Source organism: Orrella sp. JC864, from assembly GCF_037026685.1.
Classification (GTDB): domain Bacteria; phylum Pseudomonadota; class Gammaproteobacteria; order Burkholderiales; family Burkholderiaceae_B; genus Orrella.
The window spans coordinates 54,800-109,588 of sequence record NZ_JBANET010000002.1; the positions used below are offsets into that span (position 1 = coordinate 54,800).

Here is a 54,789-nt window from a genome sequence, read left to right on the forward strand (position 1 = left end):
CTGCAAAAGCGTATCGAAGCCTATGGCTTCAAGACACAAATGCTCCCCGAAGGTACCCTTCCTTCGACCGGTCGTATGCTGCAGTTCAACCTGCCGAGCGGACATGAGATGCGTCTGTTTGCGACGAAGGAATATGTGGGCACCGGAGTCGGAACGACCAATCCTGACCCGTGGCCCGATGACGTCAAGGGGGCAGGCGCCCATTGGCTGGATCACTGCCTATTGATGTGTGAACTCAATCCGGAGACGGGCGTGAATCGGGTGGCGGAAAATACCCGGTTCATGAAGGAATGCCTGGACTTTTATCTGGCTGAGCAAGTTATGGTAGGTCCGGATAGTAGCATTCAGGCTGCAACGTGGATGTTCCGCACGTCCACGCCGCACGACATCGCTTTCGTAGGTGGGCCTCGCAATGGCTTGCACCACATTGCCTTCTTCCTCGACTCGTGGCATGACGTACTGAAATCGGCTGACGTCATGGCCAAGAACAAGGTCAAGATCGACGTGGCGCCGACTCGCCATGGGATTACCCGCGGGGAGACGATCTATTTCTTCGATCCAAGTGGGAATCGCAACGAGACCTTTGCCGGCCTGGGCTACCTCGCTCAACCTGATCGGCCTGTGACGACCTGGACGGAAGAGCATCTCGGCAGCGGCATCTTCTATCACACCGGTGAGTTGGTCCAGTCATTCACCGAGGTTTACACCTGACTGCCACGCAGGAGATAGCACATGACTCAGGCTGACTCACTTCATAGCGTCGAGGCGCGGCTGATCAACTGGCCTGCGGCTAACCGCGTCGTCGAGGCAGCTGCGCTGCACGCGCAGCGCCTCGGCGTATGCGTGAACATCGCGGTGGTCGATGTGGCGGGGAATCTTGCCGCGTTTCTGCGCATGCCTGGAGCGCCGTTGCACTCCATCGAGATCGCCATCGACAAGGCATACACGGCAGCCAGTTTCGGCTTACCGACCAGTCGGTGGAGTGAGGCCTTGCTGAGTCATTCCGAAGCGGTCCGCCAAGGCATCGTGCGAAGGCCCCGCTTCATCGCCTTCGGCGGTGGTTTGCCGATTGTTGAAAGTGGCCATCGCATCGGGGGTATTGGCGTGTCTGGCGGTACCGAAGAGCAGGACGAGCACTGTGCGCAAGCCGGATTGAGCCTGCTAGGTCTAACTCAAACCTGAATCTTTCCGGAAAGTCGACTGCCGCCGCGACCACATTTGCCTAACAAGGAAGTTTACTGAAACATCATGCTGATTACCGATCCCCAAGCGACCGCGAGCACTGGAAACCAGTCCGGCGCTCGTGCTAAAGAAATCCACAACTTCATCAACGGCGAATATGTGCCGGGTCAGCGTTGGTTCGAGAAGCGCTCGCCGTTGAACAACGCGGTCATTGCCAAGGTGGCCGAAGCCGGCCGTGCCGAAGTCGACGCGGCGGTGGCTGCGGCGCAGGCCGCGCTCAAGGGAGCGTGGGGGCGCATGAGCTTGGCCCAGCGCGTGGAAGTGCTGTACGCGGTGGCCGACGGCATCAACCGTCGTTTTGACGACTTCCTGGCCGCTGAGGTAGAGGACACGGGCAAGCCTATGAGCCTGGCGCGGCATGTGGACATTCCGCGTGGGGCGGCCAATTTCAAGATCTTCGCCGACGTGGTGAAGAACGTGCCCACTGAGTTTTTTGAAATGCCTACACCGGATGGTGTCGGGGCGATCAACTACGCCATGCGTCGACCGGTCGGGGTGGTCGGGGTGATCTGTCCATGGAACCTGCCACTGCTGCTGATGACCTGGAAAGTCGGCCCAGCGCTGGCCTGTGGCAACACCGTTGTGGTCAAGCCCTCCGAAGAGACGCCGCAGACCGCTGCATTGCTGGGCGAGGTGATGAACGCGGCGGGCGTGCCGCGAGGGGTCTACAACGTCGTGCACGGCTTCGGCCCCAACTCCACCGGCGAATTCCTCACCACCCACCGCGGCATCAACGCCATCACCTTCACCGGTGAAACCCGCACGGGTGCGGCCATCATGAAGGCCGCGGCTGACGGTGCGCGCCCCGTGAGTCTGGAGATGGGCGGCAAGAACGCTGCCATCGTGTTTGCCGACTGCGACTTCGACGCCGCCATTGAAGGCACGCTGCGCTCGTGCTTCGCCAACTGTGGCCAGGTCTGCCTGGGTACCGAGCGGGTATATGTCGAGCGCCCCATCTTTGATCGTTTTGTCTCCGCGCTCAAAAAAGGCGCTGAAGGCATGCAGCTCGGCCGCCCGGAAGATCCGGCCACCGGCATGGGCCCGTTGATTTCGCAAGAGCATCGTGACAAGGTGCTGTCGTATTACAAGAAGGCGGTTGAAGCGGGCGCGACGGTGGTGGCGGGCGGCGGTGTACCCGATATGCCGGACGCGCTCAAAGGCGGCGCGTGGGTACAGCCCACCATCTGGACGGGCTTGGGCGACGACTCGGTAATTGCCCGCGAGGAGATCTTCGGCCCTTGCGCGCTGGTCATGCCATTCGACAGCGAAGAAGAGGTGATCCGCCGTGCCAACGATAACGACTACGGCCTGGCCACGGCGATCTGGACCACCAATCTGTCGCGTGCGCACCGCGTGGCGGGGGCCATCGAGGTCGGCATTGCGTGGGTGAACTCCTGGTTCCTGCGCGATTTGCGCACGCCGTTCGGCGGGGCCAAGCAGTCGGGTATCGGGCGCGAGGGCGGAGTCCACTCGCTGGAGTTCTACACGGAACTCAAAAACGTTTGCATCAAACTGTGATCATGGACAAAACTCAAATCACCCAGCTTGGCGACGCCCTGTATCAGGCACTGACCACGCGAACCGTGCTCGATCCGCTGACCGAGCGCCACCCCGATATGACGATCGAGGACGCCTATCACATTCAGCAGCGCATGATCGAGCGTCGTGTGCAGGCTGGTGAAACCATCATCGGCAAGAAGATCGGCGTCACGTCGGCGGCCGTGATGAACATGCTTGGCGTGTATCAGCCGGATTTCGGCTACATGCTCGACGGCATGATCTACAACGAAGGGCAGTCGATCGAGATCGGCACGCTGATTCAGCCCAAGGCCGAAGGCGAGATCGCGTTCATCCTCAAGAAAGACCTGATGGGGCCGGGGGTGACCAACGTGGACGTGCTGGCGGCGACCGAATGCGTGATGCCGTGCTTTGAAATTGTCGATTCGCGCATCCGCGACTGGAAGATCAAGATTCAGGACACCGTGGCGGACAACGCCTCCTGTGGCGTATTCGTGCTGGGTGATCACGCGGTCGATCCACGCAAGCTCGACCTGACGCTGTGCGGCATGGTGATGGAGCGTAATGGCGAGATTATCGCCACGGGCTGCGGCGCGGCGGCACTGGGCTCACCGGTCAACGCCGTGGCCTGGCTTGCCAACACGCTGGGGCGTCTGGGCATTGCACTCAAGGCGGGCGAGGTGATCTTGTCCGGCGCGCTGGCGGCGATGTTCCCGGCCAAGGCGGGCGACAGCTTCCGCGTCAGTATTGGTGGTCTGGGCGGTTGTTCGGTCCGGTTTCACTGAACGCGCCTGGCCAGGCACCACGCCCGGCCGTTGTCGGATGCCGTGCGTAAAAGTCATTTTTATAGGAAGGACAAGGTCATGAAAAAGATCAAATGTGCGCTGATCGGACCAGGCAATATCGGCACCGATCTGCTGGCCAAGCTCAAGCGCAGCTCGGTGCTGGAGCCGGTGTGGATGGTGGGCATCGACCCGGAATCGGAGGGGCTGAACCGAGCCCGTGAGCTCGGCATCAAAACCACGGCGGAAGGTGTCGACGGGCTGCTGCCGCATGTGCTGGCCGATGGTGTGCAGATCGCGTTTGATGCCACCAGTGCATATGTTCACGCGGAAAACGCGCGCAAGCTTAACGCGCTGGGCGTGATGATGATCGATCTGACGCCGGCGGCAATTGGCCCGTACTGCGTACCGCCGGTCAATTTGAAAGAGCACCTGGGCAAACGCGAGATGAATGTAAACATGGTCACCTGTGGCGGGCAGGCCACCATTCCGATGGTCGCTGCGGTCTCGCGCGTGCAGCCGGTCGCTTACGGAGAAATCGTCGCGACCGTATCGAGCCGATCGGTGGGGCCCGGCACGCGCAAAAACATTGACGAATTCACGCGGACCACGGCCGGCGCGGTGGAAAAGGTGGGGGGCGCGAGGAAGGGCAAAGCCATCATCATCATCAACCCGGCGGAGCCTCCGCTGATGATGCGCGACACGATTCATTGCCTGACCGAAACCGAGCCGGATCAGCAAAGGATTGCCGAGTCCATCCACGCCATGATCGAAGAGGTCCAGAAGTACGTGCCCGGTTACCGGCTGGTCAACGGCCCGGTGTTTGACGGCAAGCGTGTGACGGTCTTCATGGAGGTGGCGGGCCTGGGGGACTATCTGCCCACGTACGCCGGCAACCTGGACATCATGACCGCTGCCGCGGCCCGGACCGCCGAGATGTTTGCCGAAGAGATGATTGCCGGCAATCTCACGCTCGAACCGGTTGTCGCTTGAGCCGTCAAGGAGAACAGAGATGAACCTGCAAGGAAAAAAAATCACCGTCCACGACATGACGTTGCGTGACGGCATGCATCCGAAGCGCCATATGATGACGCTGGAGCAAATGAAAAGCATCGCCTGCGGCCTGGACGCAGCCGGGGTCCCCCTGATTGAAGTCACGCACGGCGATGGCCTGGGCGGCTCGTCGGTCAACTATGGCTTTCCGGCCCACAGCGATGAAGAATATCTGGGGGCCGTGATCCCGCTCATGAAGCAGGCCAAGGTCTCGGCTTTACTGTTGCCGGGCATCGGCACAGTCGACCATCTGAAGATGGCCAAGGAGCTTGGCGTGCACACCATCCGGGTGGCTACGCACTGCACCGAGGCTGACGTGTCGGAGCAGCACATTGCCCTGGCGCGCAAGCTTGAGATGGACACGGTGGGCTTCCTGATGATGGCGCATATGAACAGTCCTGAAGGGCTGGTCGGGCAGGCAAAGCTGATGGAGTCGTACGGCGCCAACTGTGTTTACATTACCGATTCGGCTGGCTACATGCTGCCCGATGATGTCAGGGCCCGCCTTGGCGCGGTGCGTGAGGCGCTCAAGCCGGAGACGGAACTGGGCTTTCACGGCCACCACAACCTGGCGATGGGGATCGCCAACTCCATTGCGGCCGTTGAGTGTGGCGCCACCCGCATCGACGCCGCCTCGGCTGGTCTCGGTGCGGGTGCGGGCAACACGCCGATGGAGGTCCTGGTCGCCGTATGCGACCGAATGGGGATTCAGACCGGAGTGGATGTGTGGGCCATTCAGGACGTGGCCGAAGACCTGGTTGTGCCGATCATGGACTTCCCCATCCGGATCGACCGCGACTCGCTCACCCTGGGTTACGCCGGGGTCTACGGGTCGTTCCTGCTGTTTGCCAAGCGCGCCGAGCGAAAGTATGGCGTACCGGCGCGCGAGATCTTGGTCGAGCTTGGGCGCCGGGGCATGGTCGGTGGCCAGGAAGATATGATTGAAGACACGGCCATCACGCTGGCCAAAGCGCGTGCGTCAAAGGCGCAGAAGGTGGCGGCATGAAACTGGATCGCACCACCATTGCGCGCCTTGCAGAGCACCTCGAGAACTGCGAGCTCCACGCGCAAGACACGCTCAAGATCACCGATGAGCATCCCGAGATGGATTGGGATGACGCTTACGCGATCCAGGACGAGATTCGCCGCCGCAAGCTGGCCCGCGGCGGGAAGATCGTTGGGCTCAAAGCGGGGCTGACCTCGCACGCCAAAATGAAGCAGATGGGGGTTGAGAGCCCTGTCTTCGGCTTCATGGCCGACTATTACGCGATCCCCGATGGCGGCACGTGCAAGACCGAGGCGCTGATCCATCCCAAAGTCGAGCCGGAAATCGCCTTTGTTACTAAAGCGCCGTTGAAAGGCCCGGGCTGTCATATCGGAGCGGTGCTGGCGGCGACTGACTTCGTGATGCCGGGCATCGAAGTCATTGACTCGCGCTACCGCGATTTCAAGTTCGATCTCAAAAGTGTGGTAGCGGACAACACGTCGGCCGCACGCTTTGTTGTGGGTGGGCGCGCACTGCCAGTGTCTGAGGTGGATCTGCGCATCGTCGGCATCGTGCTGGAGAAAAACGGTGAGCCGGTTGCGTTCGGGGCGGGCGCCGCGGTGCTGGGCCACCCGGCCGCGGCGATTGCGATGCTGGCCAATCATCTGGGCGCGCGTGGCGAGGAGATTCCGGCGGGCAGTTTGATTCTGTCAGGGGGGATCACGGAGGCCATTGCCGTGCGAGCGGGGGATGCCATCGCCCTGCGGGTGCAGGGGATGGGCAGCACCGGTTTGCGCTTCGTTTAAAGGAGATAGCCATGCCGATTGCGCAGCTGTACATCATCGAAGGCCGCGATGCGGAAAAGAAGGAGCGGCTGATCGCCGAGGTCACCGAGGCGATCCATCGCGCGATTGATGCGCCGGTGGAGTCCATCCGCGTGCTCATTACCGAAATGCCGAAAGAACACTTTGGAATCGCGGGTCAAAGCGCCAGGAAACGAGGGCGTTAGGACGTTGTGTGTTTGGTGTGTTGAGGGCCAGTTGGCCTTAGAAATTATGGAGACTGAAAATGGCACGATCACTGGAGCGTTTCGGCCGACTATCAGCGCGTGTTTCTCGCGAGCGTGTTCAAGGACATCAACGTGAGCTTCGTGCAGTCGGGCACGGGGGCGAACCTGAACCTGTCGCTGCCGCAGAACTACCGTGACATCAACGTGTTTGGCGTGGGGGCGGAATACCGCTACAACGCGAGCCTCGCGTTCCGTGCGGGCTTCCATTATGCGCAGGAAGCCATACCCAACAATATGCTGTTGGCCGTCATTCCCGCCATCCCGACCACGACCCTGACCGGCGGCGTCTCTTATGCGTTCAGCCAAAACAGCAAGATCGACCTCGGCATATCATTCGCACTGCAGAAGACCTTGACGAACACGAGTCAGCCCAACACCTCCGTGCCGATAAAGGTGACCCACTCGCAGATCAACGCAGCGGTGGCCTGGCAAAAACGGTTTTGATGCAGAGGCGGGCGCGGGTGGGGTTGACCCTGTAGGTCAGGACTGTCAGACACCGTTAAAGGCAAACATTGTGATTATTGACGTACCACGTTCATCGGCGAAATTTAAGCCCACAAGAGGTCGCGTGAGTCGGGAACAGCAATTTTTGTGTTCACGAAGCCGGACATTGAAGTCATGAATGACCAAAGACGTTTTTAGACATAATGTATTGGACCTGCCGTACCTCAAGCGACGCGGGTTAAGCTTGAGGCTAGTGTCCTGAATTTGACGCTCGTAGAAGGGAAACGGAAGCGGACGCTCGTGCAATGAGATCTACGCGAAAATCCGCTAGCCGTTCAGGAAGTGGTACTTCCCCCAGAGGGCGCGGTCTAGCGTAAGTCGCATTGCGCAGATGATTGCTCCGAGTCATCAGAGGTCGACAAACTATGTTTGACGAGTCAAATATACTGACGCATCGGGGATGCAAAGCACCTGCAGGCGTGGACGAACGCCTGGTTTGAGGCGGCCGTCGAACTAGGTTTTATCCGGTGGCCCTATGTACCCGACAAAGAAGTCGTCAAGCGTTTGCATGGCTACTTCAATGCAGGGTTGATGCCAATGGAAGCCGCCCAAGCATGCTTTGCGGCGAAGCATTGAGAAAGATCGATGATGATTCAACCAAGAAAAATCATACGAGGTTGTTAAGGGAAATCAAGTTATTGCTCGTTGCCGGATACTGGATATATGGAGTTGCAAATGTCGGATTCTTTAGAAATTGCGAATACAGTCACCGCAAATGGTATAAAAACCAATTATCACGATCGTGGTCAGGGAGTGCCTGTTCTTTTGATTCATGGATCGGGCCCTGGAGTAACCGCATGGGCGAACTGGCGCCTCACAATCCCTGAACTCGCGAAGCAGTTTCGCGTCATCGCACCGGACATGGTGGGCTTTGGATATACCGAGCGGCCGGTGGGTATCCGGTATGACATGGATACCTGGGTCGGGCATGCGCTCGGGTTGCTGGATGCGCTTGGCATTGACAAGGCTCACGTGGTGGGCAACTCTTTCGGAGGGGCTCTGGCCTTGGCGCTGGCCATCCGGGCGCCCGAAAGAGTGCGCCGATTGGTCCTCATGGGCAGCGTGGGTATCTCCTTCCCGATAACGGAGGGGTTGGACAAGGTTTGGGGCTACGTTCCGTCAATCGACAACATGCGAGAGTTGCTCGATGTTTTTGCGTTCGACCGCAATCTCGTAAATGACGACCTCGCTCGCCTGCGTTATGAGGCAAGCATCCGGCCGAACTTTCAGGAAGCGTTTTCAAGTATGTTTCCGGCACCGCGCCAGCGTTGGGTGGACGCTATGGCGAGCCGGGAGGAGGACGTCGGCTCGCTTCCGCACGAGACACTCATCATCCATGGGCGCGAAGACCAGGTCATCCCGCTGTCCAATTCCTATACACTGCTCAGACTGATTCCACGGGCGCAGCTGCACGTGTTCGGCCGCTGTGGCCATTGGACGCAGATTGAACATGGAGAGCGATTTAACCGGTTGGTCGGTGACTTCTTCTCGGAAGAGGCGCTTTAAGCCTCCGCGCGGAGGCCTTTGGGGGGCGTTCAAGTGACGCCAACGGCATGTGGCAACGAACGGTCCCCCAATTAGGTTTTCGTTCCAGGCAGGTTTACGCACCCGGTGAGAGCGTGCGAGACGATGAACTTTTAAGAAAGAGCCCTGACTGGCGATTTCCTGAGGAGGGAACATGAAGGAGGAGAAAGGGAAAGCGGGAGAAATAGACAGAGGAATACCGCTTTTCGTGCCAGATGTAGTGGCTGATCTGCATTTTCCGGACATTCGGGATCTGGCGGAACGGCTTCGTTTCAATCCTGCGGACGGTCGCATCTGGCTCGACGATCGTCGAATGGTCTTGATCCATACGGACGCGTTTGCTTCACTGCGACAGGAACTCATCGAAGCTTTAGGTAGCGATGCTGCGCGCGGATTGCTGACCCGCATGGGATATCTATCGGGTTCTCGGGATGCCGCGCTCGCACGAAAGGTTCGCGGGCAAGACAGCGCATTTGATGCCTTCGCGGTAGGTCCTCAACTTCACGCCCTGGAAGGCATCGTCCTGGTAGAACCTGTCAGAGTGGATATCGACAGCACCACCGGTCAGTATTACGGGGAATTTCTGTGGAAAGACTCGTCCGAGGATGAGGCTCACATATCCGTGTACGGCATCGGCTCCGAACCAGCCTGCTGGATGCAGATTGGCTACGCGTGCGGCTACACGAGCGCTTTCATGGGCCGGCGTATTCTATACCGGGAAGTCGAATGCCGCGCGATGGGCAATACATTATGTCGAATCATTGGAAAGCCCGTGGACGAGTGGGACGCCCCCGATGCGGATCTTCGGTATATGCTGCCACAATCTCTGGAGAAACGTCGCTTTGTCGCGTTGAAAAGTTCAGGGCCAGCCCCGACTGACTCTACAGATCATGAGTGTGTGCCTTGCAAGCCTGACGAAGTGCCTGTCAAAGAAGGACCAATAGGGGCGTCTGCTGGATTCAACGCAGTGATGCACAAAATATTCAGAGTGGCTCCCACTAGTGCGACCGTTTTACTGATGGGCGAGAGCGGCGTGGGCAAAAGCCTGTTTGCTCGGGAACTGCACAACAGAAGTTCGCGTGTAGGGAAACCATTCGTTGAATTAAATTGTGCAGCTCTTCCCGATTCGCTGATTGAATCGGAGCTTTTTGGTGTGGAGCGAGGGGCATTCACCGGCGCATCCGATGCCCGCGTTGGGCGTTTCGAAAGCGCAAACGAAGGGACCATTTTTTTGGATGAGATTGGTAATCTCAGTCTAACCGCTCAAGCGAAGCTATTGAGAGTTTTGCAAACGGGGGAGATGGAGCACCTCGGGAGTTCAAAGACGGTTAAGGTAAATGTTCGGGTAATTACTGCGACTAATGACAACCTCAAACAGGCGATAAAAAGCGGGCGTTTTCGTGAGGATCTTTTCTACCGGCTGAATGTATTTCCAATTGTTATTCCACCTTTGCGTGAAAGAAAGGATGATATCCCGGTTTTGCTGGAATTTTTCATAAAGAAATTTTCAAAAAGGCATGGTCGGTCCCTCAAGGGCTTATCCAATCGTGCGCTTCATCTATTGCTGGATTACTCGTGGCCCGGGAATATCCGCGAGATGGAAAATGTGCTCGAACGTGGCGTTATCCTCGCCGAGGAAGGCGGTACGCTCGATGTATGCCACTTGTTTAGTAGCGGTGACACCGTGGAATGTAAGGGTGCTTTTGGTTTAAGCGACCTTGGGTCGCTTGCCCTCGATTCCATATCGACGAGCGCTCCCCCCGAGACGATCCGCAAGAGCGGAGAAGCCCCGGAGGGGCTCGAGGATTGGGCAGCGCTTGCTGTACAGATGAACAAAGCGACACTTTGCGAGGTCGAAGATGCGCTCGTACGCGCGGCACTCAAAGCCGCGAACGGGAACATATCAGAAGCCGCACGTCTTCTCGGATTGACACGCGCGCAACTCGACTACCGTGTCAAGAAGTTGAACAATTCAATGCCAATCTCGACGGAGAAGTAGAGAGCGCAAAGCACCAGCGTTTGGGATCAACCGAATCGAAGATCTGCTTCGGCTTTGTTCGGGAGGTTAGGGGCGCTGGTGGTGCAGACGCAATTAGGCTTTTTTAACGCACCTCGCCTGACCAAATGCATTCCATTGATTGATCAGGTTGGCGATAGCGCGGCCTTCCTGAGTTTGTGACGCGATGCGACGCGTCAGCAGCGTGTCGCCGATGCAGCGCTTAATGCGCGAAAATTGCGCCTCAACGCGAGCGCGCAGGCCATAGCCATATTTGTTCTGGAATGCATACTGTCCCTTCTCTTTCAGATAACGCACAAGTTGATCGTGCCAACGATTTTGCTTCGCGTCATCGACCGCATCGGCCTTGGGAGGAATCACCGGCACGACGCCGCTGGCGAGCAGTTGTTCATTGCGCTCGATCTGGTAATACGCCGTATCGGCAATGAGTCGATCGATCTTACCGACTTGCGGCAACAGCAAATCGAGGCCGCTACTGTCTCCAGTGCCGGTATCGGTGATTTCCACTGCCAGTACGTCGCCTTCAGCATCCATGGCCAGATGCATCATGCGCCATGGCGTACGCTCAGCTTTCTTGCCGTATTTCTTTTCGTACCATGCGCCGGCATGAGAAAAGCGCAAGCCCGTGCTGTCCACTATCACCGTCACCGGCTCGCCTTCATTGAGGCGCTCAGCCGCGCGCACGCACTTCCTGCGCACCGTGATGTCCAGCGAAGCAAACAGGTCCGACAGATGGCCAAAGCTGGGTACGGGCAGCTCGACGCCACGCCCGCGCCAATAGTCGTGCATGAAGCCCGCGAATTCCCGCAAACCCATCCGGTACATGCGATACAGCATAAACAGCAAGTTTGAGATAGCCCCTTGATTCACCGGACACGGTCTCTGTTTCTGGATGAACCCACTTCAGGGGTAGATCCCATCACCCGGCGCGAATTCTGGACCCACATCAACGGACTGGCCCGCAAGGGCGTGACCATCATGGTCACCACCCACTTCATGGACGAGGCCGAATACTGCGATCGCGTGGCCATGCTGTCGCGTGCGCAACTGATTGCGCTGGATACGCCCGACGCGCTCAGTATGAGCTCCATTAACCGCATCCTATTTGCCTAGAGGGAAGTCGTGCACAGTTGACTGGGTGATGATTGAAAACGGAGTCGAGGATGTCGGAAGCGGTAGCGCAGTGGGCGGGCCACTTGGAGGCGATCGAGGCCGAGGGTACCGCGCTCAAGCGTTCGGCGATCAGCCCAGAACGGCCCGACCCGACGATGGAGGACGCCTTCATTCACCTGGTGGAGTCGGCGGACCGCGAGATGGAGGCCACCATATGAACGGCGCCACAATGCACAAAGACGGGAGTGGCCCCCTGCAGACCGACTTGCGCCGTTTTGATCTGCGGCGCTTGATGGCACTGGTGACCAAGGAAAGCTACGGGCTCGTTTGCGCTCCTGCTCGCCAGTCTGGTGCTGTTCATCCTGTCGGTGGTCGGCATCGGTCTGATGATTTCCGCGGTCAGCATGACGCAGCAGCAGGCCATCCTGGGGGCGTTCGCCATCGGCGTGCCGGCGGTGCTGATGTCCGGCTTTGCGACGCCTGTGGAAAACATGCCCGTCGTCCTGCAATGGCTGGCCCAGGCCATTCCGCTGACCCACTTCCTCATCATCGTCGAAGGCAGCTTTCTCAAGGCCATGCCGCCCGGTGACATTCTCGCCAGCCTGTGGCCGCTGGCGGTCATCGCCCTGGCCACGCTGACGATGGCCACCGTATTCGTCCGAGGACGCCTGCAATGAAATCCAAGCCCCGCACTCCCTTTCTTCGCGCAACCGTCACCGGCCTGACCCCTGGGCGCGCGCGTCCGCTCGCGCTGGCCCTGTCCTGCGTGCTGCTGACTGCCTGCGCAAGCGTGGGCCCCGACTACCGCGAGCCGCCGCCGGTCGACGTCGGCAGCGGCTGGAGCTTGCCGTTGGCAAGCGAATCCCAGTCCGCAGACTTGAGCCAATGGTGGTCTGCACTGGACGATCCCATCCTCGATCGCCTGATGGCCACGGCGCTGGCACAGAACCTGGATCTGCGCCAGGCTGCGGCACGCATCGATGAGGCACGCGCCCTGCGCGATCGTGTGGCCGGCGAGGCATTGCCCACCGCCGCCGCTGGCGCGAGCGTCAACCGGCGCCGTCAAAGCGAGAACGGCCCCTTGCCCGTAGGCTCGATCCCCGGCCTTGACGCCACGCAGACCATCTACGACGCGGGCTTCGACGCGGCCTGGGAGGCCGACTTGTTCGGGGCCAAGCGGCGCGCCCTGGAAGGCGCCAACGCCCGCCTGCAGGCGACCGAAGCCGAGGCACAGGGCATACGCATGCGCATCGTGGCCGAGGTCGCGCGCACCTGGTTCACCGCCGTCGGCGCCCGCTACGAGTTGCACGCACAACAGGCCACGCTGGATACGCTGCAGCAGACTTGGGAATTGGTGCGCCTTCGGCATGCGCTGGGCGACGCGTCGACCGCCGACGTGGAGGCGGCGTACGCCCAATGGACAGCAGTCAACGCGCTCATCCCGGATATCCAGGCGCGCCAGCGCGCCGCGGTACTCAGCCTGGGCGTGCTGCTGGGCGCACCGCCGGAGCGGGAGCTGGCACTGCTGGATGGCCCCTTGACGCCGAGCACGCTGCGGGCGCTGCCGGTGGGCGAGCGTGCCGACATGCTGCGCCGGCGCCCTGACGTACTGGCTGCGGAACGTCGCCTGGCGGCGAGTTCTGCCGACATCGGCGTGGCCACGGCCGAGTTGTTCCCCAAACTCTCCATTGGTGTCGGCGGCGGGTTCCAAGCGCTCAGTACGGGCGATTGGTTCGATGCATCCAGTTCGCGTTTTTCCATCCTGCCGCTGATTTCCTGGCGCCTGTTCGACGGCGGCCGCGTGCGCGCCGAGATTCGGGCGCGCGAGGCGGGGCAGCGGCAGGCCGCGCTGGCCTACGAGCAGGCCGTGCTGGCGGCGCTGGGCGACGCCGAACGCGCGCTGGGCGACTACCACGGCGGGCTGGACACACTGGAACGCCGTGGCATGGCACTGGATGCCGCGCGCACAAGCTACGGCCACGCCAAGGCGCGCTACGCGGCGGGCGACATTGCACTGGTCGAACTGCTGGCCGCCCAGCGAAGCCTGCACGAGGCCGAAACCGCAGCGGCACGCGCGCATACCAACGCCGCCGTGCAATTGGTGGCGCTGTACAAGGCCCTTGGTGGCGGCTGGGACGTATCCACGGCGGCATCCAGCGCAACCCATCTGCTGCGGGGCACTGCCGCCCCCGTCGCGTTTTCAAGCCGCTGATTCAACACAGGAGACCGTCATGCAAATCAACGTTGGAAATCTCGACCGCATTGTGCGCATCGTCATCGGACTGATTTTGCTCAGTCTCCCATTGTGGCTGGACTCATCTTGGCGTTGGCTGGGACTCATTGGAATCATGCCGCTCCTCACCGGCCTGGCAGGCCGCTGTCCTGGCTATCGCCTGCTCGGCCTCAGCACTTGCCCGATGCGAAAACCCGAGTGAACGCCCTATGAAACTCAGTTTTTTGGGCGCAGCCCGAGAAGTCACCGGATCGTGCTTCCTGGTCGAAGCGGCTAATGTCCGCTTCCTGGTCGATTGCGGCATGGTTCAAGGTGGGCGTGTAGCAGCAGCACGCAACTACGAGCCGTTTGCGTTCGACCCGGCGTCCATTGACTTCGTCCTGCTGACCCACGCCCACATCGACCATAGCGGGCTATTGCCCAAACTGACGCGCGCCGGGTTCAAGGGGCCCATCTACGCCACGCCAGCGACGGTTGATCTGCTCGGGGTGATGCTGCCCGATAGCGCTCACATCCAGGAAAGCGATGCCAAGCGGGTTGCCAAGCGGTTCAAAGAGAAGACCGTGCCGCCACCCCTGTATACCCTGCAGGATACACACGAATGCCTGCAGCAGGTACGCGGCATCGAATACGACCGGGAGTTCGCACCCCGCGTCGGGGTGCGCGCCCGCTTTCGTGATGCCGGCCACATCCTCGGCTCGGCCATCGTGGAAGTGTGGATTACCGAGTACGGTTACCCCACGAAGATCGTGTTCAGCGGCGATTTGGGCCAGCCGGGACGCCCCATCCTGCGCGACCCGACACCCATCGAGGACGCGGACATCCTCGTCATCGAGTCCACCTACGGCGACCGCCGGCACAAGGATTTTTCGGCGACCGAAGCGGACATGATCGGCATCGTCGAGAAAACCCTGTTCGAGCGCGGCGGCAATGTCATCGTTCCGGCCTTTGCGGTCGGCCGAACCCAGGAGGTGCTCTACCACCTACATCGTCTCACCTGCGAAGGGCGTCTGCAGCGTCCAATGGTGTTTGTCGATTCGCCGATGGCCACCGAGGCCACACGCATCACGCGTGAGCATCTCGAATTGTTCGACGAACAGGCGAAGCGGTTGGCCGGATGGCATGCGCGCGGCGAGAACCTCCCGTATCTGGATTTCACCGCGAGCGCTGAGGAGTCCATGGCGCTGAACCGGATTCGCTCCGGGGCCATCATTATTTCTGCCAGCGGCATGTGCGATGCGGGGCGTATCCGGCACCACCTGCGCCACAACTTGCCACGCCGCGAATGCAGCATCTTGTTTCCCGGTTTCCAGGCGCAGGGGACGCTTGGCCGGCGCCTGATCGAGGGGGCCGAACGTGTACGCATCTTCGGTGAGGACATCCCGGTACGTGCGGCGATCCACAGCGTGGACGGCCTCTCGGCGCATGCCGACCAAAAGGCGCTGCTGGATTGGGCCCGTGCTTTCATTCAAGCACCGGCGCAAACCTTCGTGGTGCATGGGGAATCGTCGGCCGCGCAAGCCTTCGCTGAACTCTTGCAGCAGCAACTCGGCTGGCAGGTCACGGTGCCCGAGTATGGCCATGCGCTGCGCTGGCCGGACTTTCTGGCGCACGAGTGATGAAACCTGCAGAAGATCTCGCTGAACGCCTGCGCGCCATCCGCGAGTCACCAACATACCGTCTTGCGTACGAAGACATCGAGCTGCTTGGCCAGGACGAACTGCGGCCGCTGCGACTACAACTCGAACTGCTCAAACCTGAGCGCATCCTGCACGAGCAAGGCATTCACTCGACGGTAGTGGTCTTCGGCAGCGCACGCGTGAGCGATGCCGAGACGGCAGAAGCCCGCCTTGGCGCGCTGGAGCGTCAGGCGCTCGTCACTCCGGAGAATGTCGGGCTGAGGCAAGAGCTTGCGCGAGCCAATCGCCGGGTCGAACAGGCACGTCACTACGAGCAAGCGAGGCGTTTCTCGGGCCTTATTTCGGCGCGTTTCCAGCAGCAAAACCGCCGTGATTTCGTCGTCGTCACCGGGGGTGGGCCCGGCATCATGGAGGCCGCCAACCGCGGTGCTTTCGAGGTTGGCGCACGTTCGATTGGCCTCAACATCACGCTGCCCCACGAACAGGCACCCAACCCCTACATGTGCCCGGATTTGGCGTTCCGATTCCACTATTTCGCGCTGCGCAAGATGCACTTCTTGTTGCACGCCAAGGGCTTGGTGGCATTCCCGGGTGGCTATCGAACGCTCGATGAGCTGTTCGAGGTGCTCACCTTGATCCAGACCGGAAAGATGCAGCGTATTCCGGTAGTGCTGGTCGGCCGTGCATTCTGGCATCGCGTAGTTGATTTCGATCTTCTGCTCGACGAAGGCTATGTCTCTCCATCCGATCTCGACTTGTTCACCTGCGTAGACAAAGCAGAGGAAATCGTCAGTGCCCTCGAACGCTTTTACGTCACCAGGGCAGCAGGCGATGGGGCAACATGATTGGCATCGACGGGTATCGCTGGAGCCTGCGCGGCACCAAAGTGCAGCAGCCGATGCAGTGCTGTCAGCAGCACGTTGAAAATGACCCAGCGGCAGCACATTGGATTTGACCCACCCGGGTAGGATGGGCCCTTTTTGGAGGGCCAGTGCTTACAAGGGAGGTAATCGTGGAAATACGTGTGTTGGCCCGCCAAGGATTAGGAATCCGGGAGATCTCGCGGGAACTGGGGCTGTCGAGGAACACCGTGCGCAAATACTTACGCAGTTGTGCTGAGCAGGATCGTGCGCCGCGATCGGGGCGCACGCAGAAGCTCGATCCGTTCAAAACCTATCTGCATGACCGGGTTCGCGCAGCGCATCCGGCCTGGCTGCCGGCGACCGCGCTGCTGATCGAGATTCGCGCGATGGGTTATGACGGAGGCCTGACGCGGCTGCGGGTCTATCTGCGGTCGCTGAAGTCGATCAAGGCGCCGGAGCCACTGGTACGTTTCGAAACCGATCCGGGGCAGCAGATGCAGGTCGACTGGATCGTGTTGCGACGTGGCAAGCTGCCGCTGTCGGCATTCGTTGCGACGCTCGGTTACAGTCGGGCGAGTTACGTCGAGTTCGTGACCGACGAACGATTGCCGACGCTGCTGGGATGCCATGAGCGCGCGTTCGACTTCTTCGGTGGGGTTCCTCGCGAGGTCCTGTACGACAACGTCAAGACGGTGGTGATTGGCCGAGACGCCTATGGTCCCGGACTGCATCGCTATCAACCGGCCTTCCTCGACTTTGCGAAGCACCACGGCTTCGTGCCGCGCCTGTGCAAGCCCTACCGAGCGAAGACCAAGGGGAAGGTTGAGCGCTTCAACGGATACCTGCGCCGCAGCTTCTACAATCCGCTGGCAAGCCGGCTCGCTCAGGATCGCCTCTCGCTTGACGCGACCACGGCGAACGCCGAGGTCGTGCGCTGGCTGAGAGATGTCGCCAATGTGCGCATCCACGGCACGACTGGACAGTCGCCGCTCGAGCGTCTCCTGCTTGAGCAACCGAAGCTGCAGCAGTTGCCGGAGCCGTGGCGCGCGAACCTGCCGTCAGCTTCCGTGCCGACGATGCCACCGCCGTCGCGGTTCGATGATACGCCGCTGCAGCATCAGCTGTCAGTGTATCAAGCCCTGCTGACGGAGGCACGTTGATGGACATCCAGCACGAACGTATCCTCGAAGCCTGTCGACAACTGCGGATCGACACGATGGGCGAGCAGTACAGCATGTTGGCAGCTCGCGCGGCAGCGAACCAACTCACGTTTGCCGACTTCTTCGAGGCGCTGTTGAAATCTGCGATGGACGCGAAGCACACGCGGACCAAATCCATGTTGCTGCGCACGGCCGGCTTCCCTGTGCTGAAGACGCTGGAGGAGTTCGACTTTACGTTTGCTCACGGCGTTGCCAAGAAATCGGTGCTGGAGCTGTCGTCGATGGCCTTCGTCGAGCGCGCCGAGAACATCGTGTTGCTCGGGCCGAGCGGCCTTGGCAAAACGCATCTGGCGATCGCACTCGGTTACATCGCAACGCAGATGGGGATCAAGACGCGCTTCATCTCTGCGGCGGATCTCGTCATTGCCTTGGCCGCCGCTTCCCGGCAGGATCGATTGGCCGACTTCCTGAAGCGCAACATCATGAACCCACGGCTGTTGATCATTGATGAGGTCGGCTATCTGCCGCTCGGCCGGGACGATGCCAATCTGTTCTTCCAGGTGATCGCCAAGCGGTATGAAAAGGGTTCCGTGATCGTAACGAGCAACTTGCCGTTCGGGCAATGGGACCAGACGTTCGCCGGAGATCAGACGCTCACGGCCGCGTTGCTCGACCGCCTCCTGCATCACAGCCATGTTCTACAGATCAAAGGCGAAAGCTACCGACTGAAGGACAAGCGAAAAGCCGGCGTGATCCGATCCCGTGCATCCGAAAGTGCTGAACAGCAACTGGAGATGCACGCGTAAGTGATGATCAGCAACATCGTTTGACCCTGGGTCAGGCGAAACCGATGGCCAGCAACTGACGCTGACCCAGGGTCACGCAACATGCTGGGCATCAACTTGGTGACCCAGGTGGGTCAAATCTAATGTGCTGCACAACGGCCCAAGTGGGTCACTTCTAAGTTGCTGTTGACAGTGCGTCACCTTGTTGATTGCGGGTGCATTGTTCAGCCCGATCTCTACTTTCGGTTCCGAAGTCTCGCTCTCTACAAATCCTTCCTCCTGCTCGCCAGAGCAATCCCTGCGCTGGCGGGGCGGCACCCTGCGTCTGGAGAACGATTTGTTCACCGGCTCCGATCGCAACTACACCAACGGTGTCGCGCTAACAGCAGTCTCACGCGATCTGCAAGGCGGGCTCCGTCCGGAGTGCCTGCCCCAGCCGATTGGTTTGTACGCCCGCTTCATCGGCTGGGCTGATCCAGGCTTCTGGCACGAAGCCGGCGCCCACTCGTCGTCGCAAAACCTCGTTGTGCGCTTTGGCCAAGCCATGTACACGCCCGAGAACAAGACGCGCACCGATGTGATTCCAGATGACCGACCGTACGCTGGTTTGCTCTACCTGGGTTTGGCGTGGAATCGCCGCATCCACCCACAAGCTGCCAGCTACGAAATGCTTGACGTGCGTGAGTTGACCCTGGGCGTGATCGGCCCCTGGTCGCTGGCCGAGCAATCTCAGGATCTGGTGCATCGCGCACGCGGCATTGAGCGCTTTCGCGGCTGGAACAACCAGTTGCGCAACGAGCCGGCATTTCAGATGGCCATGGAGCGCAAGTTCAAGCCGTACACGGAGGGTGCCGTCCGTCCTGGATGGGGCAGCGACGTGATCGGCAGCTATGCCTTGCGGGTCGGAAACATCGAAACCGCCGCCAGTACCGGCGTGGAGTTTCGCGCGGGCTGGAACATACCGAACGACTTCGGCAGCTATCCGATCCGCCCTGGCGCGGAGAACCGCCCGCCCTCTGGTGTTGCCGATCTGCGCACGACAACGCCGCAATCGGTCCTGGCGCCCAAACCTGGGGCACATGTCTTCCTGAGCCTGGAGGGTAAAGCCGTCGCCTGGGACTTCTCACTCGACGGAAACATGTTCCGGCATAGCCATCATGTCAGCCGGCGGCCTTGGGTCGCGCAAGCAGCTCTCGGCATCAGTAGCCAATGGATCGTTGCTGGACGTGGCGTGCGGCTCGCCGTGATGCGCGTTTGGAGAACCCGCGAGTTCGACCAGCAGGCGGGCCATCACGCATTCGGATCGATCGCGCTGAGTCTGGAATTTTGAGGACACCTGCAACCATTCGTTAGACCCAAAGCATTCGTCACAACATCAATGGAGAAATTCGTGAACCAGCCCCTGAAACCCAGATCGTTCTTCACCGTCTCGCTGTCCGTGCTCTTGGCAACCTTCGCCACGGCACTCGGTGCGCAGTCCGTAGAGGCGGCAAAGCCAATGGCGCTTCGTACCATAATGGAAAGACTCGGTCGCGACATGCAAGCCGTCACGGGCGCGATCTCCAAAGAAGACTGGCCACTGGTCGCCGAGCTAGCACCACGAATCGCCAAGCATGCCGAGCCGCCCATGTCGGAAAAGATGCGCATCCTTGCCTGGCTTGGGGCAGACGCTGGAAAGTTTCGGGGTCTTGATGGACAGGTCCATGACGCCGCGACCGCCATGGGCGAGGCTGCACAGCGGAATGACGGCCAAGCAGTCATCGCGGCTTTCTCCAAAACCCAGCAAAGCTGCCTAGCCTGCCACCAGAGTTACCGTCGCTCGTTCGTGGAAAAGTTCTATGGAAGCCGCTAGCAAGGGATGGCTACACCTGTTGACGGAAGACTAACTTCTATCCAATCGATATACCTCGACGAATTCCGAGTTCCCAGGAAGCCGATCCTTTGTGAATGGTCGCAGCGAGTTGCTGTCCCAACCGCTGCTCGATCACCGGCTTCCACGGCACCAGGCTGAACCCCATGCCGTCATCGAGCATCGCGTAGCGCCCGCTAGCGAGCATGACGGAACGCCTGTAGATGCCAGCCACGCGTTGGCCGTCGGACACGGGCCGGTGCTCCAAGCCGGTTTCGGCCGCAATGTCCTTGGCGGCCTGCGCCAATTCCCGATTGCGCAGCGTGCCCAACAGGTTCCGGGCCAGGATTACGCGCTGCCCACGGCGCTCGGCCAGCCCCTGTTCGGCCAGGAAGTCGGCGCGCTGCTGCATCGCTTGTTTGGCCTCGCTGCCAAAGCCCAGGTTGCCAAGGCCCGAGCCGCCGCCGATCAGTTGGTGGTCGAGCCAGGTGGCCCCCATCACGCGGGCCTGCCGCTCGATAGGCAGGTGCGATTTCAGTTCCACCGCCACGCCGCCCAGGCGCTGCGCGTCGTAGCGGCGGCCCTGCTCGGGCAGGTCGCCCGGCACCTTCCACAAACCTTCGGCCACGCGCTCCACGATGCCGGCCCGGCGCAGGGCTTCAAGGCGGCGAACGTGAGCCGCGACGATTTCCTGCGGATCGCGCCCATGCGTGGCCCGGCCTTGCTCAATCGCCAGGTGATGATCGGTGCGATACAGGCCATCGCTCGCCAGTGCAGCGATGTTCTTGTCGGCCGCGCGCACGTCGGCCGAACCCTTGACCTCCACCACGGCGCCGGTCGGATAGTTCGCCAGCTCGTCGCGGGCGTTGAGCGCGACGTAGTGGGCCTTGCCGTCCACGCCGTCGATGACCAGGTAGCCCCGGTCGCGCAGCTCGTCGGCCAGCCCCTTCGCGGCCACGCGGCCGAGAATGGTGCGGTCGTCGTCGCCCGGCTCGAACACCGCCAGCTCGCGCGGCTGGCCGCGCATGGCTCGCTGCATGGTGCGGATGATGTCGCCACGCTCGCCCAGGGCGCGCAGGGTCTTCTCCGCGTCGGCATGGACGACCCAGGTGCCCGGCCGCAGCTCGTCGGCCAGGCCCAGGCGCTGCAAGCGTTGCAGGCGGCCGATCAGCGGCAGGCGCTGGCGTTGCAGCATCGGTTCGTTGAAGCGTTCGGTCTGCACCCGGCCGTCCTCGCCGGCCTCGCGTTGGAGGGTGCGGTCGAGGCTCGTCCACCGCTCCTGTTCCACCTCGCGCTGCAAGGTCTGCTTGATCTCCAGCTCGGTGCGCGGCCCCAGCCATTCGGTTGCCAGTTCGGCGGCGCGATGGCGGAAACCATCGGTGATGTAGTCGCCCGCGATGATGAGGTCTTTGCCGGTGTCGTCGCGCCCGCGCACGACGATGTGCGTGTGCGGGTTGTCGGTGTTCCAGTGGTTCACGGCCACCCAATCGAGGCCCGTGCCCAAGTCGGCCTCCATGCGGCCCATGAGATGCCGCGTGTAGGTGCGCAGGTCTTCGAGTTCCGCGCCATCCTCGGGCGAGAGGATGAAGCGGAAGTGGTGCCGGTCATCCGCGCAGCGTTCCTTGAAGCCGTCGAGGTCGGCAGCATCGGTCTGCGGCCCGTAGGCTTGGCCCGGCTCGCCATCGCGGCCCACGCCATCGCGCTCGATGTAGCGCAGGTGCTTGGCGAGCGACTGCGGACTGGCCTGGCGCTGGTTGACCAGCAGCGTCTTGATGGTCACGCGCCGCGACATGGGCGTGAGCTTCGCCCCCGCGAAGCGCGCCGCCGTGTGGCCGCGACCCAGGCGCGAGCCGGGCCGCTGGACGGTGCCCCTCCCGGTGCCGCCAGTCGTCCCAGGACGGCGCACCGAGGACTTGCCGCCGCTGGCCTTGCCCGCCTGCTTGAGCACCTTGGAGACGAAGCCCTGGCCTCGGTTCTTCGGGGCGCTGGGGCGGATGCGGAAATCATCATCGCGGCGGTCGGTCATGGTTATGCCCTCTGCAACCTCTGGCGTGTCCGGTCGTGCAAAGCACGCGGACATGCCTGCATTGGCGCGGGCCTCGCGCCACAAGCGGCACGGCGGCGAAGCCGCTGCGTGCTGCGCCACCCCCACGTGCAGACTGGCTTTCGACGCGGCCCGGTGCCGCGTCCTTTTGTCTTGCCTTCCGCCTTTGCCCCTCGCTGGCGCTCCGGGCAGCGGCGGCCCGGCGGTGCTGCTGCGCGAGCAGCCAGCGCGCCGGCGAACGCGGCGACGGCCATAGGCCGGGCGCGTTCGAGGCAAGACGCCTGCACGTTGGACGGCTGCGCCGAAGGCAGCGCGAAGTGCGGTGCGAATGCACCCGCACTGCACGCGCGACGACACGGCGACGGCCAGCAGAGCGACACGCCCGATGGCACGACAAGATGCACGGCAACGTGCAGCGAGTCGGCGGCCATCATGGGCGGGATTCCAGCCAGACTGGATGCGCGACCCCGATCACGGCGGATGCGCTGACCGGCCCGAAATACCGGCTGTCGAACGACGCCGGGTTGGTCACACTCAAGAGGAACAGTTCGCCGGATTCGAGGCGGCGGCATTGCTGCCAGGATGGCAGCGGCCGGCCCCAGCGGTCGGCAGGCAGCACGGCGGCCGAAGGCACGCCGTCGATGCGGACGACGCGGCCAGTGCTGCACACCTCCTGCGGCGCGACGGCGCCCACGCGCTTGAGCAGCGGCACGCGCGCCGGCAGGTAGCCGCGCTGCGCGGCCAGCGCGGCGGCGTCTGGCGGCAGCGTGGTCAGGACGATGCTGCCCACGGACAAGGGACGTGGCGGCGAGTCGGTGCCGTGGCCTTGCGGATCGACGCGATACCAGCCGACCGCCACGCTGTCGGACGGGTTGTAGATCAGGCGCGGCAGCGGATGCACGAAGGACGCCCAGGCGAGCGCAGCGAGGCCGCAGGCGGACAGGCCCGCCAACACGAGGCGAGCGCGCAGGCGCGAGCGAGGATGCGGCGGGATGCCGGTTGCGCTGGCAACGGCGGATGGAAGCGTCATGGCAGCGTCCTCCCGGTTAGCCAGGCAGCGTGCCGCTCGGCGGTGTATTCGGGCAGCGGCAGGCGTGCAGCGAGCCGGTTGGCGAGCGTGCGCCAGTACGCGGGCGAGACAGCGGCGGGCGCGATGCCCAGCGCCTCGATGGCGTCGATGCACTCCAGCACCGCGCGCACCTGGTTCTCCCCTTCGGCGTGGAGCAGCAAGCGCGCCCCCGGCTGCACGCCGGGGATGCGCTGCGCTGCATCCAGCGGCGTGCAAGCCTGCATCACCATGAGCTGCCAACGCACAGTGCCGTAGTCGTTGGCCTGCCAGCGGATACGGCACAACATGGCGCCCGGCAGGAACACCGCGCAACGGCGCCAGCGGTCGAGCTGGTGCGTGCGCGCAGGTTCGCCGAAGCGCAGGTAGAGCTTGAAGCGTGGTTCGATGTAGGCCAGCGCCACGCGCGTCAGCGGCGCGCTGGCAGGCTGGCCGGCAAGTGCAGCCGTAGCCGCGCCAGCGGCAGGCGAAGCGGATGCAGTCATGGTGCGTTCTCCCTGCGGTGCTCTGGAAACTCCCGCTCCAACAGGCCACGCAGCAGGTCGGCCACGGTCACGCCTTGCGTGAAGGCCGACACCTTGATGCGTGCCCGCATCGCGGGCGTGATGTCGAGAGTCAGACGGGCGGTGTAGAGGTCGCCCTTGCCCAGCGCATCGGCGTCGCCCTGGCGAATCCACGCCTCGGCGTGCGGATTCGCGGGCGGACGCGCGCCGATGCCGACGCGCTTTGCCGTGCGCTTGCTGTTCGATGGCGGCTTCGCGGTCATGTCGGCCACCGCAGCAATTCGTCCACCAGCGCAGTGATTTCGCGTGCGGCGGCGCTGTCGGGTGCCGTCTCGCGTGCAAGCCGGCCAGCGGCCACGCTATCGGCGAACACGATGCGCTGATGCACTTCCGCGCGCAGCGCAGGAAGCGGCTGGTCGGCGAGTGCCTGGCGTGCTTCGCGCCCGATCACGGTGGTACTGACGCGCCGATTGATGACGAAGGCCGCGCGCAGCGCAGGCCGAAATACCTGCGCCTCGCGGATCAGCGCCACCATCTCAGCGCTGGCCCACAAGTCGTAGGGGCTGGGCTGCACCGGGATCAGCACGCGCTCGGCCGCCAGCAGCGCGGAGCGCGCCAAGGCGGCGATGCGCGGCGGGCCGTCGATGACGACGTGATCGGCCCGCCTGGCGAGTTCCGGCGCCTCTTGGTGCAGCGTTTCGCGTGCGAGGCCCACGGCGCTGAACAGCCGTGGCAAGCCTTGCTGGCTTCTGCGCTGCGTCCAGTCCAGCGATGAGCCCTGCGGGTCAGCGTCCAGCAGGACGACGTGCTGGCCGCGCATCGCCAACTCGCCGGCGATGTGCGTGGCGAGCGTGGTCTTGCCGACGCCGCCTTTCTGGTTGAGCAGTGCGACGATCATGGCCTGGCCCTCCATGCTGGAAAGCCGGGCTTTTGCTGCTGCGTTTGTGGCCGCGGGGTGGTTGTCCACCGCAGCGGCGTTTCCCTACTAAAAGTTAGAGAAACTAAGTTAGGGAAGTTAGAGGACGCGCAAACCCAGTGCTGGCGCGGGTTTGCGGCCGATCGGCACGCCTGATAGCACGATAGTCCCACGCCTGATAGCACGATACCCCGCACGCCTGATAGCACGACACCATTCACAGGCTTTCCCGGAGTTATCCCCGTGCCGTCTGCGGCACGGGCCGGAACGTCAGCAGTTCCATGCCGTTGTCGGGCATCCGCTCGATGCCCAGGACGTAACCGGGCAGCGACTGCCGCGCGACGAGCGCGCGCAGATCGCAGGCGAAGTCGTAGGGCTTCGCGGTGCTGCCGGACTTCTGGTGCAGATAGCGAAAGTCGAACTGCCAGCCGTATGCCTGCTTGCCGCCGTGCTTGCGCACCAGGCGGTACAGCCACCGCTCGATGCCGCCGGTGAGCCGGAAATACGCCGGGTCGATGGTCAGCACCAGCGCGGCGTCGAGCACGCCGGCAAAGAACCAGTCCGGCAGGATCAGCTCGATGCCCAGCGGCGTGCCGCTGGCATCGGCCAGTTCCTTCCATTCGTTGATCCACGAAAAGCGGTGCAGGCGCCGGCCTGTTGTCTCGCGGATGGACGTGGCCACCGTGGTCGATTGCAGGCGATCCAGCGCGGCCTTGAGGCGCTGGTAGTCTCGCAGCGACTTGCCGCGCCCGATGAAGCGCAGGATCTCGTAGGGCGTCGCGCGCATCAGCCGCGACGGGCGCAGGCCCGCGTCCTTCGCTTCCACGATCTGCGAGGCCGCCCATATCAGCACGTCCGCATCCCAAATCGTGGCGATGCCGTGCTCCTGCGTGCCCTCTACGCGGATCGTCACGTTGCCCGCGCGGAAGTCGATGGGTTTGACCCGCTTGGACTTGCCGAGCGAGAAGAACGGATAGGCCATCAAGTCCTGGCTGTCGCGCGGCGCCATGTCGCCGGGCAAGGCGCGGAACAGGTCGAGCTGTTCGCGCTCCTGCAACGACCGCTGCCGGAACGGCAGCGCGGAGCTGGACATGGTGATGGCCTGCCGCGCGCCGCCGATCAGCGCGCACGGCTGTCGGCCGAGTGGTGCTCGGCGTACTCGGGATCGGAAGTCGTCTCGAAGCTGCGATCGGCGGCCCAGGCATCGAGGTCGGCCACGGCGTACATGACGCGCCGGCCGAACTTGCGAAAGCGCGGACCACCACCGATCACGCGCTGCTTTTCCAGCGTGCGCGGCGACAGCCGCAGGTACTCGGCGGCTTCGTCGTTGGTGAGATAGCGTTGGGGCTGCGCGGCAGCGGTCGAGACAGTGGCGGCAGGCCGCAAAGGAGCGGGACGCATGGTGTGAACCTCCATAGCTTTCAAAGCTCCGGCCACACAGCGCAACCGGATGGAGGCAGTCTCAGAAAACCAAGCTGTCCTGCTCAGGGCCGTTTTGCGTCGTCCTCAAAACGACCCTTCTCAAGCGGCGGAAGCTGTGCTAGGCGGCGATAGCCGCCGCGCATCAGCGCATCGCCGCGCCGTACCAAGCGGCGTACCTTGGAGCGCAGGCCGCCGTCGCTGTACCAATCGGCTGCGGCATCGCCGCCGAACAAGCCTTCGGCCACCTCGCGCAAGGACGCACCCGCTAGGGTTGCGTCGAGCGCCTGCAAGGTGTGTAGCTCAAGCAGCGCGGCGGGTGCCGGCCTGGGCTTCGCAGAAGCCAGGGCCGCGCCGAGCGCATGGTTGCGCGCAGGTGCGGCGGCGCCGCCGCGGCGGGCATAGGCGACAGCCATCCCGTCTTCCAGGCCGGGCGCCAGCGCGAAGCGCAGGCAATGACCTGGGCTGTGCGCCATCAGCGCCAGCCCTTTGCCGTCATGGAGCAGTTGCTTGTGCCCGGCAATGCGCCAAAACGTGAACGCGGGAGCATACTGCGGCGGATCGGCGTCGGGATAGAGCTGCACCACGGCCACATGGCCGGGCAACCAGGCTGGATGCGCGTCGCGCGCATCCAACGCCGGATCTTCCAGCAGGCGCAAGCCCCAGCGATGCGCCGCCTGCTGCGCGGCTTTCGGCCGGCGATGATGGCGCAGCCAGTCGAGCCGGTAATCGGGGTTTCTGCGCAGATATTCCCAGGCCGTCCCAAGGTCGTCCAAGTGCAGCACGTACAGATACGCGGCAGTCGGATACCAGTGCTCGGCGCTGCGATCGACCATGACGCAACCTCCCTGCGAACAGGACTGGCCGCGACGGAAGAACTACGTGCTACATCGGTGTCATCAGAACGAAATGGGTTAAGGGAATAGTTGGGCTGTCAAGTCCGACTGGCTCCGATGCGTTGCGGTATTCGTCTCAATGCTGCGGCGGCAGCGTCCCTCCCGTGGGACGCCGTACAGGCCAGCCTGCCGCAGTCCGCGTCAGGCATCATGTCCGTTTGGATCAGACTGGCGCGGCTACGCCGCAAGAATCTCGATTGAGACCTGCCCGGTATGACACCAGACTGAAAAAGTCACAGTAGGCTGTGTTCAGTCCGGGATAGCCCCGTCGCGCTCGGCCAGCCGGGTGTATTCCGACAGCGTGCGCGTGGGCCGGAAGTAGCGGTCGCGCATCACGGGCTGCTGATGCGGCCCGACGATGCCAGCCAGCTCGGACAGCTTGACGGTTCCTTGCGCCGGCATTCCGATTCCCAGGTCGATGAGGCCCCAGGCGGTGTCGCCATCGGCGGGATCGAGTGCGGCCAGCAGCCAGGTCACATGCGCGTCCGGCGTGAACAGCCGCACCACGGGCACCGGGTCGATGGCCTGGCCGGCGGCACGAGCCTCGCCGTTGGCGAGCAGTTGCGCGCGCTCCGGGACGGTGGCGAGTGGCTGGGGCATGGTTGGCAATCCCACAAATCCAATGATGCACGGATGCGGTTTCACGCCCAAGCGCAGAACCGCCAAACCGGATTTACGCCTTCGTGTGCAAGCACGGATGCGCTTGCGTGGCTTTGCTGGAACCAGCAAATGCGGATTTCCGTAAAGGCACGAAAACGTAGAACACCAAATGAACACTATAGATTGTAGCCCTATAGGGCGCAATGGGCTGTCATCTTGGTTTTTCGAGGGAAACCATAGGTGGCGGCTGGGAACTCATTGGCGAAGGCGTTGAAGACAGTCAGGAAGGCGCGTGGCTTGAGCCAGGAAGCCTTCTCTGACGTGTCCAGCCGCACCTATATGAGCACCCTCGAACGCGACCTGAAAAGCCCGACCCTGCATAAGCTGGCCGAGCTGTGCGAGGTGATGGAGATCCACCCGCTCACGCTGCTGACGCTGGCCTACGCGGGCGACAGCCCGCACAAGGCCGACGAGCTGCTGGCGCAGGTGCGCCGGGAGCTGGAGGCGGTGCTGAAGGAGCGCGGCGCGGCGAAGCCGCGCGCGTGACGTGGTGATGTGCTGCGAACAGCAGCACAGCGCCCCGCCGCGATGGGCGGGGCGCTGCGGCGGTCACGCCGCCTGGGGCTTGCTGCGCGACCAGATCAGGTCGTGCGTACCGTCCTCGCCTTCGATCAGGCGGGCATAGACCGGAGCCGGGAACGAAGGATCGTCGAGGGTCACGGACTTGTATTCCCGCCCGGCCTCGCTGGTCTTGTTCCACGCCGCGCCGATGTCGTGGCCGGCGGCTTGGAGGCGGAAGTCGGGGGCGTTCTCGCTGCTGCCCTTGTCGTTGGGAACCAGCTTGACCTTGACGTTGAGCGTCAGGGTGCGCAGCGTGCCGGTGAAGCCGTCTTTGTCTGCGGTGAAGGTGCCGATGTTGGCCATGATGATTTCTCCTTTCGGTTGAACAAGGTTCGCGCCCATCGCGTCCTTGTTGTGATCCGGCCGGCGGGGGACGGGCTGGCTGCACCGCTTGCGGTCGAAACGCAGTGGAGAGCCTGGAGGCGAAAAGAATTTGCTGCGCGAGGAAGCCGCGCAGCGGCGGGGAAATTGTTTTCGCCGGACGGTTGCAGCCATGAAGCCCGAGGCGCAGCCGCGCCCCGCCAGGATTCACAACGAGACAAGGACGCCTTGGGCCGAACCGCTCCGAAAGGAGATGGGGCCGACTCGGCATCCCCGCCCGAAGGCTTCGCCGGCTCGCCCGCTGACGCGGGCCAGGTCAACCACCCGACGACAGGCGAGAACGCCCCTGCCGCACCTTGCGGCGCCGCTCTTGAGGCGTGGCGTGGAAGCTCCATAGCGATGCCGGGCGGGTTGTCCGTGAACCTCCTTCGTGACGTGATGGGCAGGCACCGCCAGCGTTGAGGACGGCATGCACCTGCACAACCTGCCGCAGCAAGCGCCAGCGTGTTCGCCAGCGCCCCGTCCGTCGCGGCGGGGCGCGGGCCGGGCCGATCCGGCGCAGCCGGTTCGGCGGCATCGAGGGGCGCCAAGCATCGCGCGGCGGGGATAGCCCGCAGGGCTTTCCCCTGGAGGCAAGCGAAGCGCGCAGCGCCGCAGGCGCGAAGGCGTGAGGGATTGAAGCCGAATGGGCCGTGACGGCAAAGACGGCACGGGGCGTAGCCCGAAAGCCCGGCGGCGCTGCGCGCCGACACGCCCAGGCCGTTCCAGATTTCCAAGCAGGAAACGCGGACATGCCTCTGATGAAATGGGCGCGGCTTACGCTGCGGGGTATGCACGCGGCAAGCCGAAAACTGCGGGTGATTCCTGCGCACTGCGGGCGCTTCGGCTTGCAGGCCCATGCGGGCCTGCCATCGCCGGGCGGGAAGCCCGGTCACGTCAACGCCGCCGCCTGAACTGCCGTGATGGCGGCGGCGTTCCGATTCGGCTGTGGGCTTGGAACACCGGGCGCGGCCACTGCCGCGCCCGGATTTTGCGTCCACCGCGCCCAGGACGGTACGGCCTGGGCGCGGTGCTGATCGCGGTTATCCCTTCGTCTCGATGAGCCACCACACGGCACGCGGCAAGGCGCGGCCTGTGATGGGATGAATGTCGGTGAGGTCGGCGCGGGCTGTCCAGCCCGAGGGCGGACGGTAGCCGCGCACGTCGCCTGCGCCGTGCCAGCGGCGGGCGCGCACAGTGCCGGGGGCGTAGATCGCCGCCATGCGCGGGCGGCGGGTGGTGGTGCGGGTCATGGGGGCTTCTCCTTCCAGCGAAGCGCCCCGGTCGAGGCCGGGGCGCTTGCCTTCGGCGCGGGTCAAGCGGCCAGCGCCTCGGCGGGTTCATCCGCCATTGCTTCGGCATCTTCCGGGGCGTCCTGCTCCGGGCCTGCCTCCTGCGCGGCATCCTGCGGGCCTGCGGCCTTGAAGATGGCGGGCATCCAGCCCGTACCATCGGCCAGCCGCTCGGCCTCGCTGGCAATGTCGGCCTTCTTGAGCTTCGCCAGCCGGGTGACGGATTCCGGTGCGAACGCGCCCACGGCATCCAGAATCACGGCCTTCGGAACGTGCTTGAAGTAGCCTTCTGCGGTCGGCTTCCACCATGCGGCCATGTCGAGGCCCACGGCCTGCGCCAGTTCTGCGCCGGGCTGGTGCGGCGTGGCGCGAGGCGTCACCACGTCCACCGTGGAGGCCACGCACACGGCCAGCAGCCGCACCAGTTCGTCTTGCGACTTCGCCAGCAGCACGGCGAGCAGTTCGGCGCTGTCCTCCGGCAAGGCTTCACCTGCCACCTGTTGCAGTTCGCGCAGCGCCACGGCAGCAGGCGATTCCGGCCAGTCCGGGGCCATGCCTTCCAGCCGGTCTTGCGCCGTGAGGCGCACGCCGAGCGGCAGGCCATCGCCATAGGCGTCGGGCTGCAAGACGGTCTGCACCATGTCATGCACCAGCGCGGCCAGCGCGACGTGCGGATGCCGTGCGACTTCGATTTGCAGCGCCGCCGTGCGGTGGGCGCTCAATCGCTGCGCCAGCCGGTCGGACAGGCTCGCGGCCTTGGGCGCGTCGTCGGCGTCCTCGTGCTCGTCGTTGGCGGCTTCGCCTTCGGTGCTGCCGAAACCGCGCCGCAGCTTTTCCAGCGTGCGCAGCGCCTTGGCCTCGGCTTCGCGCAGCAGGCCGCGATGAATGACGGCCTCGCCGTTGCGGTCGATGGTGACGATGGCACCAGCCACCTCGCGCACCTCGGGCGCATAGCCTTGTAAGGCGTCCTCCGCGTCTTGCAGTTCCCCGACCACCTGATCGCGCCGCTGTTCCAGCTTCTCGGCCTTGGCCTCGTCCTCGGCGTCGCAGGCTTCTTCCAGTTCGGCGTCGATCTTTTCGAGGCGGGTTTCCAGCGAGGCGATGCGGCGGGCCTCGCGGGTGGTCGGCTCGCGGCGATGGCGCGGGGCGTTCTGGAACGCTTGCCGTTCCTCGTAGGCCAGATGCGGCACGGCCTCCACCCATGCCCAACCCTCGCCGCGCACGTCCTCGGCCAGCGTTGCCAGCTTGTCGCGCACCAGCGTTTCCAGCACTGCGGTATCGGTGAGGTAGGTTCCGGCATCGCCTTCCGCGAACAGGTCGCGGCGGATGCCGCCGCCTGCCTGCCGGTAGGTGTCCAGCCCGACGAAGCGCACCAGCGCGTGCGTGGCGTCGATTTCGCGCTCGGTCAGGCGCTCGCGCAGCTTGGACGGGCTGCGCTGCCATTCCGGCGCACCATAGAACGCGGCTTCCTGCGCGGCGTGGTCATCGGTGATGGTCAGGGCCATCAACTGTTCCAGCGTCACGCCACCGGCCCGGTAGTCGGCCATGAGACGCGGCGAGACGTTCGCCAGCTTCAAGCGGCGCTGCACCACCAGCGGGGACACGCCGAAGTCGGCGGCAATGTCCTCGACGGGCCGGCCTTCCTTGACCAGCGCGGCGAAGGCCGCGAACTGGTCGGCGGGGTGCATGTTCTCGCGCTGCACGTTCTCCGCGAGGCTGACGGTGCGGGCGGACGCATCGGCCACCAGCAGGCACGGCACTTCGTAGTCAGTGGGGATGCGCTTCTTCTTCGCCAGCAGCTTCAAGGCGGTCAGGCGGCGGTCGCCTGCCACCACCTCGTAAGCCTCGCCATCGGCGGATGCAATCACGATCAGGTTTTGCAGCAGGCCGATGCGGGCAATGCTCGCGGCCAGCTCGGGGATGGACTGGCGCGGGGTCGTGCGGACGTTGCGCTTGGAGCGGCGCGGCAACAGTTGCGACAGCGGAACCAAGATCAGGTTCTTGGTCGGATCGGCCACTTCCAGCGGTGCGGCGGCTTCGATGGCGACGGTTTCGGTTTTGAGTACAGCGTTCATGGTGATAACTCCTTGCGGTTGGGATGCAGCAGCGAGAGAAGCGGCAAGGGCTGCTGCCTGCCCCTGCCGCGTGGGGATTCAGGCTTTCAACTGGCGCAGGCCATCGGCCAGCAGCCACAGGGCGCGATTGAGGCGCACGCTTTGGTCGATGCCCTGCACGGGCCGGGTGGTCTGGCGGCGGCCATTCGCGGCGCGGGCGGACAGGCCGCCTTTGGTCAAGTTCTCCTGCGTGCGGTTGAACACGCTCCACAGGTCGCGGCGGTCGTCGTCGTGGCGGCGTGGCATCAGGATTTGCGATTCCGTGATGGGCGCGGGCTTGTCCTCGTCGTACTTCAACGCCAGCGCAGCGCGGGCGAACACTTCGGATTCCCCGGCGTCGAGCGTGATGGCGCGCATGGCATCGCGCGATTCCTGCGCCCGGTCGAAGCCGTGCAGGACTTCGTAAGCGCCTTCGATGACGTGCCCGGCTACGTCGCCCTTGTGCGGCACGCGCACGTCGGCCACGGTGTCGCCGCAGACAAGGCCATTGCTGCAAACGAAGCGGAACATCCCGGCCAGCATCTGATAGCTGCTGGTGCCGTCATGGGAGTTCAGCAGGATGATTTCGTTGGCCTCGCGGCCGTTGATCTGGCTGGCGTGGCGCAGCCGGATCATGTGCTTGGTGTAGTCGCGGCGGTCGTCGTGGCGCACGCGGGTTTGCGTCACCATGAAAGGCTCGAAGCCTTCCCCGCGCAGTTCTTGCAGCACGGTCGCGGTGGGGATGTAGCTGTACCGCTCAGAGCGGCTTTCGTGCGGGGCGTCCGCGAAGATGGACGGGGCCACGGCCCGGATTTGGTCGTCGGACAAGGGACGTTCCGAACGCAGCACCGGGGAACGGGAAGCGAAGCGGGATGCGAGTTGCATGGCATTTCTCCTGACAAAGAAAAAAGGGGTTGCTGTTCACCGCACACCGGATTCCTAGATTCGGAAGCCCAGCCTTTCGGCGGTTCGGTGCGGTCGGCACGAGGAACCCGGTTGGCCCTGTTGCCACCGTCTTTCCTGAGTTCATCGCCCGCGACGGTCAGGAGCGCGCGGACGGGGGCCGTCAAGGAGGCAAGCGCAGGGTTGGTGCGGCCCGCAGGCGCAGCCGAGGACACGGCCCTGCGCGCCTTGACGGCACACGGCCGCGGGCTACAGTCGCGGTGAAGGTGATGAAGTCAGGGGAGACGGTTGGACATGGCAACGGCCCCTCAGCACGCCGACAGCACGGCAAGCGAAGCGCGCAGGCCCGGATCTAGGAATCCGGGCCGGAGGCGTCAGCCGAGCGGAGCGAGGGAACGATGGAAGCCCGTCAGGGGCGAGACGCCGCAGGCGGCTCGATGCGCTACGCGCACGACAGCGCGACCGGCCATGTTTCTTGGCCGGGGACGCACGGACTCCAAGGCTCGATGTACAAGCTCATGCGCCAGTCATCGGGAAACAGGTTCGACAGCGGCTGCTGCGGTCTGGCCGATCCGGCGCAGCCGGTTCGGCGGCCTTTGAGGGGCGCCAAGCTCCGCGCGGCGGGGATAGCCCGCAGGGCTTTCCCCTGGAGGCAAACGCAGCGCGCAGCGCCCCGTCAGGGGCACTTAGGCATCACGCCGAGTCGTCAGGACGCAGGCTGGATTCCGCAACCGGCATCCAAGGCGAAGTCGAGTTCAGGTAGTAGCGCCTGCCACGCGCATACAGCCCCGAAGGCTCGGTAGGCTGGTAGAACCCGGTGACGCGGCGCCGGAACTGCGCGCCAAACTCGTTGGTGTAGATCACCGCGTCGCCGATCTTGAAGCGCAAGGGCTGACCGTTCTCCGGCGCGAACGGCTTGAGCGCATCGTGTTGCGCCGTGATTTCGATGATGTAGTCGTGATGGCTGCTCATGGCATTGATCTCCTGCGAAGGTTGGGAAAGCGCAAGGAGCGCCTTGCGGCGCTCCAAGGGCTGGTTCAGACGACGACACGCCCGACCAACCGGGCATCGCGCGCGTAGGCGCTCAACCGCTTCTCGGCGCGGAAAGACAGGTCGCGCTCGATCGGCAGGCCCAGCCTGCCGCGCACGGTCGCCAGCTCGCCCAGGCTGACCCAGCCGATTTCCGGCATCCCCAGGCCCAGGTCGCAAAGACCAAAGGCGTGGTCGTGGTCATCGGGATCAATCTCGGTCAGCAGCCAGGTCGCGCCGGCATCCGGCGTGAACAGCTTGACGACGGGTGCCGGATCGAAGTCCGGGTTCTCCAAGGATTCGCGGCCGTTGGCCAGCAGCACGATGCGCTGCTCGTCAGTGATGAGTGCGTTGTTCATGGTGAACTCCTGAAAGGTTGCCGGGCGGAATTGCCCGACCCTTCCGGGGCACGGCGCAGCGCAAGCAGTCAGGGGTCAACGACGGCCGCCAGGACGCAAGCGCCATCGGCGCGCAGCCCTTGACGGCGAGAACGCCGTGGCACGATGAAGGGGACAGCAAGACCGCCTCCCTCGCACCTCCACGCACGCGGTTTTTGGCAAGCGAAGCGCGCAGGCCCGAATAGCAATCCGGGCCGGAGGCATCAGCGATGTGAAAGGCGGGCAGTTCTTAAATGCGCGCCCAGTCCCGGTGCAGATCGTCAACGATCATGGGATGACGGTGCCCGCCTCGGTCTGCTTGTTCGCGCTAGTGAGGATGATCTGGCGGTAGATGATCGTGGGCGATGTCGGAAGAATCACTAGCGGGCCAGAGCCACAGCGCCAGTCCCACTCCGACAAGACCAATCAGCGACATGATGATGAAGGTCGATTGCAGCCCAAAGGCAGCGCCGAAGCGACCGGCCAAGGGATAGCAAATGAGCCAACACGCATGGGACAGGGCGAATTGCGCGGCAAAGACCGCGGGGCGATCCTCGGGATGAGCGGAGCGGCGCAACAGCCGGCCGGAAGGTGTTTGCGCCACGCTGTAGCCGAAGCCGACCACCAACCAGATCACCACCAGAACGGCATAGGTCGGAATCATTGCCCCGGCTGCCGTTCCCACAACCAGCATCGTCGCTCCCGCAATCATGACAGGTCGATCAGCAATCTTGTCGAGCAGGCGAGGCAGCGCGAAGGCCGCAACCATCGACCCGCCTCCGAAGGCCGCCAGCGCCCACGCTACCTCGGATTCGCCCAGGCCAAAGCGTGCCTTCACGATGACCACCGTGTTCACGATCACCATTGACCCCGCTGCTGCCACAGCGAGGCTGATCGCCAGCAGACCCCGAAGGCGCGGCGTGGCGAGGTAAATGCGCGTGCCCCGCGTAGTACGATCCCATATGCCACGACACGGGCCGGGAACGGTTGTGGGAAGCCTCACGCTGACCACAAGCGCGGCTGACACGAGGAAGCCGAGAACCGTTCCGGCAAACAGGTTGTGGAAGCTGATGACCGTCAGTAGCGCGGCGGCCAGCATCGGGGAAATCAGGCTTTCCAAATCGTAGGCCAGCCGGGAAAGCGACAGTGCTTTCGTGTACTCGTCTTCGTCGGGAAGGATGTCCGGGATAGTGGCTTGAAAGGTCGGCGTGAAGCCTGCGGACGCCGCCTGCAAGACGAAGATCAGCAGATAGATTTGCCAGATTTCGCTGACAAAGGGCAGGCAGAGCGCAACGGATGCTCGTACTAGGTCAAGGGCAACGAGCAACGACCGTCGCGGCAGCCGGTCGGCGAACGCCTGCGCGACCGGGGCGACTCCGACATAGGCCAGCATCTTGATTGCGAGTGCCGTCCCGAGTACCGCGCCGGCATTCGCCCCGGCCAGATCGTAGGCAAGCAGGCCAAGGGCCACCGTCATCAGGCCGGTGCCGACAAGCGCAATCACCTGAGCGGCGAACAGGTGACGATAGGTACGGTTCTTCAGGACGGAGAGCATCGGCGGGCCTCAGAGCAGTTTGGTCAGTGCCTTCATTTCGGTCAAAACGGAGTCTTCGTCATGGGCCAGGCAATGGTCGATGTGGTCGTGGATCAGGACGCGCTTTGCGGCCGTCACCGCGCTTTCCACCGCCGCGAGCTGGCGGGCGATGTCGAGACAGGATTCGCCACTTTCGATCATCCCTATGACGTGCCGAAGATGACCATCGGCGCGTTTCAGCCGCTTCACGAGATCGGGATGGGTTGAGTGCTTGTGTGTCGCGTTCATGTGGCAATTGTATCCCCCCTGGGGGGATATGAAAAAGTGCGCCGCCCGCGAAGGAGCGACGCACCGAAGGCCGCACGACGCAATCAGCCCGCCGCCGGCGCTGTCATCGACTGCAACTGCTCGATCACGCCAGGCTCAACGAACACGCAAGCCTGCTCGTCCGCGATCGGCACGTTGAACACCTGCGCGAACACCGTGCGCCGCAGATGGGCCAGCCGGCCCGTCCGGTATGCCTGCTCGGGCTTCATGCGCCCGCCAGCCTGCGACCCGCTGCGCTGCGGATCGCATTCGACCAGCGCGACAAAGCCATCGTCGGCCAGCTTCTGATGCTCGGGGCACAGGCCCCAGCCGGTCGCCGTGTGGCGCTCCATGCTCGCGCGCAGGCGCTTGTCCAGCAGGATCGCGCCGGTGTCGAACGCCGTGCCGCAGACCAGGCAAACGTGCTGTTCGAGGGAAACGTGTGATTTGTCGTTCATGACGGTTCTCCGGTTGCAAGGGCGGAATTGCCCGGAACCGTCGCCCTCACGGCGCAGCGCAGCAGTCAGGGGTCGCAGACGGCCGCCAGGACGCAAGCGCGCAAGGCGCGCGCAGCCCTTGCACGGCGAGAACGCCGTGATACGGTGAAGGGACACAGCAAGACCGCCCCCTCACACCACCCCACGCACGCGGGTTTTTGGCAAGCGAAGCGCGCAGGCGCGGATCAGCGAGCCGGGCCGGAGGCGTCAGTGATGGAAGCCCGACAGGGGCGAGACTCGCGCAGCGAGGCTCGATGCGCAGCACGACAGCGCGACGGCGGTACGCCGGGACGCCCGACTGCTTGGGACAGGACTATTCGTTGTCGGTCTTGCGCTGCTCGAGCTGCAACTGCGCCCGTTGCGTTGCTTGTTGCAGCCGCTCCACCAGCACGCCCCTCGGCGGCAAGGCGGTCAGGTACTCGGCGACGTGGATGCCCGACTTGTCCAACTCCAGCAATTCGATCTGCTCGCGCTTCTTGCCGGTGCAAAGGATGATCCCCAGCGGCGAGGCTTCCTCCGGCTCCCGTTCGTGCTTGTCCAGCCAGCGAAGATAAAGCTCCATCTGTCCCTTGAAAGCTGCCTTGAACTCGCCGACCTTCAACTCCACTGCCACCAGCCGCCGCAGCTTGCGGTTGTAAAACAGCAGGTCGAGGTGGAAATCCTCGCCGTCGATCTGGATGCGCTTCTGCCGGGCCACGAAGCTGAAACCCGCGCCCAGCTCCAACAAGAACGACTCCATTTCGCGGATGATCGCCGCCTCCAAGTCGCCTTCCTGCCAAGTGTCCCGCAGCCCCAGGAAGTCGAGGATGTACGGGTCGCGCATGACCAGGGCGGGCGACATGCGCTGCGCATCGCGCATCGTCGCCAGCTCGTGCGCGATCGTCTCGCCCGGCTTTTGAGACAGCGCCGTGCGCTCGTACAGCATCGAGTCGATGCGCTCGCGCAGCGTCCGGACGCTCCAGCGTTCGGCGCTCGCCATCTGCGCGTAATAGTCCCGCTGGAGCGGGTCTTTCAGCGGGATCAGGGCGATGAAGTGCGTCCAGCTCAATTCTCGTATCAGTGATACGAGAATCTGCTCGTCGGGGAAGGTGGCCGCGAACTGCACCATGCGGCGCAGGTTCTGCTCGGCAAAACTGCCGCCGTACTCCTTCACCAACTGCGCCGCCAGGGTGGGCAGGACTTCCTTGCCGTAGGCGCCCCGGCGTCCGTCCAAGACGTGCGTGCGGATGCGCTGGCCGATGCGCCAGTAGAGCATCGTCAGCTCGCTATTCACCGTCGAGGCGGCGCGCTTGCGCGCCGCCTCGATCAGTGCCCGAATGTCGCCCAGCAGCGCCGAAGGCGCTGCGGACGATGCTGCGGATGACCGGCGCGTGTTCATGCCGCCGCCTCCGCAAGCTGGCGCGCACCCGTGATGGCTTGGCGGCGGCTGGCCACCAGCTCGGCCGCATCGCGCACCGGCTTGTCCTCGGTGTGGACGTAGTGCATGAACATCGCCACGGTCTTGTGGCCCGTCAGCTTCATGCCCACTTTGGTCGGCACGCCCGAATTGGCAATGTCGGTGGTCGAGCGATGGCGGATGCCGTGCGTGCCGACGTGCGGGACGCCGGCGGCCTTGAGCACCCGGCACCAGCCGCCATAGTGCTCGCCAAAGGTCAGGTGCTTGGCCGGGTCGTTCGGCGATGGCAGGACGTAGGGGCAGCCCTCCCGGCGCGGCGCCGTCGAAAGCAGCCGATAGGCTTCCTCGCTCATGGGCTTGGAAATGCCGCCGACCTTGCTGTCGGGCCACACCACGCGCCGGTTCTCGAAGTCCAGCCAGCTCCATTCGAGCGGGCAGATTTCGGAGCGCCGGGCGGCGAACTCGAATTGCAGGCGGATCGCCAGCGGGATGACGTAGTTCTCCAGCCCCTCCGCCTCCAGCTTCTCCAACTGGCGGAAGATCCGCACCATTTCCTCGTCCACGATGAGCCGGGTTTCCTTGCCCGGCGGGTACATGGGGACGTGGCGGCACGGGTTCGTGCCGTCCGGGCGGTAGCCCCACACTTCGGCCAGGTTGAACATCTTGCGCAGCACGCCGAAGGTCTTGTTCGCCTCGGTCGGCTTGTAGGCCAGTTTCTCCATCAGCCCGGCAATGTCGGGCCGCTTCACGTCATGCACCTTCTTGCGGCCCAGCAGCGGGATGATGTTGCGGTCTATGACGCCCTGATAGCCGTCCTGCGTGCTGGGCTTGTTGCGCTTCTTGGAGTAGTCCTCCATGAACTTCTTGCACAACTCGGCCATCGTGGGCGCCTTGCGCGCCTCGGCCTTGGCGCCGCCGGGGTCGCCGCCCCGGCGAACCTCGGCCAGCCAGTCCTGTGCCTTGACTCGTGCCTGTTCGACGGTCAGCTCCCCGTACAGCCCCAGCGAGGGCTTGCGGGGCTGGCCGGAGTTCGTGCGGTACTGGAGCATGAACACCCGGCGGCCGGTCGGGGTAATCTTGCACAGGAAGCCGGGCACCACGGTATCTCGCAGTTCAACATCCTTGGCCTGGGGTTGGGCCGACTCCACGGCGGTCTTGGTGAGCTTGATCTTTGCCATGATGACTCCTCGGAACAACCCGGATTCCAGGAGCCAGATAGGAGCGGCGCGAGGGAAAACCGGGTCAAGTTTCAGAAAGCACCGGCATATGATGGACGCGCGTAAGTTATTGATAAACCTGCTGTATCTAGCTACGGCGCAGTCCAGCGAACTACCGGGCTGGAGTCATCGTGAAACAAAAAAGGGGCCCTGTGTATAGGGACCCCTTTCCGGGAAAAGGGCCCCGAAGGGCCCCTTGCGCTGCCTTGGCGGGCGGCGGCTCAGGCCATGGCCTTGACCGCGGCGGCCAGGCGGCTCTTGTGGCGGGCGGCCTTGTTCTTGTGGATGATGTTCTTGTCGGCCACGCGGTCGATCACGCTGGTGGCCTTTTGCAGCGTCTCGGTCGCGGCGGCCTTGTCGCCGGCGACGATGGCGCTGCGCACGCGCTTGATGGCCGTGCGCAGCATCGAGCGCAGGCTGGAGTTGTGCTGGTTGCGCGCAACGGATTGACGGGCGCGTTTGCGAGCTTGAGCGGAATTGGCCATGTGTGTCTGGTATCTCTATCGAGTCTGGGCGCTTTGCCTGGGCCGCCGAGGTCCTGAAAGCCGCCGGGCAGCGGGCGCGCTGCGTTAGTTTGCGTAAATGCTTGCGCGAGTTCTTGCAAGGGGCGTTGCACCGGGCTGGTAGAAAATCTACGCCATGCAAAGCCCAACAAAGCATTCGATTATAGCAATTCCTGCCGGCCAGGCAAGCGGCCGGCCCGCTGGCAGGAAAAGACTGTGCCAAAAACCACAGGTGCCGGCGCGCCGGACCCTGTTCCAGCGGCCCGGCGCGGCCGGCTGCGCCGGGCCGGGTGTCCGCGGCGCCCCGGCAGGCAGGCGCCTTCAGCGCCTCGGGGGAGGGACGATCCGCAGGCCCAGGGCCAGCAGCACGGCGAAGTAGGCCGCCGCGCCGACGGCGACCACCCCGCCCAGCATGGCCACGCGCAGCCAGGGCTGGGCCTGCAGCGCCAGCCAGTCGATGCGCCCGCCGGCCCAGGCCAGCCATGCGCCCAGCGCCAGCAGCGCGGGTGCCAGGCGCAGGACGAACAGGCCCCAGCCGGCGGCCGGGCGATAGGCGCCGCGCCGGATCAGGCCGCGCAGCAGCGCCGCCGCGTTCAGGCACGCGCCCAGGCCGATGGCCAGCGCCAGGCCGGCGTGCTGCAGCAGCGGCACCAGCGCCAGGTTCAGCAGCTGGGTCGCCACCAGCACCGCGATGGCGATGCGCACCGGCGTGCGGATGTCCTGCTGGGCATAGAAGCCCGGCGCCAGGATCTTGACCGAGAGCAGGCCGATCAGGCCGACCGAGTAGGCCACCACGGCCGCCCGCGTCTGGGCCACGTCCGCGGCCCCGAACTGGCCATAGTGAAACAGCGTGGCCACCAGGCCGTCGGCGGCCAGGGCCAGCCCCAGCGCCGCCGGCAGGCCCAGCAGCAGGGTCAGCCGCAGCCCCCAGTCCAGCAGCGCGCTGTAGTCTTCCCGCGCCCCCTGGGCGTGGGCCTGCGACAGGCTGGGCAGCAGCACCGTGCCCAGCGCCACGCCCAGCAGGGCGGTGGGGAATTCCATCAGCCGGTCGGCGAACGAGAGCCAGGACACGCTGCCGGGCGCCAGCCAGGAAGCGATGTTGGTGTTGATCAGCAGCGATAGCTGGGCCACCGACACGCCCAGGGTGGCCGGCGCCATCTGGCGCACCACGCGCTGCACCACGGGGTCGCGCCAGGCTTGCCCCAGCTTGAGCGAGACGCGCGGGGCCAGGTCCAGCCGCCGCAGCGCCCACCATTGCACCGCCAGCTGCGCCAGGCCGCCGGCCATCACCCCGTAGGCCAGCGCGTGGATGGGGGTGTGCAGGCGCGGCGCCAGCCAGATGGCCGCGGCGATCATGGACAGGTTCAGCAGCACCGGCGTGAAGGCCGGCACGGCGAACTTGCGCCAGGTGTTGAGCACGCCCGAGGCGAAGGCCACCAGCGACATGCACAGGATGTAGGGAAACATGATGCGCGTCATGGCGACGGCGGCATCGAAGTCCTGCGCCCGCGCGGGCTCGCGCAGGCCGGTGGCCATGGCGCTGACGACCCAGGGCGCGGCCAGGATGCCGGCCAGGGTGATCGCCATGAGCACGAAGGTGAGCACGCGGGCGACCCGGTCCAGCATCTGGCGCACCTGGGCCGGGTCCGACCGGGTCCGCTCGGCCCCCAGGATGGGCACGAAGGCCTGCGCGAAGGCGCCCTCGGCGAACAGCCGGCGCAGCAGGTTGGGAATGCGAAAGGCCACCCAGAATGCGTCGGTCAGGGGGCCGGCGCCGAAGGCGCGGGCGATCAGCACGTCGCGGACCAGCCCGGTGATGCGCGAAAGCAGGGTAAAGCTGCTGACCAGCCCGGCCGAACGCAGCAGGTTCATGGACTAGCTCCTGTCGCGGCCGGGCATCCCTGCGGGGCGCCCGGCCCTCGGGGCGGCATGCTTCATTTCGGGGGCATGCGGATGGCGCCGTCCAGCCGGATGGTCTCGCCGTTGATCATCTCGTTCTCGATGATGTGGCGCACCAGCTTGGCGTAGTCTTCGGGGCGGCCCAGCCGCGAGGGGAAGGGGATGCTGGCGGCCAGCGAATCCTGCACTTCCTGGGGCATGCCGAAGATCATGGGCGTGCCGAAGATGCCCGGCGCGATGGTGACGCAGCGGATGCCGTTGCGGGCCAGGTCGCGGGCGATCGGCAGGGTCATGCCGGCTACGCCCGCCTTGGAGGCCGCGTAGGCGGCCTGGCCGATCTGGCCGTCGAAGGCGGCCACCGAGGCGGTGTTGATCAGCACGCCGCGCTCGCCGGTGGGCTCGGGGGTGTTGCCGGCCATGGCGGCGGCGGCCAGGCGCAGCATGTTGAAGGTGCCGACCAGGTTGATGGCGACCACCTTCTGGAACAGGCCCAGCTCGTGCGCGCCGTCCTTGCCGACCGTCTTGGCCGCCGGCGCCACGCCGGCGCAGTTGACCAGGCCAAAGAGCGGGCCCAGCGCCTGGGCGGCCTGGACGGCCTTTTGCGCGTCGGCCTCCTGGGTCACGTCGCAATGTACGTATTGCTGGCCGAGCTCGCCGGCCAGCGATTGGCCGGCTTCGTCCTGCAGGTCGGCCAGCACGACGCGCGCGCCGTTTTCCACCAGCATGCGGGCGGTGCCGGCGCCCAGGCCCGAGGCCGCGCCGGTGACGATGAAGACCTTGTTGGCGATATCCATATGGCTTTTCCTTGCGGGGCGCCTGGCGCGGGCGGGGGCGCTGCGCCAGGCGGGGATTGCGCGAAAACCGCCCCTGGCGGGGCGGCGGAGTCCTGCTTGCGGGCGGGCTCGGCGGCGCCGCGGGCGCCGCTGGCCGCGGCCGCCGGCCTGCCCGGCGGCGCCGGGCTCAGGGCTTGAGGGCCTCGAACAGCCGGGCCTGGATCTCTTCGACCGAGCCCACGCCGGATATTTTGCGATAGCGCGGCGCGGCGGCGTCGGCCTGCGCCCAGCTCGAGTAGTAGTCCACCAGGGGGCGGGTCTGCTCTCGGTAGACCGCCAGGCGGCGGCGCACGGTTTCCTCGCGGTCGTCATCGCGCTGCACCAGCGGCTCGCCGGTGACGTCGTCCAGGCCTTCGGCCTTGGGCGGGTTAAAGCGCACATGGTAGGAGCGGCCGCTGGCCGGGTGCACCCGGCGCCCGCTCATGCGCTCGATGATGTCCTGCTCGGGCACCTCGATCTCGACCACGTAGTCCAGTCCGATGCCGGCCTCCTTGAGGGCGTCGGCCTGGGGGATGGTGCGGGGAAATCCATCGAAAAGGTAGCCGGGCTTGCAGTCCGGCTGCTGGAGCCGGTCGCGCACCAGGCCGATGATCAGGTCGTCCGAGACCAGGCCGCCGGCGTCCATGATCTTCTTGGCTTGCACGCCCAGCGGGGTCCCGGCCTTGACAGCCGCCCGCAGCATGTCGCCCGTCGAAATCTGGGGGATCCCGAAATGGCGGGTGACAAATGCCGCTTGAGTGCCTTTGCCGGCGCCTGGGGGCCCGAGCAGGATGAGACGCATGAGTGCTCCTGTACTGTGATGGATCTGTTCTTCTGGAATCGGGGCCGATTATGCCGTATCCGCCGCCGCGGCCGCCGCGGCGCCCGAGTCGAGTCTCCTGGGTCGCCGGCCGCGCGCGATGGCAGGCCCGGGCGGCGAGCCACTCTTATACCGCATTTGCGTAGACGGCACGCACGCGCTGCAGATCCTCGGGCGTATCGACGCCGGCCGCCGGGGCCTGGCTGGCCCGGTACACGGCGATGGCGTGGCCGTGCTCGAGCGCGCGCAGCTGCTCCAGCGACTCGAAACGTTCGAGCTCGCCTTGCGGCAGCGCCGGGAAGGCGCGCAGGAAGCCGGCCCGATAGGCGTACAGGCCGATGTGGTGCAGGGCCGGCAGCCCCGGCGCCAGCCGCCTGCCGCCGTCGGCCAGCGCCTCGCGCGCCCAGGGGATGGGGGCGCGCGAGAAATACAGGGCGCGCGTATCGGCCGCGCAGACGACCTTGACCACGTTGGGATTGAACAGGGCCGCCGCGTCGGCCAGCGGGCAGGCGCAGGTGGCGATGGCGGCCCAGGGCTTGTCCGCCAGCGACCGGGCCACGGCATCGATCAGGGCCGGCTCGATCAGCGGCTCGTCGCCCTGGACGTTGACCACGATTTCTTCGTCGCCCAGGCCCAGCTGGGCGACGGCCTCGGCCAGCCGGTCGGTGCCGGTGGGATGCTCGGGGCGGGTCAGCAGCGCCGTGTAGCCATGCTCGCGCACGGCCTGGGCGATGCGCGGCGTATCGGTGGCGATGACCACGCGTTGCGCGCCCGAGGCGCTGGCGCGCTCGGCCACGCGCACGACCATGGGCTTGCCGGCGATGTCGGCCAGCGGCTTGTCCGGCAGGCGGGTGGAGGCCGCCCGGGCGGGGATGAGCGCGGTAAAGCCCATGGCCGGTCAGGCGGCCGGCTGGGTCGGGACGGCAGGCCCGTCGGGGCGCGGATCCAGGGTGCGCGCCTGGTTCTCCAGCAGGATGGGGATGCCGTCGCGGATGGGATAGGCCAGCCGGTCGGCATGGCAGATCAGCTCGGCATGAGCGCGGTCGTGTTGCATGCGACCCTTGCACAGGGGGCAGACGAGGATGTCGAGCAGGCGGGATTCCATAGCCGGATTCTAGAACACTTTGCCGGCGGCCGGCCGCTTGCGGGCGCCGGCGCTAGGGCTGCCGTGGCCGGCCGGCGGCGGCCTGGCGCAGCCGCGCATCGAGCCAGTCGAACAGCCCCGGATCGGAAAAGCGGGGGGCGGCTTCCACGGCCCAGATGCGCGCATCGCCCAGTGCGCGGCATTTGACCGCGTCCTTGGCGGTCACCAGGATGATGTCGGCCTTGACCGCCCCGAAGGGCGAGGCCCGGTAGTCGAAATGGTCGGGCAGGGCCAGGGTGCCGTCCAGGCGCAGGCCGGCCTGGCGCAGCGTGCGGAAATAGCGCTCGGGCTGGCCGATGCCGGCCGCGGCGAACAGGCGGGCCTGTCCCGCATGGGCGGCGAACGCTTCGGGGGTCAGCGCCTTGCCGCTGCCCAGGTGCACGTAGCGCATGGGTTCGAGGCACATGTCCGCCTGGCGCACGGCCGCCGGCAAGGCGGACGCGCCGGCGGCCGGCGCCGGTCCCGCGCTGCGGTTGGTCAGCACCGCATCGACCTGGGCCAGCCTGCCAGGCGGCTCGCGCAGGGGCCCGGCCGGCAGCAGCCGCCCGTTGCCGGTGCCGCGCTCGTCCTGCACCACGATCTCCAGATCCCGCGCCAGGGCCAGGTGCTGCAGGCCGTCGTCCGACAGGATGACGTCCACGTCGGGAAAGCGTGCCAGCAGCGCCTGGGCGGCCAGCGGCCGGCGCGGGTGTATGGCCACGGGCGCGCCGCTGTCGCGCGCGATCAGGGCCGGCTCGTCGCCGAATTCGGCCGCATCGAGCGTTCCCTGTCCGACCCGCGGCGCCGGGCCGGTCTTGACCCCATAGCCCCGGCTGACGATCCCCGGGCGCCAGCCGCGTGCCGCCAGCTGCCGCGCGGTTTCGATGACCACCGGCGTCTTGCCCGTGCCGCCGACGTACAGGTTGCCGATCACCAGCACGGGCACAGGCGCGCGCCAGGCGCGCCGCCAGCCCCGCGCATAAGCCAGGCGCTTGAGCCGCACCGCCGCGCCGGCCAGCAGGCCCAGCGGCGCGAGCAGGCCGCAAAGCCAGCCGCCCGTCTGCCACTGGCGCATGAGCAGGCCGGCCAGCCCGTCCGGCTTCATGGGCTGCGGGCGCCGAAGCCGACCCGCGAGATGCCGGCCAGCCGCGCCGCCTCCATGACGTCCACCACCGACTGGTGCGTGGCCTGGGCGTCGGCGTTGATCAGCAGCATGGTCTCGGGGCCGGGTTGCGCGGCCCGCAGGGCACGGGCGATCTGTTGGGGGCCCTCGGCCTGCAGCAAGGCGCCGTCCAGGGCATAGCGCCCGTCGCGGCCCACGGCCAGCTCCAGCGCCTGGGGCACGGGCGCGCCGTCCTGGGCCCGGGGCAGGGCGACTTCCAGCGCGCTGGGCCGGACGAAGGCGGTGGTGGCCGCCAGGAAGATCAGGATGACCAGCAGCACGTCGATCAACGGGATCAGGCCGATGTCCAGCTCGTCGCGGCCGGAGGGCGGGCCGCCGAAGTTCATGCCGGCCTCTCGGGGCGCGCCAGCAGGCGGGCCAGGCGCGCGGCGGCCGCTTCCATGTCGCGCAGGAAGCCGTCGACCCGGGTGCGCAGGTGGCGGTGAAAGACCATGGCGGGCACGGCGATCAGGATGCCGAAGGCGGTGTTGTACAAGGCGATGGATATGCCCCGGGCGAGCTGGGCGGGATCGCTGCCCTCGGGCTGGTAGGCGCCGAAGATCTCGATCATGCCGATCACCGTGCCGAACAGGCCCAGCAGCGGCGCGACCACGGCGATGGTGCCCAGCGCGGGCAGATAGCGGTTCAGGCGGTGCGCCTCGGCGCGGCCGGCGTCCTCGACGGCCAGCCGCAGTTCGGCGCGCGGCAGGTGGCGGCTGCGCACGACCTCGGCCAGCACCCGGCCCAGCGGCGAGCCGGCTTCCAGGCGGGCCAGCGCCTCGGGGCTGTCCTGCTCGCGGCGCACCATCTGCAGCACCTGCTCGGGCAGGCCGGCCGGCAGCACGCTGGCGCGCCGCAGGGCCATGAGCCGTTCGAGCACCAGCGCCAGGCCCAGCACGGACGCAAGCAGCAGCGGAATGACGGGCCAGCCGGCGGCAATGAGTATGGCAAGCAACAAAAGCTCCTAGGGCGGGCGGCGCGCGCCCGGATGGGCCTTGCAGGGGCCGGGACGGCGCCGGGGGCAATCATAGAGCATCGCCGGGGCGCACGGGCGGGGCGTCCCCATCAAGCTATCCACAGTTTTTGTGGATAATTCTGTGCGTAACTGGCCCGGAGCAGGCGTAAACAGGGCCTCTGCGCCGGTATTACCTAGGGCTATGCAGGCGATTGTTTTTGCAAAACCCTTATATATCAATAAGTTGCCGGGGTTATTTTAGGCCCTCAGGCAGGTTTGAGCGTTTTGGGCCCCTGTTGTATGATCGCGGCCCGCTCCCGCCGTCCTGTGGACAGCTCGCACGCCGCTAAGCCTTATGACTACACGTTTTCCTGTCACGAACGACGATTTGGCGCGCAAAATCCTGACGGTCGCGCAGCTGAACCAGGCTGTGGGCCAGATCCTGGAGGCGAGCTTTCCGCTGGTCTGGGTCACCGGCGAGATTTCCAATTTCACCCAGGCCGCCTCGGGCCATTGGTACTTCACCCTCAAGGACCGCCAGGCCGCCGTGCGCGCGGTCATGTTCCGCAGCCGCAGCCAGGCGCTGGGCTTCTCGCCCCGGGCGGGCGACAAGGTGGACATCCACGCCCGCGTCGGGCTGTACGAGCCCAGGGGCGATTTCCAGCTGCAGGTCGAGGCCATGCGTCCCGCGGGGCAGGGCAATCTCTACGAGGCCTTCGTGCGCCTGAAGGAAAAACTGGCCGCCCAGGGGCTGTTCGACGCACAGCGCAAGCGCGTGCCCCCGGCCCTGCCGCGCGCCGTGGGCGTGGTGACTTCCCTGCAGGCGGCAGCCTTGCGCGACGTGCTCACGGCCTTGCGCCGGCGCGCGCCGCACGTGCCGGTGGTGATCTACCCTGCGCCGGTGCAGGGCGCCGAGGCCGCGCCGCGGCTGGTGCAGGCCATCGAGGCGGCCAATGCCCGCCGGGAAGTGGACACGCTGCTGCTGGTGCGCGGCGGCGGCAGCATGGAAGACCTCTGGAGCTTCAACGACGAGGCGCTGGCCTATGCCATCCTGGACAGCGCCATCCCGGTGATCTGCGGCGTGGGGCACGAAACCGATTTCACCATTGCCGACTTTGTCGCCGACCTGCGCGCGCCCACACCCACGGCCGCCGCCGAGCTGGCCGCCTTGCCCCGGGCCGACTGGCTGGCGCGGCTGGCGCGGCTGGACCAGGCGCTGGCGCGCGCCCAGGCGCGCCGGCTCGAACGCGCCGCCCAGCGCCTGGACCGCGCCTGCGCGCAGCTGGTATCGCCGGCGCAGCGGCTGGCGCAAAGACGCGAGCGGCTGGCCGGCCTGACGCACCGGCTGGGCAGCGCCATGCAGCGGCCCTTGGCCCGGCAGCAGGGGCGGCTGGCGCTGCTGCGCACCCGGCTGCTGCACCGCGGCCCCGACCCGCGGCGCGCGCAGGAGCAGCTGGCGCGCGCCCAGGCCGCCATGAGCCGCGCGGCGCGGCGCTCGCTCGGGCAGCGCGCCCTGGCGCTCGCTTCCCTGCAAGCCCGGCTGCGCGCCCTGGATCCGGGCCAGACCTTGGCGCGCGGCTACGCCATCGCGCGCGACGAGCAGGGCGCCATCGTGCGCCAGGCCGGGACGCTGGCGGCGGGCCAGGCGCTGCACCTGGAGTTCGCGCAAGGCAGCGCGCAAGTCCAGGTCCGCCGCACGCAGGCCGGCGGCGGACGCTGACGCGGCCGGTTCAGGGCAGGCCGCGCAGGCGCATGCCGGCCTTGATGCCGCGCTGCTCGAACCAGCCCTGTTCCATCTCCAGGGCAAACCGCACCGGCTGCGCCGAGCAATGGGAGTTTTCGGTCAGGGGCGCCATGTCGGCGATGTTCACGACCATGCCGTCGTCGGCCAGAAAGGCGATGGACAGCGGCACCAGCGTGTTGCGCATCCAGAAGCACTGTGTCGATGCACGCTCGAAGACGAACAGCATGCCGTGGTTCGGCGCCAGCGACTGGCGGAACATCAGGCCGGTGCGGCGGGTCTCTTCGCGGTCGGCAACCTCGGCCTGGATCCGGTGCATGCCGGCGGTCAGCTCGATGGTGGGAAGGGTAGGGGCGGCCAGCGCGGCGGCCGTGCACAAGCCGGCGAGCAGGGCGGCGGCGTTGCGGAGGAACCTGCTAGAGAGCATGGCGGTGGGCCGGGACGCGGGGCCGCGTCCCGGATGCGGGAGTCAAGCAGCCGTAATATTAAGCGCTTGCTTGCCCTTGGGGCCTTGGATCACCTCGAACGCGACTTTCTGGCCTTCCTTGAGCGTCTTGAAGCCGTTCATCTGGATGGACGAGAAATGCGCGAACAGGTCTTCCCCCCCGTCGTCGGGCGTGATGAAACCAAAGCCCTTGGCGTCATTGAACCACTTGACGATGCCGGTGGATTTCGGCGTTTCCCCTGTGCTGGGCGTAGCGGTTGTATCGGACATGCGGACTGCCTCGCATCTTTGTATGTTTGATTCGCTATCCGGCGCCCGCCGGCAAGCTCCTTTGCGCGCGCCACATGTATCCATGCGTGACGCCCGTAAGTCACCGATAATGCGCGGATTTCCGAGAAAGCGTCAAGTAAGGACTATCCATAGGGGGCTGGGCAAGGCCGGGCCTGCTTCTTAGAATATTCGGATCATGAGCACGAGACACGATACCCAGCACGATCTGGTCGTCGACCCCGAGGTCGCGCCGCCCGAGCCGCCGCCCATGTACCAGGTGGTGCTGCTCAACGACGATTACACGCCCATGGAGTTCGTCGTGAAGGTGCTGCAGAAATTTTTCGGCAAGAATGCCGAACAGGCCACCCGTATCATGCTGCAGGTGCACCACGAGGGCCGGGGCGTGTGCGGCGTCTACCCGCGCGATATCGCTTCGACCCGCATCGCGCTGGTCAGCCAGTACGCGCAGGCGCGCCAGCACCCCTTGCAGTGCATCATGGAGCCGGCCTAGCCCCGTTCACGCCGATATCCGCGCTGTGGCCGGCAGCAGCCGCGGCCCTTGCAATCGGCCCGCCTGGCGCCATATTGAAGGCATGCGGGGCGGGCCAGGCGCCCTTGTTACAGAATTTCGCCGCCCCCCGCCGTCCTGCGGGCGGGGCGTTCCTTCCTGTTCCCTCCTGTTTGTCCCTGGATACCTGGCGACACAGCAGCCCCCCGCGTTCGGGCGTATGCTGGTTGCAGCGCGGTGGCGACAGCGGCCGGCGCGCCAGCGGTTGCCAGGCCGCCGCCGGACGGGCCGGGAACTCGGCGCCTGCCGGACGGTCCCGTCATGGCAGGCATGCGGGGCCGCGGCCGCCCGGCGCCGGCCACGTGTTGCGGCCGTGACGACAGGCGGGGCCGCGGGCGGGGCCAAGTTGCCAAATCGCTGGCGTTGTGCCGCGAACGGCATAGAATATCTCTCACTGAAGTAGGTTATGTCCGCTTCGATGAAGACGGAGGAAGCGTGATTTCCCAAGAGCTTGAAGTCAGTCTGCACATGGCGTTCGTCGAGGCCCGCTCGGCCCGCCACGAATTCATCACGGTCGAGCACCTGTTGCTGTCGTTGCTGGACAACGCCTCGGCGGCCGAGGTCTTGCGTGCCTGCGCCGCCAACCTGGACGAGCTGCGCCGCAACCTGCGCCAGTTCGTGACCGAGAACACGCCGGTCATCCCCAGCGGCGCCGAGGTCGACACGCAGCCCACGCTGGGCTTTCAGCGCGTGATCCAGCGCGCCATCATGCATGTTTCTTCCGGCGGCGCCAGCAAGAAGCCCGTCACCGGCGCCAACGTCCTGGTGGCCATCTTCGGCGAGAAGGATTCGCACGCCGTCTATTACCTGCAGCAGCAGGGCGTGACCCGGCTGGACGTGGTCAACTTCCTGTCGCATGGCATCACCAAGCAGACGCAGGTCGAGAGCAACACCACGCCCAAGGAGCCGCCCCCGCCCGAAGAGCCGGGCGAAAGCCGCCAGTCGGCGCTGGACCAGTACGCGCAGGACCTGAACGCCGCCGCCTTGTCGGGCCGCATCGATCCGCTCATCGGGCGCGACCAGGAAGTCGAGCGCGTCATCCAGGTGCTGTGCCGGCGCCGCAAGAACAACCCGCTGCTGGTGGGCGAGGCCGGCGTGGGCAAGACCGCCATCGCCGAAGGCCTGGCCTGGCGCATCACCCGCGGCGACGTGCCCGAGATCCTGGCCGAGGCGCAGGTCTATGCGCTGGACATCGGCGCGCTGCTGGCCGGCACCAAGTACCGCGGCGACTTCGAGCAGCGCCTGAAGGCCGTGCTCAAGCAGTTGCGCGCCAATCCCAACGCGGTGCTGTTCATCGACGAGATCCACACGCTGATCGGGGCCGGCTCGGCCTCGGGCGGCACGCTGGACGCATCCAACCTGCTCAAGCCGGCGCTGTCCTCGGGCCAGCTCAAGTGCATCGGCGCGACCACCTATACCGAATACCGCGGCGTGTTCGAGAAGGATTCGGCGCTCTCGCGCCGCTTCCAGAAGGTGGACGTGGCCGAGCCCAGCGTCGAGCAGACCATCCAGATCCTGCGCGGCCTGAAGGCCCGCTTCGAGACCCACCACAGCGTGCGCTACTCGGCGGCCGCGCTGACGGCGGCGGCCGAGCTGTCGGCGCGCCACATCACCGACCGCCATCTGCCGGACAAGGCCATCGACGTGATCGACGAGGCCGGCGCGGCGCAGCGCCTGCTGCCGCGCTCGCGGCAAAAGAAGGTCATCGGCAAGGGCGAGATCGAAAGCATCGTCGCCAAGATCGCCCGCATCCCGCCGCAATCGGTCTCCACCGACGACCGCAACCGCCTGGCCACGCTCGAGCGCGACCTCAAGACGGTGGTGTTCGGCCAGGATCCGGCCATCGAGGCGCTGGCCTCGGCGATCAAGATGGCCCGCTCGGGCCTGGGCAAGCCCGAGCGCCCGATCGGCTCCTTCCTGTTCTCCGGCCCGACCGGCGTGGGCAAGACCGAAGTGGCGCGCCAGCTGGCCTTCACGCTGGGGGTCGAGCTGCTGCGCTTTGACATGTCCGAATACATGGAGCGCCATGCGGTCTCGCGGCTGATCGGCGCGCCGCCGGGCTATGTCGGCTTCGACCAGGGCGGCCTGCTCACCGAGGCGGTGGCCAAGCAGCCCCATTGCGTGCTGCTGCTCGACGAGATCGAGAAGGCGCATCCGGACGTGTTCAACATCCTGCTGCAGGTGATGGACCACGGCACGCTCACCGACAACAACGGCCGCAAGACCGACCTGCGCAACGTCATCCTCATCATGACGACCAACGCGGGCGCCGAGGCCTTGAGCAAGCCTTCCATCGGCTTTGCCAACTCGCGCAGCACGGGCGACGAGATGGCCGAGATCCGGCGCATGTTCACTCCCGAGTTCCGCAACCGGCTCGATGCGATCATCTCTTTTGCGCCGCTCAGCCGCGAGGTCATCCTGCGCGTGGTGGACAAGTTCCTCATGCAGCTGGAAGACCAGCTGCACGAGAAGCGCGTGGAAGCTTCGTTCTCCGATGCGCTGCGCGAGCACCTGGCCAAGAAGGGCTTCGATCCCCTGATGGGCGCGCGTCCCATGCAGCGCCTGATCCAGGACACCATCCGGCGCGCCCTGGCCGACGAGCTGCTGTTCGGCAAGCTGGTCGACGGCGGCTCGGTGGCGGTGGACATCGACGAGAACGAGGCCATCCAGCTCACGTACGGCGAAGGTTCGGGCAAGTCCAAGGACAAGGACCGGCGGCAGGAAGTCGAACTGGTCGACTGATGCGGGCCGCCGACAGCGGGCAGGACGGATCGCCGGCGGACAAGCTTGCGCGCCGGCATGCTTTCCATGTCGAGCGGGTGGCCTGCGACCGTTGCGGCGCCATCTACGGGCCGTTCAAGCTGGCCGTCGACGAGACGGCCAGCTGTCCCTTGTGCCGCGCCGAACTCTGCAAGCACGACAACTTCCCGGTGCAGACCTGGCTGGCCCTGTCGCTGGCCGGGCTGATGGTGTTCGTGCTGGCCAACCTGTATCCGGTGGCCGTCATGCGGGTGTCGGGCATGGCGCGCAGCGCCACCTTGCTGCAGGCCGTGGGCGTGACCTGGCGCCAGGGCTACGAGGCGGTGGCGCTGATGTCGCTGCTGGCCGGGTTCGTGCTGCCCTTCATGCTGCTGGCCGCCACCTTGTGGGTGCTCATCCCCTTGTCGCAGAATCGCCTGGCGCCGGGCTTTGTCCTGGCCACGCGCTTCATCCATGCGGTCTCTCCCTGGTGCATGGTGCAGGTATTTTTGCTGGGCGCGCTGGTGGCGGTCATCAAGCTGGCCGACATGGCCGCCATCCAGGCCGGCGCCGGGCTTTACGCCTTTGCCGCGCTGATGGTGCTGCTGACCCTGTTGCGGCGCATCGACGCACGCGTGCTGTGGAGGCATGCGCACGACCAGGGGCTGGTGGCCCACCCAGAGCCGCATGCGGGCGAGGGCGAGGCGCTGACCGGCTGCGCGGTCTGCGGCCTGGTGCAGGCAGTGCCGGTGGGCGAGAAGGCGGTGGGCTGCCTGCGCTGCCGCGCGCCGGTGCGCTTTCGCAAGCCCGACCACGTCGGGCGCACCTGGGCGCTGATCGCGGCCGCGGCCATTCTCTACGTGCCGGCCAACCTGCTGCCGGTCATGCACGTCACCACGCTGTTCGGCGGCACCACCACCCATACCATCATGGGCGGGGTGGTGGACCTGTGGCGGGCCGGCTCGATGGACGTGGCCGTCATCGTCTTCATCGCCAGCGTGGTGGTGCCCTTGACCAAGCTGCTGGCGCTGGCTGCGCTGCTGGTCGCCGCCCAGCGCGACAGCACCGAAAACCTGCGGGCCCGCACGCGGCTCTACGAAACCGTCGAATTCATCGGCCAATGGTCCATGCTGGACGTTTTTGTGGTGGTGCTGCTCTCGGCGCTGGCCGACTTTCCGGGGCTGTCGCAGATCCACGCCGGCTCGGGGGCGGCCGCGTTCGGGCTGGTGGTGCTGCTGACCATGCTGGCGGCCATGAGCTACGATCCGAGGCGTGCCTGGGACGCCGCCGTGGACGAACTGGACCTGGGCTCGCAATCCGCCGCGCCGCGCGGCATTGGACACAAGGAAGCGCTCGATGGCCGAACATGATCCGCCCGCGGCTGGCGATGCCCAGGCAGGCGCCGCTGCGCCCGCCCCGCGCGGCAACGGCCCCACGGTGAACCGCCGGCGCAGCTCGCGCATCTCGTGGGTCTGGGTGGTGCCCCTGGTGGCCGCCCTGGTCGGCCTGTCGATGGTGGTGCGTACCTGGCTGCAGACCGGCCCGGAAATCACCATCAGCTTCCAGACCGCCGAAGGACTGGAAATCGGCAAGACGCAGGTGCGCTACAAGGACGTGGTGATCGGCACCGTCTCGAACATCCAGCTCAGCGAGGACCGCTCCAAGGTGCTGGTGCGGGCCCAGCTCACGCGCGATGCCGCCAGCCTGGCCCGCGAGGGCACCCGGTTCTGGGTGGTGCGCCCGCGCCTGGGCGTGAGCGGCGTGTCCGGGCTGGGCACGCTGCTGTCGGGCGCCTACATCGGCATGGACGTGAGCACGCCCGAGGAAGGGGCCGAGACGGTGACCGAATTCGTCGGCCTGGAGACGCCGCCCGAAGTCACCAGCGACCGCCCGGGCACCCGCTACACCCTGCAGGCCGACAACCTGGGGTCGCTGGACATCGGCTCGCCCGTCTATTACCGCCAGATCCAGGTCGGCCGCGTCATCGGCTACCAGCTGGACGAAAGCGGCCGGGCGGTGAACCTGCAGGTTTTTGTGGACGCGCCCAACGATGCCTTCGTCACCGAAGGCACGCGCTTTTGGAACGCCAGCGGGATCGACCTGTCGCTGAACGCGGCCGGGCTGAGCCTGCGCACCCAGTCGCTGATCTCGCTGGCCGCCGGCGGCGTGGCCTTCGAGACCATCACGCCAAGCCGGCAGGGGCGGGCGGCGCCCAATAGCAAGTTCAAGCTGTACGAGGACGAGTCCTCGGCCCGCGCCGAGCCCGATGGCGCGCCCCTGCGCGTGCGCATGCGCTTTGACCAATCCGTGCGCGGGCTGGCGCCCGAGGCGCCGGTGGACTTTCGC

Annotated in this window: 59 protein-coding genes and 2 pseudogenes (2 of these 61 only partly in view); 29 read left to right on the top strand and 32 right to left on the bottom strand. The window is 65.5% G+C overall.

Annotated features, from left to right (window positions below; genetic code table 11):
* The 11 genes and pseudogenes from V8Z80_RS02015 to V8Z80_RS02065 form a co-directional block, all read left to right on the top strand.
* Positions 1–711: the 3' portion of a catechol 2,3-dioxygenase gene (locus V8Z80_RS02015; protein ID WP_011516090.1), read on the top strand. 234 nt of this gene lie to the left of the window's left edge; the window shows 711 of its 945 coding nt (coding positions 235–945); the start codon falls outside the window, past its left edge; its stop codon occupies positions 709–711.
* 21 nt (positions 712–732) lie between these two features.
* A complete protein-coding gene (locus V8Z80_RS02020; RefSeq protein ID WP_011516089.1) occupies positions 733–1,182 on the top strand; it encodes a GlcG/HbpS family heme-binding protein in 450 nt (149 codons plus the stop codon).
* A gap of 66 nt (positions 1,183–1,248) precedes the next feature.
* Entirely contained in the window at positions 1,249–2,760 is a 1,512-nt protein-coding gene (locus tag V8Z80_RS02025; protein ID WP_066132407.1) for a 2-hydroxymuconic semialdehyde dehydrogenase, read from the top strand.
* Positions 2,761–2,762: 2 nt separating this feature from the next.
* Complete coding sequence (dmpE, locus tag V8Z80_RS02030; RefSeq protein WP_029310117.1) at positions 2,763–3,545, top strand: 2-oxopent-4-enoate hydratase; 783 nt, start codon at positions 2,763–2,765, stop codon at positions 3,543–3,545.
* Positions 3,546–3,623: 78 nt separating this feature from the next.
* Positions 3,624–4,535, top strand: coding sequence for an acetaldehyde dehydrogenase (acetylating) (locus tag V8Z80_RS02035; RefSeq protein ID WP_011516086.1), 912 nt, complete (start codon positions 3,624–3,626; stop codon positions 4,533–4,535).
* A gap of 19 nt (positions 4,536–4,554) precedes the next feature.
* A complete protein-coding gene (gene dmpG, locus V8Z80_RS02040; protein ID WP_011516085.1) occupies positions 4,555–5,601 on the top strand; it encodes a 4-hydroxy-2-oxovalerate aldolase in 1,047 nt (348 codons plus the stop codon).
* Positions 5,598–6,386 carry a 2-oxo-3-hexenedioate decarboxylase gene (gene dmpH, locus V8Z80_RS02045; protein WP_011516084.1) on the top strand — a complete coding sequence of 263 codons (789 nt, stop codon included), beginning with the start codon at positions 5,598–5,600 and terminating at the stop codon, positions 6,384–6,386. Before dmpG ends, dmpH begins: the two co-directional genes overlap by 4 nt.
* 11 nt (positions 6,387–6,397) lie before the next feature.
* A complete protein-coding gene (locus V8Z80_RS02050) occupies positions 6,398–6,589 on the top strand; it encodes a 2-hydroxymuconate tautomerase (RefSeq protein WP_011516083.1) in 192 nt (63 codons plus the stop codon).
* A 72-nt stretch (positions 6,590–6,661) separates the two neighbouring features.
* Positions 6,662–7,093 (top strand): annotated as a pseudogene (locus V8Z80_RS02055) (OmpP1/FadL family transporter); the annotation flags it as partial.
* A 735-nt stretch (positions 7,094–7,828) separates the two neighbouring features.
* The gene (locus tag V8Z80_RS02060; RefSeq protein ID WP_011516071.1) at positions 7,829–8,659 is read left to right on the top strand and encodes an alpha/beta fold hydrolase; all 831 of its coding nucleotides are present in this window, start codon (positions 7,829–7,831) and stop codon (positions 8,657–8,659) included.
* Positions 8,660–8,831: 172 nt separating this feature from the next.
* On the top strand, positions 8,832–10,676 hold the full coding sequence (locus V8Z80_RS02065; RefSeq protein WP_011516070.1) for a sigma-54-dependent Fis family transcriptional regulator: 1,845 nt from the start codon (positions 8,832–8,834) through the stop codon (positions 10,674–10,676).
* Positions 10,677–10,769: 93 nt separating this feature from the next.
* Here the strand turns inward: V8Z80_RS02065 and V8Z80_RS02070 are convergent, their stop codons facing one another.
* Entirely contained in the window at positions 10,770–11,531 is a 762-nt protein-coding gene (locus tag V8Z80_RS02070) for an IS5 family transposase (RefSeq protein WP_066132413.1), read from the bottom strand.
* A gap of 24 nt (positions 11,532–11,555) precedes the next feature.
* Between V8Z80_RS02070 and V8Z80_RS02075 the strand changes: the two genes are divergently transcribed.
* From V8Z80_RS02075 to V8Z80_RS02125, 11 genes and pseudogenes are all read left to right on the top strand, one after another.
* Positions 11,556–11,807, top strand: a complete 252-nt coding sequence (locus V8Z80_RS02075; protein ID WP_011516046.1) for an ABC transporter ATP-binding protein — start codon at positions 11,556–11,558, stop codon at positions 11,805–11,807.
* Positions 11,808–11,857: 50 nt separating this feature from the next.
* On the top strand, positions 11,858–12,025 hold the full coding sequence (locus tag V8Z80_RS02080) for a hypothetical protein (protein ID WP_021161685.1): 168 nt from the start codon (positions 11,858–11,860) through the stop codon (positions 12,023–12,025).
* 99 nt (positions 12,026–12,124) lie between these two features.
* Positions 12,125–12,484 (top strand): annotated as a pseudogene (locus V8Z80_RS02085) (ABC transporter permease); the annotation flags it as partial.
* Positions 12,481–14,019, top strand: a complete 1,539-nt coding sequence (locus V8Z80_RS02090) for an efflux transporter outer membrane subunit (RefSeq protein ID WP_011516038.1) — start codon at positions 12,481–12,483, stop codon at positions 14,017–14,019. The pseudogene V8Z80_RS02085 and the gene V8Z80_RS02090, both read left to right, overlap by 4 nt.
* Before the next feature lie 19 nt (positions 14,020–14,038).
* A complete protein-coding gene (locus tag V8Z80_RS02095) occupies positions 14,039–14,242 on the top strand; it encodes a YgaP family membrane protein (RefSeq protein ID WP_010792188.1) in 204 nt (67 codons plus the stop codon).
* A 7-nt stretch (positions 14,243–14,249) separates the two neighbouring features.
* A complete protein-coding gene (locus V8Z80_RS02100; protein WP_011516037.1) occupies positions 14,250–15,659 on the top strand; it encodes an MBL fold metallo-hydrolase RNA specificity domain-containing protein in 1,410 nt (469 codons plus the stop codon).
* Positions 15,659–16,525, top strand: a complete 867-nt coding sequence (locus V8Z80_RS02105) for a TIGR00730 family Rossman fold protein (protein WP_011516036.1) — start codon at positions 15,659–15,661, stop codon at positions 16,523–16,525. Before V8Z80_RS02100 ends, V8Z80_RS02105 begins: the two co-directional genes overlap by 1 nt.
* Positions 16,526–16,671: 146 nt before the next feature.
* Positions 16,672–17,703 carry an IS21-like element ISRme20 family transposase gene (gene istA, locus V8Z80_RS02110; RefSeq protein ID WP_042976508.1) on the top strand — a complete coding sequence of 344 codons (1,032 nt, stop codon included), beginning with the start codon at positions 16,672–16,674 and terminating at the stop codon, positions 17,701–17,703.
* Positions 17,703–18,509 carry an IS21-like element ISRme20 family helper ATPase IstB gene (gene istB, locus V8Z80_RS02115; protein ID WP_011516034.1) on the top strand — a complete coding sequence of 269 codons (807 nt, stop codon included), beginning with the start codon at positions 17,703–17,705 and terminating at the stop codon, positions 18,507–18,509. Before istA ends, istB begins: the two co-directional genes overlap by 1 nt.
* Positions 18,510–18,708: 199 nt before the next feature.
* Complete coding sequence (locus tag V8Z80_RS02120; RefSeq protein WP_231886079.1) at positions 18,709–19,818, top strand: lipid A deacylase LpxR family protein; 1,110 nt, start codon at positions 18,709–18,711, stop codon at positions 19,816–19,818.
* A gap of 48 nt (positions 19,819–19,866) precedes the next feature.
* The gene (locus tag V8Z80_RS02125; RefSeq protein WP_029310270.1) at positions 19,867–20,340 is read left to right on the top strand and encodes a cytochrome c; all 474 of its coding nucleotides are present in this window, start codon (positions 19,867–19,869) and stop codon (positions 20,338–20,340) included.
* A 37-nt stretch (positions 20,341–20,377) separates the two neighbouring features.
* On the opposite strand, the gene V8Z80_RS02130 is transcribed toward V8Z80_RS02125, so the two are convergent.
* From V8Z80_RS02130 to V8Z80_RS02170, 9 genes are all read right to left on the bottom strand, one after another.
* Complete coding sequence (locus V8Z80_RS02130) at positions 20,378–22,363, bottom strand: relaxase/mobilization nuclease domain-containing protein (RefSeq protein ID WP_041240063.1); 1,986 nt, start codon at positions 22,361–22,363, stop codon at positions 20,378–20,380.
* 448 nt (positions 22,364–22,811) lie between these two features.
* On the bottom strand, positions 22,812–23,411 hold the full coding sequence (locus V8Z80_RS02135) for a S26 family signal peptidase (protein ID WP_023114176.1): 600 nt from the start codon (positions 23,409–23,411) through the stop codon (positions 22,812–22,814).
* Positions 23,408–23,932, bottom strand: a complete 525-nt coding sequence (locus tag V8Z80_RS02140; RefSeq protein ID WP_023103957.1) for a DUF2840 domain-containing protein — start codon at positions 23,930–23,932, stop codon at positions 23,408–23,410. Before V8Z80_RS02140 ends, V8Z80_RS02135 begins: the two co-directional genes overlap by 4 nt.
* Positions 23,929–24,213, bottom strand: a complete 285-nt coding sequence (locus tag V8Z80_RS02145) for a hypothetical protein (RefSeq protein ID WP_023114175.1) — start codon at positions 24,211–24,213, stop codon at positions 23,929–23,931. Before V8Z80_RS02145 ends, V8Z80_RS02140 begins: the two co-directional genes overlap by 4 nt.
* Positions 24,210–24,848, bottom strand: coding sequence for a ParA family partition ATPase (parA, locus tag V8Z80_RS02150; protein ID WP_023114174.1), 639 nt, complete (start codon positions 24,846–24,848; stop codon positions 24,210–24,212). The genes V8Z80_RS02145 and parA overlap by 4 nt, the downstream gene beginning before the upstream one ends.
* 253 nt (positions 24,849–25,101) lie before the next feature.
* Positions 25,102–25,959 carry a replication initiator protein A gene (locus tag V8Z80_RS02155; protein ID WP_023103960.1) on the bottom strand — a complete coding sequence of 286 codons (858 nt, stop codon included), beginning with the start codon at positions 25,957–25,959 and terminating at the stop codon, positions 25,102–25,104.
* A gap of 26 nt (positions 25,960–25,985) precedes the next feature.
* Complete coding sequence (locus tag V8Z80_RS02160; RefSeq protein WP_003107109.1) at positions 25,986–26,267, bottom strand: helix-turn-helix transcriptional regulator; 282 nt, start codon at positions 26,265–26,267, stop codon at positions 25,986–25,988.
* An 83-nt stretch (positions 26,268–26,350) separates the two neighbouring features.
* Positions 26,351–27,121, bottom strand: a complete 771-nt coding sequence (locus V8Z80_RS02165; protein ID WP_023114173.1) for a DUF2285 domain-containing protein — start codon at positions 27,119–27,121, stop codon at positions 26,351–26,353.
* Positions 27,122–27,430: 309 nt separating this feature from the next.
* A complete protein-coding gene (locus V8Z80_RS02170; RefSeq protein ID WP_023103962.1) occupies positions 27,431–27,781 on the bottom strand; it encodes a DUF2958 domain-containing protein in 351 nt (116 codons plus the stop codon).
* A 240-nt stretch (positions 27,782–28,021) separates the two neighbouring features.
* Between V8Z80_RS02170 and V8Z80_RS02175 the strand changes: the two genes are divergently transcribed.
* A complete protein-coding gene (locus tag V8Z80_RS02175) occupies positions 28,022–28,327 on the top strand; it encodes a helix-turn-helix domain-containing protein (protein WP_023103963.1) in 306 nt (101 codons plus the stop codon).
* Positions 28,328–28,390: 63 nt separating this feature from the next.
* Here V8Z80_RS02175 and V8Z80_RS02180 read toward each other — a convergent pair whose 3' ends face one another.
* On the bottom strand, positions 28,391–28,705 hold the full coding sequence (locus tag V8Z80_RS02180; RefSeq protein ID WP_023103964.1) for a DUF736 domain-containing protein: 315 nt from the start codon (positions 28,703–28,705) through the stop codon (positions 28,391–28,393).
* Between the two features lie 809 nt (positions 28,706–29,514).
* Here V8Z80_RS02180 and V8Z80_RS02185 point away from each other — a divergent pair.
* Positions 29,515–29,676: a hypothetical protein gene (locus V8Z80_RS02185; protein WP_023114172.1), complete on the top strand. Its 162-nt coding sequence runs from the start codon at positions 29,515–29,517 to the stop codon at positions 29,674–29,676.
* Positions 29,677–29,805: 129 nt separating this feature from the next.
* Here V8Z80_RS02185 and V8Z80_RS02190 read toward each other — a convergent pair whose 3' ends face one another.
* The 19 genes from V8Z80_RS02190 to V8Z80_RS02280 form a co-directional block, all read right to left on the bottom strand.
* Positions 29,806–30,015, bottom strand: coding sequence for a hypothetical protein (locus V8Z80_RS02190; RefSeq protein ID WP_023114171.1), 210 nt, complete (start codon positions 30,013–30,015; stop codon positions 29,806–29,808).
* Between the two features lie 62 nt (positions 30,016–30,077).
* Positions 30,078–32,129 carry a ParB/RepB/Spo0J family partition protein gene (locus V8Z80_RS02195; protein WP_023114170.1) on the bottom strand — a complete coding sequence of 684 codons (2,052 nt, stop codon included), beginning with the start codon at positions 32,127–32,129 and terminating at the stop codon, positions 30,078–30,080.
* Positions 32,130–32,207: 78 nt separating this feature from the next.
* Positions 32,208–33,032 (bottom strand): DUF932 domain-containing protein, encoded by an 825-nt coding sequence (locus V8Z80_RS02200; protein ID WP_017677013.1) that lies wholly within the window; start codon positions 33,030–33,032, stop codon positions 32,208–32,210.
* Between the two features lie 711 nt (positions 33,033–33,743).
* Entirely contained in the window at positions 33,744–34,022 is a 279-nt protein-coding gene (locus V8Z80_RS02205) for a hypothetical protein (RefSeq protein WP_023114169.1), read from the bottom strand.
* A gap of 65 nt (positions 34,023–34,087) precedes the next feature.
* The gene (locus tag V8Z80_RS02210; protein ID WP_023114168.1) at positions 34,088–34,438 is read right to left on the bottom strand and encodes a DUF2958 domain-containing protein; all 351 of its coding nucleotides are present in this window, start codon (positions 34,436–34,438) and stop codon (positions 34,088–34,090) included.
* A gap of 346 nt (positions 34,439–34,784) precedes the next feature.
* Entirely contained in the window at positions 34,785–36,011 is a 1,227-nt protein-coding gene (locus tag V8Z80_RS02215; protein ID WP_023114167.1) for an MFS transporter, read from the bottom strand.
* A 9-nt stretch (positions 36,012–36,020) separates the two neighbouring features.
* On the bottom strand, positions 36,021–36,278 hold the full coding sequence (locus tag V8Z80_RS02220) for a metal-sensing transcriptional repressor (protein WP_003111693.1): 258 nt from the start codon (positions 36,276–36,278) through the stop codon (positions 36,021–36,023).
* Positions 36,279–36,361: 83 nt separating this feature from the next.
* Positions 36,362–36,754 (bottom strand): hypothetical protein, encoded by a 393-nt coding sequence (locus V8Z80_RS02225; RefSeq protein ID WP_023114166.1) that lies wholly within the window; start codon positions 36,752–36,754, stop codon positions 36,362–36,364.
* Between the two features lie 352 nt (positions 36,755–37,106).
* Positions 37,107–38,171, bottom strand: coding sequence for a PDDEXK nuclease domain-containing protein (locus tag V8Z80_RS02230; protein WP_023114165.1), 1,065 nt, complete (start codon positions 38,169–38,171; stop codon positions 37,107–37,109).
* Complete coding sequence (locus tag V8Z80_RS02235) at positions 38,168–39,367, bottom strand: tyrosine-type recombinase/integrase (RefSeq protein ID WP_023114164.1); 1,200 nt, start codon at positions 39,365–39,367, stop codon at positions 38,168–38,170. Before V8Z80_RS02235 ends, V8Z80_RS02230 begins: the two co-directional genes overlap by 4 nt.
* Positions 39,368–39,627: 260 nt before the next feature.
* Positions 39,628–39,891, bottom strand: coding sequence for a 30S ribosomal protein S20 (gene rpsT / locus V8Z80_RS02240; RefSeq protein ID WP_155196952.1), 264 nt, complete (start codon positions 39,889–39,891; stop codon positions 39,628–39,630).
* Between the two features lie 339 nt (positions 39,892–40,230).
* Positions 40,231–41,781: a murein biosynthesis integral membrane protein MurJ gene (gene murJ, locus V8Z80_RS02245; RefSeq protein WP_336060854.1), complete on the bottom strand. Its 1,551-nt coding sequence runs from the start codon at positions 41,779–41,781 to the stop codon at positions 40,231–40,233.
* A 62-nt stretch (positions 41,782–41,843) separates the two neighbouring features.
* Positions 41,844–42,602: a 3-hydroxyacyl-CoA dehydrogenase gene (locus tag V8Z80_RS02250; RefSeq protein ID WP_336060855.1), complete on the bottom strand. Its 759-nt coding sequence runs from the start codon at positions 42,600–42,602 to the stop codon at positions 41,844–41,846.
* A gap of 166 nt (positions 42,603–42,768) precedes the next feature.
* Complete coding sequence (gene adk / locus V8Z80_RS02255; protein WP_155196485.1) at positions 42,769–43,422, bottom strand: adenylate kinase; 654 nt, start codon at positions 43,420–43,422, stop codon at positions 42,769–42,771.
* A 145-nt stretch (positions 43,423–43,567) separates the two neighbouring features.
* Complete coding sequence (kdsB, locus tag V8Z80_RS02260) at positions 43,568–44,332, bottom strand: 3-deoxy-manno-octulosonate cytidylyltransferase (protein WP_336060856.1); 765 nt, start codon at positions 44,330–44,332, stop codon at positions 43,568–43,570.
* 6 nt (positions 44,333–44,338) lie between these two features.
* Positions 44,339–44,545 (bottom strand): Trm112 family protein, encoded by a 207-nt coding sequence (locus tag V8Z80_RS02265; RefSeq protein ID WP_155196487.1) that lies wholly within the window; start codon positions 44,543–44,545, stop codon positions 44,339–44,341.
* A gap of 52 nt (positions 44,546–44,597) precedes the next feature.
* Positions 44,598–45,668: a tetraacyldisaccharide 4'-kinase gene (lpxK, locus tag V8Z80_RS02270; protein ID WP_336060857.1), complete on the bottom strand. Its 1,071-nt coding sequence runs from the start codon at positions 45,666–45,668 to the stop codon at positions 44,598–44,600.
* Positions 45,665–46,072 carry an ExbD/TolR family protein gene (locus tag V8Z80_RS02275; RefSeq protein ID WP_155196489.1) on the bottom strand — a complete coding sequence of 136 codons (408 nt, stop codon included), beginning with the start codon at positions 46,070–46,072 and terminating at the stop codon, positions 45,665–45,667. Before V8Z80_RS02275 ends, lpxK begins: the two co-directional genes overlap by 4 nt.
* On the bottom strand, positions 46,069–46,680 hold the full coding sequence (locus tag V8Z80_RS02280; protein WP_336060859.1) for a MotA/TolQ/ExbB proton channel family protein: 612 nt from the start codon (positions 46,678–46,680) through the stop codon (positions 46,069–46,071). The genes V8Z80_RS02275 and V8Z80_RS02280 overlap by 4 nt, the downstream gene beginning before the upstream one ends.
* 355 nt (positions 46,681–47,035) lie before the next feature.
* Between V8Z80_RS02280 and xseA the strand changes: the two genes are divergently transcribed.
* Positions 47,036–48,400, top strand: coding sequence for an exodeoxyribonuclease VII large subunit (xseA, locus tag V8Z80_RS02285; protein WP_336060860.1), 1,365 nt, complete (start codon positions 47,036–47,038; stop codon positions 48,398–48,400).
* Positions 48,401–48,410: 10 nt separating this feature from the next.
* Here the strand turns inward: xseA and V8Z80_RS02290 are convergent, their stop codons facing one another.
* Together V8Z80_RS02290 and V8Z80_RS02295 are read right to left on the bottom strand one after the other, a co-directional pair.
* Positions 48,411–48,848 (bottom strand): DUF192 domain-containing protein, encoded by a 438-nt coding sequence (locus V8Z80_RS02290; RefSeq protein ID WP_155196492.1) that lies wholly within the window; start codon positions 48,846–48,848, stop codon positions 48,411–48,413.
* Positions 48,849–48,890: 42 nt separating this feature from the next.
* Positions 48,891–49,136 carry a cold-shock protein gene (locus V8Z80_RS02295; protein ID WP_155196493.1) on the bottom strand — a complete coding sequence of 82 codons (246 nt, stop codon included), beginning with the start codon at positions 49,134–49,136 and terminating at the stop codon, positions 48,891–48,893.
* A 196-nt stretch (positions 49,137–49,332) separates the two neighbouring features.
* Between V8Z80_RS02295 and clpS the strand changes: the two genes are divergently transcribed.
* The 4 genes from clpS to V8Z80_RS02315 all read left to right on the top strand — a co-directional run.
* On the top strand, positions 49,333–49,647 hold the full coding sequence (clpS, locus tag V8Z80_RS02300; RefSeq protein ID WP_155196494.1) for an ATP-dependent Clp protease adapter ClpS: 315 nt from the start codon (positions 49,333–49,335) through the stop codon (positions 49,645–49,647).
* A gap of 492 nt (positions 49,648–50,139) precedes the next feature.
* Positions 50,140–52,446, top strand: coding sequence for an ATP-dependent Clp protease ATP-binding subunit ClpA (gene clpA / locus V8Z80_RS02305; RefSeq protein ID WP_336060861.1), 2,307 nt, complete (start codon positions 50,140–50,142; stop codon positions 52,444–52,446).
* Positions 52,446–53,813 (top strand): PqiA/YebS family transporter subunit, encoded by a 1,368-nt coding sequence (locus V8Z80_RS02310; RefSeq protein WP_336060862.1) that lies wholly within the window; start codon positions 52,446–52,448, stop codon positions 53,811–53,813. Before clpA ends, V8Z80_RS02310 begins: the two co-directional genes overlap by 1 nt.
* Positions 53,800–54,789: the 5' portion of a PqiB family protein gene (locus V8Z80_RS02315; protein ID WP_336060863.1), read on the top strand. 681 nt of this gene lie beyond the right edge of the window; 990 of the gene's 1,671 nt are visible here — the first part of the coding sequence; its start codon is at positions 53,800–53,802; its stop codon lies off the right edge, out of view. Before V8Z80_RS02310 ends, V8Z80_RS02315 begins: the two co-directional genes overlap by 14 nt.

Bases quoted from the DNA above. Each gene is read 5' to 3' on its own strand.
- V8Z80_RS02020 (WP_011516089.1), top strand. From the start codon at position 733: ATGACTCAGGCTGACTCACTTCATAGCGTCGAGGCGCGGCTGATCAAC.
- V8Z80_RS02025 (WP_066132407.1), top strand. From the start codon at position 1,249: ATGCTGATTACCGATCCCCAAGCGACCGCGAGCACTGGAAACCAGTCC.
- dmpE (WP_029310117.1), top strand. From the start codon at position 2,763: ATGGACAAAACTCAAATCACCCAGCTTGGCGACGCCCTGTATCAGGCA.
- V8Z80_RS02035 (WP_011516086.1), top strand. From the start codon at position 3,624: ATGAAAAAGATCAAATGTGCGCTGATCGGACCAGGCAATATCGGCACC.
- dmpG (WP_011516085.1), top strand. From the start codon at position 4,555: ATGAACCTGCAAGGAAAAAAAATCACCGTCCACGACATGACGTTGCGT.
- dmpH (WP_011516084.1), top strand. From the start codon at position 5,598: ATGAAACTGGATCGCACCACCATTGCGCGCCTTGCAGAGCACCTCGAG.
- V8Z80_RS02050 (WP_011516083.1), top strand. From the start codon at position 6,398: ATGCCGATTGCGCAGCTGTACATCATCGAAGGCCGCGATGCGGAAAAG.
- V8Z80_RS02060 (WP_011516071.1), top strand. From the start codon at position 7,829: ATGTCGGATTCTTTAGAAATTGCGAATACAGTCACCGCAAATGGTATA.
- V8Z80_RS02065 (WP_011516070.1), top strand. From the start codon at position 8,832: ATGAAGGAGGAGAAAGGGAAAGCGGGAGAAATAGACAGAGGAATACCG.
- V8Z80_RS02070 (WP_066132413.1), bottom strand. From the start codon at position 11,531: ATGCTGTATCGCATGTACCGGATGGGTTTGCGGGAATTCGCGGGCTTC.
- V8Z80_RS02080 (WP_021161685.1), top strand. From the start codon at position 11,858: ATGTCGGAAGCGGTAGCGCAGTGGGCGGGCCACTTGGAGGCGATCGAG.
- V8Z80_RS02090 (WP_011516038.1), top strand. From the start codon at position 12,481: ATGAAATCCAAGCCCCGCACTCCCTTTCTTCGCGCAACCGTCACCGGC.
- V8Z80_RS02095 (WP_010792188.1), top strand. From the start codon at position 14,039: ATGCAAATCAACGTTGGAAATCTCGACCGCATTGTGCGCATCGTCATC.
- V8Z80_RS02100 (WP_011516037.1), top strand. From the start codon at position 14,250: ATGAAACTCAGTTTTTTGGGCGCAGCCCGAGAAGTCACCGGATCGTGC.
- V8Z80_RS02105 (WP_011516036.1), top strand. From the start codon at position 15,659: ATGAAACCTGCAGAAGATCTCGCTGAACGCCTGCGCGCCATCCGCGAG.
- istB (WP_011516034.1), top strand. From the start codon at position 17,703: ATGGACATCCAGCACGAACGTATCCTCGAAGCCTGTCGACAACTGCGG.
- V8Z80_RS02125 (WP_029310270.1), top strand. From the start codon at position 19,867: ATGGAGAAATTCGTGAACCAGCCCCTGAAACCCAGATCGTTCTTCACC.
- V8Z80_RS02130 (WP_041240063.1), bottom strand. From the start codon at position 22,363: ATGACCGACCGCCGCGATGATGATTTCCGCATCCGCCCCAGCGCCCCG.
- V8Z80_RS02135 (WP_023114176.1), bottom strand. From the start codon at position 23,411: ATGACGCTTCCATCCGCCGTTGCCAGCGCAACCGGCATCCCGCCGCAT.
- V8Z80_RS02140 (WP_023103957.1), bottom strand. From the start codon at position 23,932: ATGACTGCATCCGCTTCGCCTGCCGCTGGCGCGGCTACGGCTGCACTT.
- V8Z80_RS02145 (WP_023114175.1), bottom strand. From the start codon at position 24,213: ATGACCGCGAAGCCGCCATCGAACAGCAAGCGCACGGCAAAGCGCGTC.
- parA (WP_023114174.1), bottom strand. From the start codon at position 24,848: ATGATCGTCGCACTGCTCAACCAGAAAGGCGGCGTCGGCAAGACCACG.
- V8Z80_RS02155 (WP_023103960.1), bottom strand. From the start codon at position 25,959: ATGTCCAGCTCCGCGCTGCCGTTCCGGCAGCGGTCGTTGCAGGAGCGC.
- V8Z80_RS02160 (WP_003107109.1), bottom strand. From the start codon at position 26,267: ATGCGTCCCGCTCCTTTGCGGCCTGCCGCCACTGTCTCGACCGCTGCC.
- V8Z80_RS02165 (WP_023114173.1), bottom strand. From the start codon at position 27,121: ATGGTCGATCGCAGCGCCGAGCACTGGTATCCGACTGCCGCGTATCTG.
- V8Z80_RS02170 (WP_023103962.1), bottom strand. From the start codon at position 27,781: ATGCCCCAGCCACTCGCCACCGTCCCGGAGCGCGCGCAACTGCTCGCC.
- V8Z80_RS02180 (WP_023103964.1), bottom strand. From the start codon at position 28,705: ATGGCCAACATCGGCACCTTCACCGCAGACAAAGACGGCTTCACCGGC.
- V8Z80_RS02185 (WP_023114172.1), top strand. From the start codon at position 29,515: ATGCCTCTGATGAAATGGGCGCGGCTTACGCTGCGGGGTATGCACGCG.
- V8Z80_RS02190 (WP_023114171.1), bottom strand. From the start codon at position 30,015: ATGACCCGCACCACCACCCGCCGCCCGCGCATGGCGGCGATCTACGCC.
- V8Z80_RS02195 (WP_023114170.1), bottom strand. From the start codon at position 32,129: ATGAACGCTGTACTCAAAACCGAAACCGTCGCCATCGAAGCCGCCGCA.
- V8Z80_RS02200 (WP_017677013.1), bottom strand. From the start codon at position 33,032: ATGCAACTCGCATCCCGCTTCGCTTCCCGTTCCCCGGTGCTGCGTTCG.
- V8Z80_RS02205 (WP_023114169.1), bottom strand. From the start codon at position 34,022: ATGAGCAGCCATCACGACTACATCATCGAAATCACGGCGCAACACGAT.
- V8Z80_RS02210 (WP_023114168.1), bottom strand. From the start codon at position 34,438: ATGAACAACGCACTCATCACTGACGAGCAGCGCATCGTGCTGCTGGCC.
- V8Z80_RS02215 (WP_023114167.1), bottom strand. From the start codon at position 36,011: ATGCTCTCCGTCCTGAAGAACCGTACCTATCGTCACCTGTTCGCCGCT.
- V8Z80_RS02220 (WP_003111693.1), bottom strand. From the start codon at position 36,278: ATGAACGCGACACACAAGCACTCAACCCATCCCGATCTCGTGAAGCGG.
- V8Z80_RS02225 (WP_023114166.1), bottom strand. From the start codon at position 36,754: ATGAACGACAAATCACACGTTTCCCTCGAACAGCACGTTTGCCTGGTC.
- V8Z80_RS02230 (WP_023114165.1), bottom strand. From the start codon at position 38,171: ATGAACACGCGCCGGTCATCCGCAGCATCGTCCGCAGCGCCTTCGGCG.
- V8Z80_RS02235 (WP_023114164.1), bottom strand. From the start codon at position 39,367: ATGGCAAAGATCAAGCTCACCAAGACCGCCGTGGAGTCGGCCCAACCC.
- rpsT (WP_155196952.1), bottom strand. From the start codon at position 39,891: ATGGCCAATTCCGCTCAAGCTCGCAAACGCGCCCGTCAATCCGTTGCG.
- murJ (WP_336060854.1), bottom strand. From the start codon at position 41,781: ATGAACCTGCTGCGTTCGGCCGGGCTGGTCAGCAGCTTTACCCTGCTT.
- V8Z80_RS02250 (WP_336060855.1), bottom strand. From the start codon at position 42,602: ATGGATATCGCCAACAAGGTCTTCATCGTCACCGGCGCGGCCTCGGGC.
- adk (WP_155196485.1), bottom strand. From the start codon at position 43,422: ATGCGTCTCATCCTGCTCGGGCCCCCAGGCGCCGGCAAAGGCACTCAA.
- kdsB (WP_336060856.1), bottom strand. From the start codon at position 44,332: ATGGGCTTTACCGCGCTCATCCCCGCCCGGGCGGCCTCCACCCGCCTG.
- V8Z80_RS02265 (WP_155196487.1), bottom strand. From the start codon at position 44,545: ATGGAATCCCGCCTGCTCGACATCCTCGTCTGCCCCCTGTGCAAGGGT.
- lpxK (WP_336060857.1), bottom strand. From the start codon at position 45,668: ATGAAGCCGGACGGGCTGGCCGGCCTGCTCATGCGCCAGTGGCAGACG.
- V8Z80_RS02275 (WP_155196489.1), bottom strand. From the start codon at position 46,072: ATGAACTTCGGCGGCCCGCCCTCCGGCCGCGACGAGCTGGACATCGGC.
- xseA (WP_336060860.1), top strand. From the start codon at position 47,036: ATGACTACACGTTTTCCTGTCACGAACGACGATTTGGCGCGCAAAATC.
- V8Z80_RS02290 (WP_155196492.1), bottom strand. From the start codon at position 48,848: ATGCTCTCTAGCAGGTTCCTCCGCAACGCCGCCGCCCTGCTCGCCGGC.
- V8Z80_RS02295 (WP_155196493.1), bottom strand. From the start codon at position 49,136: ATGTCCGATACAACCGCTACGCCCAGCACAGGGGAAACGCCGAAATCC.
- clpS (WP_155196494.1), top strand. From the start codon at position 49,333: ATGAGCACGAGACACGATACCCAGCACGATCTGGTCGTCGACCCCGAG.
- V8Z80_RS02310 (WP_336060862.1), top strand. From the start codon at position 52,446: ATGCGGGCCGCCGACAGCGGGCAGGACGGATCGCCGGCGGACAAGCTT.